Here is a 47088-nt window from a genome sequence, read left to right on the forward strand (position 1 = left end):
CGCGTCTCCGAAGATCTCACCGAGCAGCTCGGAGGCACCGTTGATGACACCCGGCTGCCCCGTGAAGCCCTCGGCGGAGGCCACGAACCCGACAACTTTCACGACTCGCTTGATCGAGTCAATCCCCACGAGCGCGTGCACGGCGGCGAGCGCGTTGAGGATGCAGGTCGCGGAGTACTGCTTGGCCTCCTCGGGGGAGACCTCCGCGCCGACCTTGCCGGTGGCGGGGAGCTTGCCGTCGACGAACGGCAGCTGGCCGGAGGTGAACACCCACGGCCCGCTCTGCGTGGCGGGCACGTACGCGGCGAGCGGAGCGGCGACGCCGGGCAGCTCGATGCCGAGCTCCTTCAGGCGGGTGCTCCAGGTGCTCATGCCTTGACCCGCTTCAAGTACGCGACGTGCTGCTCACCCGTCGGGTTCGTCAGCACCGTGACCAGCTCCCAGCCGTCATCGCCCCACTGGTCGAGGATCTGCTTCGTTGCGTGGATCAACAACGGCACCGTCGCGTACTCCCACTTCGTCATGCGCGGAGCCTAACTTGCCACCCGATCGACCTCTGCGCGGTTCTCGCAGATCGGGCTACCTTGATCACATGGAGACCTGGCGGATCATCGCCACCAGCCTGTTCGGCGTGGGCGGGCTGGTGATGGTGCTCGTCGCCATGGCCCAGGTGCGTGATCGCAAACACAGCCAGCGCGTGGAAGTGATCCAGGCCGGGCTGATCGGGCTCGTGATCGTCGTGGTGGTCACGGCCAGCATCGCCCTGTGGCTGCCCTCGGTCGTCGCGTGGGCGTTGGTCGCCGCAACCGCGATGGCCGTTCTCTTCCTCACCATGGCTGATTGACCGACAGGTCCACACCTGACCGATTTCACACATAGTCTGGACGTGTGACGTCTTGGACCGAGGAGCTGACCCGAGCCCGTCTGCACGTGGTCTCCGGCAAGGGCGGCACCGGCAAGACCACGATCGCGGCCGCGCTGGCGCTCGCGCTGGCCACCGGCGGCCGCCGGGTGCTGCTGATCGAGGTCGAGGGCAGGCAGGGCATCGCCCAGCTCTTCGACCGGGCCCCGCTGCCCTACGCCGAGGAACGGATCGCGTCCGCGCCTGGCGGCGGTGAGATCCACGCGCTCGCGATCGACGCCGAGGCCGCGCTGCTCGAGTACCTCGCGATGTTCTACAACCTCGGGTTCGCGGGCCGCACGCTGCGCAAGATGGGCGCCATCGAGTTCGCCACCACGCTCGCCCCCGGCCTGCGGGACGTGCTGCTGACCGGCAAGGTCAAGGAGTGCGTGAACCGCACCGGCAAGGACGGCCGCCACCTCTACGACGCGGTGGTGCTGGACGCGCCGCCCACCGGGCGCGTGGTCAAGTTCCTGGACGTCACCAAGGCCATGGCCGACCTCGCCAAGGTCGGCCCGATCAAGGGACAGAGCGACGGCGTGGTGCGGCTGCTGCACTCCGGCGACACCGCGGTGCACCTGGTCGCGCTGCTGGAGGAGATGCCGGTGCGCGAGACCCTGGACGCGGTCGCCGAACTCGACGGCGCGGACCTGCGACCGGGCGCGGTGCTGGTGAACCGGGTCCACCCGGCCCGGCTGCCCGCCCGTTCGGTGCCGGTCGCGGCGGAGGGCCGGATCGACGAGTCGAAGGTGCGCGCCGGGCTGCAGGCCGCCGGACTGGATCTCGACGAGTTCACGCTCGAAGGTTTGGTCGACGAGACGGTGGAGCACGCCATCCGGGTGCAGTCACAACAGGAAGCGATGGAGCTGCTCAGCCAGTCGGACCTGCCGACGGTGGAGCTGCCCGAGCTGAACGACGGGGTGGACGTGGCCGCGTTGTACGAGCTGGCCGAGGTGCTGGTCGCGGCAGGTGTCCGGTGACCACCAGGCTCGACTTCGACACGCTGCTGGACGACCAGGGGACGCGCGTTCTCGTCTGCTGCGGCTCCGGCGGTGTCGGCAAGACGACCACGGCGGCGGCGCTGGCGTTGCGGGCGGCCGAACGCGGCCGGCGGGTGGTCGTGCTGACCATCGACCCGGCGCGCCGCCTCGCGCAGTCGCTGGGCCTGCGGGAACTCGACAACCACCCGCGCGAGGTCGTCGTCGAGGGCTTCGAGCCCAAGGGCGAGCTGTTCGCGATGATGCTGGACATGCGTCGCACGTTCGACGACATGGTGCTCACCCACGCCGGCCGCGACCGGGCCGACCAGATCCTGTCGAACCCCTTCTACCAGACCATTTCCTCGTCGTTCTCCGGCACGCAGGAGTACATGGCGATGGAGAAGCTGGGCCAGCTGGTGGCGCAGGACGAGTGGGACCTGATCATCGTCGACACCCCGCCGAGCCGGTCCGCGCTGGACTTCCTGGACGCGCCGCAACGGCTGTCGACGGTGCTCGACGGCAAGTTCATCCGAATGCTCTCCGCGCCCGCGCGCGCGAGCGGCCGAGGGTTGCTCAAGATCGTTGGAACCGGTTTCAGCCTATTCACACGTGCTGTGTCGACGATCGTCGGTGGCCAGCTGTTGCAGGACGCGTCAACGTTCGTTCAGGCGTTCGACAGCATGTTCGGTGGATTCCGCGAACGCGCACAACGCACGTATGAGCTGCTCCGCTCACCGGGCACCGGATTTGTCGTGGTGGCGGCCGCGGAGCCGGACGCATTGCGCGAGGCCAGCTATTTCGTCGAGCGTCTCAGCGCCGAAGGCATGCCGTTGTGCGGGCTGGTCGCGAACAGGACTCACCCCGTGCTCGCGACGGACCTGCCGGGAGCGAACGCGCTCGCGGCGGCCGACGATCTGGACCGCTCGGGTGAGGCGCCGCTCGCGGCGGCGGTGCTCAGGCTGCATGCGGACCGGGCAGCAGTCGCCAGTCGGGAGAAGCGGCTGCTGGCCCGGTTCACACGTGCTCACCCCGGTGTCGCGCTCGTCGGCGTGCCTGCTTTGCCCGCTGACGTGCACGACCTCGACGGCCTCCGAGAGATAGGTCGTCGACTCGCCGGGGAATAGCTATCCGACCCTGGAGTCCTCGTGGTGCTCCTGACGTGCGGTGTCGAGAAGTTCGAACCACGACTCCACGTCAGGACGGCGGCGCAGCAGAGCACGGCGTTCGCGCTCGGTCATGCCTCCCCAGACCCCGAACTCGATCCTGTTGTCCAGCGCTTCGGCCAGGCATTCCATGCGAACTGGGCAACCCAGGCACACGAGCTTCGCCTTGCGCTGCTCCGCACCTCGGACGAAGAGCTGGTCCGGCTCCTCATCTCGGCACGAAGCGTTGATACGCCAATCCCCCTGGTTCATATCCCCCACTCCTCAGTGCTGTCCAAATGTGGAAATCCGCCACACCCCTGCCACGGATGCCGTAGCGTTCGAGCCACGGCTGCATTCCTTGGACGTTGACGGACTGTAGTGCCGTTCGGTTCCACGTCCAACCCTGGGTCACCCGACTGTTACCTGTCTTGCGTATCTCTACTCATGCTGAGTAACGACCCTTACTGATCACGCTCACCCGTTCGTGTACGGCGTACGCTGACCCGCGTGCGAGTCAGGAATGGCGTGCTCAAGATGCTCGGCCTGTGCCTGCTGGCCGGGGTTCTCCTCGCCGGCATGCTGTTCCCCGTCGTGGGCGCCACGGGCCTCGTGTCCAACCGCGCCAGCGACACCGTGGACAGCATCTCGGCCGACCTCGTGACCACGGATCCCCCGTTGATCACCACGGTCACCGACAAGGACGGGCAGCCGATCGCCTACCTGTTCGACCAGTACAGAGTCCTGACACCGCCCGAGAAGATCTCGCCGACCATGAAGGCGGCGCTGATCTCCGTGGAGGACCGCCGGTTCTACGAGCACCAGGGCGTGGACTGGAAGGGCACCATCCGCGCGGGGCTGACGAACCAGGTCAGCGGCTCGGTGTCACAGGGCGCGTCCACGCTGACGCAGCAGTACGTCAAGAACTACCTGGTCCACGTCGTGGCGCGGAACAACAAGCTGGAGCAGGCCAAGGCCCAGGAGCAGACCATCGCGCGCAAGATGCGCGAGGCCCGGATCTCGTTGCAGCTGGAGCGAAAGCTCGGCAAGGAGGAGATCCTCGCCCGGTACCTCAACGTCGTTCCTTTCGGTTCGACGATTTACGGCATCGCGGCGGCGGCGCAGGCTTACTTCAACACGACTCCGGACAAGTTGACGGTTCCTCAGGCCGCGATGCTCGCGGGAATGGTGAACAGTCCGTCAGCACTCGACCCCGAAGCGTATCCGGACAAAGCTTTGGACCGGCGCAACAAAGTGATCGACAGGATGGTCGAGAACGACAAGCTGTCGCGCGACGCGGGTGAGGCCGCGAAGAAGGAAGGCCTCGGACTCGCGAACCCGGTTCGCACACCACCGAACGGTTGTGTCGGTGCCGGTCCGGAAAACGGTTTCTTCTGCTCTTACGTCGTGAACTACCTGCAGCGCGCGGGATTCAGCGAGGAACAGCTGCGCACCGGCGGTTACACCATTCAGACCACTTTGGACAGAGCGGTCACCTCGACGGCGAAGGCTGCCGCGGAGGCCGGCGTCGGCAAGGGCACCCCCGGCATCGCGAACACGATGGCCGTCGTGAAGCCCGGCAAGGAACGCCACGCCGTGCTCGCGCTGGTCGCGAACCGCGACTACGGCCTGAAGGCGGACCAGAACCAGACGACGTTCGACCTGCCCAGCGGCGTGGAGAACAAGTTCGGCGCCGGATCGGTCTACAAGGTCTTCACCGCCGCCGCGGCCCTGGAGAAGGGGCTCGGCATCGAGAACGTCATCCAGACGCCGACCTCGTACACCTCGAGGGTCTTCAAGGGTGGCGCCCAGCGCTGCCCGTCGACCGGTGAGCCCGGCACCCGCTGGTACTGCCTGAACAACTTCGACTCGAGCTACCCGTCGTCGATGACGCTCCAGCAGGCCCTGCAGACGTCGCCGAACACCGGCTTCGTGATCCTCGAAGAGCAGACCGGCATGGACGCCGTGGTCGACATGGCGTCCCGGCTGGGCATGCGCGAGACGATGGCGACGAACCTGCAGGGCACCCGGCCGGACCCGAAGGCCAAGGACAAGCAGAACCGCATCTCGCAGACCGAGTTCTACAAGCAGGGCGGCGGCAACGCGTCGTTCACGCTGTCGCCGGCGCCGGTGTCCACTTTGGAGCTGGCGAACGTCGTCGCGACCATCGTGAGCGGCGGCAAGTGGTGCCCGCCCACCCCGATCGCCAAGGTGCTGGACCGCAACGGCAAGGCCGTGCAGGTCAACGAGGCCCAGTGCGAGCAGGTGGTGGCCGAGGGCCTCGCGAACGGCCTGGCCGCCGGCATGAGCAAGGACGACCAGGGCAACGGCACCGCCGCGGCGGCGGCCCGTGCGGCCAAGTGGACCCGCCCGATGATCGCCAAGACGGGCACCACAGAGGAGTACAAGTCGGCCGCGTTCATCGGCGCGACCCCGGACTTCGCGGGCGCCGTGCAGACGTTCAACGACGGCATCACCCCGCGCCCGATCTGCGTGGGCGGCGCGCCCCGGCTGTGCCCCGGCGGCAACATCTTCGGCGGCACGATCCCGGCCAAGACGTGGTTCGAGACGATGTCGAAGATGCACGCCTCGCTGCCGGTGTCGCCGCTGGCACCGGTCGAGCCGCGGTACCTCAAGGGCGGCCGCGAGATCCAGATTCCCGACGTCGTCGGCCGCCAGGTCAACGATGCCCTGCGGACCCTGGAACAGGCCGGCTACAAGGTGAACCTGCAGACGGTCAACTCCGAGCAGACGAAGGGCACGGTCGTGAGCCAGACGCCGCGCGGCAACGCGTTGCGCGGCACGGTGATCACGCTGTCGGTCAGCTCGGGCTACGTGCCGCCGCCGGTGGCCACGGAGCCGACGAACCAGCCGAACCCCCCGACCAACCCCGGCAACCCGAACGAACCGCCACCGATCACGCTGCCGACCGAACCCACCCGCAGGTAGTCGTTACCGGCGTTCGGCGAGCATCTGCTTGAGCCGCTGGACGCTGGTGTCGATGTGGGCACTGATCTCGGCGACTGCCCGGTCGCGATCGCCCGCGCGGATGGCGTCGACGATGACCTGGTGCTCCGCGACGACCTCGTCCGGCGTCTCCTCCTTCGAGAGGACCGTGAGGTAGAAGCGCAGCTCCTGGGTCATCGCGGCGTAGAACTCGTCGAGCCGTGAGCTTTCGAGCGTGGCCACGATCGCCTGGTGGAAGGCCAGATCCCGATCGACGATCTTGTTCAGGTCGCCGGTTTTCGCGGCTTTCACGAGGTCGTCGAACGCGTCTGTGATCGCTTTGAGCTGCTCCGGGCGCGGAGTGCGGGCGGCGGCGGCCGTTTCCAGGCGTTCGCGGGCGGTGTAGAGCGCCTCGACGTTCTCCGGCGTCGGGGCGATGACGACGGCGCCCCGGTTGACCTCGTAGCGGACCAGGCCGGTCAGCTCGAGGATCCTGACGGCCTCGCGGATGGTGTTGCGAGCGACCCCCAGCTCGGCCGCGATCGCGCTCTCCCTGAGCCTGTCACCAGGGCCGAAAGCGCCGGCCATGATCCGTTCGGACAGGCCGTCGGCCAGCTGCTGGGCCGTGGTGGTGCGGCGCACTTCGAGGCCGTCGAGGGCTGACATGCGGCCAAGTCTAACCAGTTGCACTACAGTTGAACTGTACTACAGTTTGGGTCATGGACCTGACGGAGTTCAAGGCACTCAGCTTCGACTGCTACGGCACGCTCATCGACTGGGAGACGGGCATCGCCGCGGTGCTGTCGCCGTGGGCGCGCGACCAGGGGCTCGATCTTTCGGTCGAGGAACTGCTCCTCGCGTACGGGTCGCACGAGGCCGCGGTGGCGGCGGAGACGCCGTTCCGGCTGTATCCGGAGGTGCTGGCCACGGCGTTCCGTCGCACCGGCGCGGCGCTGGGGCGTGAGGTGAGCGACGAATGGGCGCAGCGGCTGGGCTCCTCGGTGCCGGACTGGCCGGCGTTCCCCGATTCGGCCGATGCGTTGGCACGCCTGGCTTCGCGCTACCAGTTGATCATTCTGTCCAACGTGCACCGCGCCGGGTTCGCGGGCAGCAACCGGCACCTGCGCGGGGACTTCGCGGCGATCATCACGGCGGAGGACGTCGGCGCGTACAAGCCGGCCGAGAACCACTTCCGGGCGTTGGACACCACGCTCGACTCGTTGGGCGTGGAGCGGTCCGGACTGCTGCACGTGGCGCAGAGCCTGTTCCACGACCACGTCCCGGCCAAGCGGGAGGGGCTGCCGTCGGTGTGGATCAACCGGCGGCGCGACAGGCCGGGCTGGGGCGCGACGCCCGAGCCGTCCGGCGAGTACAGCTACGACCTGGAGTTCGGGTCGATGGGCGAGTTCGCGGACGCGGTCGACAAGGCGTTCTGAGTTGGGGTGCCGCAGCGGTCGATCACCGCTGCGGCACTGCGTTCTAGCCGGCGAGCTTGGCCTTCACCGCGGCGGCCACCCGGCCACCCTCGGCGCGCCCGGCGACCTCGGCGTTGACGGCCTTCATGACCTGGCCCATCTGCTTCTGCCCCGGCGCCTCACCGAGCTGCGCGGCGACGGCGTCGAACGCCTTGTCCACAATGGACGCCAGCTCGGCGTCGTCGAGCTGCTTGGGGAGGTAGATCTCCAGCACGGCGAGTTCCTGGCGCTCCAGGTCGGCCTTCTCGGCCCGCCCGGCACCGTCGAAGGCCTCAGCCGCCTCCTTGCGCTTCTTCGCCTCGCGCGCGAGGACCTTCACGACCTCGTCGTCGGAGAGCTCACGGGCCTGCTTGCCCGAGACCTCCTCGTTCGTGACGGCCGTGAGCGCCATTCGCAACGCACCGGCCGTGACGGTCTCCCGTGCCTTCATCGCGACAGTCAGGTCGTTCTTCAGCCGCGTCTTCAAGTCCGCCATGGCGCAGAACGGTACCGCCCGCCGGATGCCGCGCCGATCGAGTTAACCGCCTTCCGTACCCTTGACACGTGAACAAGCTCGGCCGCGCACTCCTCGCCACGACCGCACTCGGCGCCGCAACCGTCGCTTACGCGGCGGGAATCGAGAGAAGGCACTGGACCCTGCGCACCGCCACGGTGCCCGTGCTGTCCCCCGGCGCCAAGCCGATCCGTGTGCTGCACATCTCAGACCTGCACATGACGCCCAACCAGGTGTCGAAGCAGCGCTGGGTGGCCGCGCTGGCCGACCTGAACCCGGACCTGGTCGTGAACACGGGCGACAACCTCGCCCACAAGGACGCCGTCCCCGGCGTGCTGCGCGCACTCGGCCCGTTGCTGGACAAGCCGGGCCTGTTCGTCTTCGGCAGCAACGACTACTACGCGCCTCGCTTGAAGAACCCGGTGCGCTACCTGCTGCCGTCCGCCAAGACCAAGCGCATCCACGGCGTGACACTCCCGTGGCGCGACCTCCGCGCCGGCATGATCGAGCGCGGCTGGGAGGACATGACCCACGTCCGCCGCACCATCACGGTCAACGGCCAAACCATCTTCGTGGCCGGCGTGGACGACCCGCACCTGAAGCGCGACCGCTACGTGGACATCGCCGGCACCCCGGACCCGAACGCGGCCCTGAGGCTGGGCATCACGCACTCGCCAGAACCGCGCGTGCTGGACCCCTTCGCCGCCGACGGCTACGACTTCGTGATGGCCGGCCACACCCACGGCGGCCAACTGCGCGTGCCGTTCTACGGCGCATTGGTGACCAACTGCGAACTGGACCGCGGCCGCGCCCGCGGTGTGTCGCGATGGGGTTCGCACATGTGGATGAACGTGTCCGCCGGCATGGGCACTTCGCCGTACGCGCCGGTGCGGTTCTGCTGCCCACCGGAGGCTTCGCTGCTGACCCTGGTTCCCCGGCCGGTTACACCTGGTCAGGGCCGAAACCAGGGGGTCCGATTCGGAGCTGGCGCGGACATGATGTAGAGTTCAACTCGTTCCCAGCCGGGGTGTGGCGCAGCTTGGTAGCGCGCTTCGTTCGGGACGAAGAGGTCGCAGGTTCAAATCCTGTCACCCCGATTGAATAACACAGGTCAGCCCCTGTCCATTTTGGACGGGGGCTGATTTGTTTTTGCACCCCTGTTTGCGACCCTGAGGGAATTCGGGGAGAGCGGGATCCGCGTCGAGGCGACTTGTCGACAAACCGCCCTCCGCTCGACCGCCAGAGGTCCCGGCGAGCTCAGAGGCGAAGGTCCTTCCTGTTTCGGATAAGGACACGAATCGCCGCCCCGAACCACTCGATCGTGTGACGCGGCTCGACACGGGCGGCCGCAGACGTCACCGTGCTTGTATGACGCAGTGCCATCGTTCCGCACCAAACTATACGGAACGTGCACGTGGCGTTAACCCCTACGAGTGAAGGTTGACGCTTCAACTCACGGTGCGTAACAGGCGCCTTGATCCACACGACGAAGCCTGTGGTTCGGCACTCGTTGAAAAGTCGGGAGATGTTCTGTGATGGACTCCGCCGCCGCCAAACCGGCCAACAGGTCGTGGATCGTCATAGCCGCAAAGTCCATTGTGGTCTTGCAAGTGCTGGCGATCGTCTACATGCTCACGTCGGCCTGGGTCACGGCCGCTGTGGCAATCGGATTCATCGTGGTTGTGGCCTCGATCAAGGCGTTGTCGCGTGCTTCGCGGCAGGTCGACCAGATCTTCGAGGACGAGCTGCGCCGGCAATAGGATCGGACGCATGCTGACGCGTGTGTCCGAGGCGCTCGTGAAGCCCGGCCGGGAGCAGGAGTTCGTCGAGCGGGTGTGGGAGCTCGTCAGGACCTTCCCGGAGAAGTACGAGGGCCTTGAAGGGCATGAGGTGCTCGTCGACGCCGATGATCCGCGGCGGGTTCAGTACGTGAGCCGGTGGCGGGACGAGCAGGCGCTCGAGAACTACGCCGGCAGGAACTGGCGCACCGACCCGGTGACGTTCCCGGACGAGGACGAGTACCTGCAGCGGCCGTTGGCGCTGCGGCACTTCCTGCACATCAGTTGATGAAGCCCCGCGCGGGCAGGCCCTCGGGGAACCGTTCCAGGGCGTCGCCGGCGACGGCGGCCAGTGACTCCAGCGTGGAAGTCTCTTCCGGGGTCGCGGTGTGCGGGATCGCCCAGTAGCAGCCGATCGCGCCGATGGGTTCCGGGCGCAGGATCGGGCACATCAGCAGGCTGCGCACGAATGTCGGCCGATACGCTTCTTGAGGAATCCTCGAATCGAAGCGGATGTCCCTGATCGCCACTGTTTGGCGGTGAATCATCGCCCAGCCGCTGATGCAGTTGACCGCGGGGAAGCGCTGGCCCTTCCACAGCGGGCTCATCGAGTCCTCGTCGGCGTAGTAGCAGAGATCGCCGTCTAGCAGCACCAACGTCGCGCCGTGGGCGGCCAGCGAGGAGCGTGCCGTGGTGCGGACGACCCGTTGCACTTCCTCCAACGTGGCTGCCCCAGCGAGGCGATCCATCGTTTCCGACATGTGTCAACGTTAACTCTCGCCAGGCCCTGCACCTAGTTATTCCTCTGCCTGAAGAAACTCTGGTGCGATCAATTGATCGCCGATACCGTGCTAATCACGCCGCAGACATCCGATCTATGCCTTCGCCGCGGGCGTTGCACAGGAGGAGATCTGATGCGCGCACATTGGGCGCTCGCAGCCGCACTCACCGCGATGCTGATCAGTCCGGCGCAAGCGCAGGCATCGGTGCTGTGGGAGGCGGATCCGGCCAAGGGACCGGCGGCCGTGTTCGACGGGCTGGAGCGCGATCCCGGCAGCATCACCACGGCTACCGACCCGACGTACGGGCCGTCGATCAAGTACGAGACCTGGGACTGGTCCGACGGCAAGGAGCGCTGCGAGAGCCGGGGCATGCGCAAGAACGGTTCGCCCTACCGGATAGGCACGGCGGATGTCGGCAAGACGTTCTACTTCGGCTGGCGGGCGAAGTGGGACGTCAACCCCAACGGCGGGCACTGGATCGCCGTCTACCAGCTGCACATTTCCGGGGCGAGCGGGTCGCAGCCCAAGTCCGGGCCGTTCGTCCTGCGCACCCTCGGCGACGGCAAGTTGCACTTCCAGCTCACCGCGCCCAGCGGTGGCAGCAAGCACATCTGGACCGTGCCGTTCCCGACCGGGCAGTGGAACGACTGGGTGATCGGCTTCAGGCTCAGCCGCGGCAACGACGGCTGGGTCGAGCTGTACCGCAACGGCGTGCAGCAGACGTTCGACAACGGCCAGAAGCGCTATGCCGGCGCCACGCTGTGGGGCACGCACGTCAACACCAAGTGGGGTGTCTACCGCTCGGGTCCCAACAGCGGGCGCGCCACGGCCTGGCTCAACAACGCCAAGCTCGGCACCAGTTACGCGGACGTCGCGCCGTAGGTCTGCTTCAGCGTGAACACATAAGACGACGGCCCGTGCGAACGCAGGTGCACCAACCGTTCCTCGGCTTCCGCGACCGGGGGCCGGTGGCCGGCGGGCACCCACCACAGCGCGGTCATCGCCTCGACCGGGTGGTGGAACCACTGGCGCTGGCCGCGCAGCACGGCCCGGTGGGCGTCGCCGTAGACGTAGGCCAGCAACGTCTCCGGCGACTCCCACACGGACATGTTCACGATCAGCCAGTCGTCGTCGAAGACGCGGATCGCGGTCGCGTCGCCCGCCTCGCCCTGCAGCCGCCAGCGGAAGCCGGGTGCGGCGTCCGCGACCGCGTTGACCGGGTCGAGGGCGTCGACGAAGTCCTTGAGCAGCGGGCTGTCCAACGGTTCCAGCAGCCGCGAGATGTTGACCTGGGCCAGCTCGAAGGAGGTCATCGGCGGTTCCGCGGCACGTGTCCCTGCGCCAGCGAGAGCTGGTGCTTCGCGACGATCCAGCGCTTCACGGCCGGGCGGGACGCGAGGACCAGGCTGAAGAGGCAGATCGCCAGCAGCAGGGCCGACGCCATCGACGGCACGAGCTCGGCGACGCCCCGGCTGACCGAACGGAACAGCGCCACCGCCAGCACCAGCGCGGTGAAGATGCCCGCCAGCTGCGAGGCGGCCGTGTTCGGGAAGTACGGGTGGTTGACCGAGAGCGCGCCCAGGGCGTTCAGCACTCCGAACCCGGCGACGACGGCCGCCAGCAGGATGCCGACGATCAGGGTGGCACCGGACATCAGGAAGCTCAGCAGCACGAACGCGGCGATGGCCAGCAGTCCGATCGCGAGCACCCAGTTCAGGATCGCCAGGATCGTGAGGTGCAGCGGCTTCGGCGGCAGCCAGCCGGGCCAGGGCTGTTGCTGCTGCTGATACATCGGAGGTGACTGGTGCGGGTGGCCCTGTGGTGGGCCGGGTGGTGGGTACGGCGGCCGCGCTGGTGGCGGCGCACCCCACTGTGGTGGTTGTGTCATCTGGAATCCCCCTAGAACGACGTCTGACTCTAGTGTTGGGACGTGACCACGCACCCTTCTCCCAACGTTCCGGAACAGCTTTTTGACGATCCGGCTGCCGAGGCCCGGTGGCGCGAGCGGTTCACCGCTCCGCGGATGAGCCTGCCCGGCTGGGCCGACGACGCACCGGACCACACGCTGTACGTCTCCAACGCGAGTGGCGTGTGGGAGATCTACGCCTGGGACCGGGCGAAGGACGAGCACCGCAAGGTCACCGACCGGCCGAACGGCACGTCGCACGCCACGCTGAACCCGGACGGCACCGAGATCTGGTGGTTCGACGACCACGACGGCGACGAGTTCGGTGTCTGGGTGCGCGAGCCGTTCGACGCTGACGGCAGCAAGGCCGAACCGGCGGTCAGCAGCGTGACGCCCGGCTACCCCGCCGGTCTGGAGATCGGCCGCACCGTGACGGCGGTGGCCGCCTCGACCGACGACGGCACCACCGTGTGGCTGGCCCGCAACGGCACGGCCGAGGTCATCTACCAGCACGTCAACGACGCCGGCGTCACCGCGCTGGCCAAGGACGAGTCGCTGGTCGTGATCGCGCACTCCGAGCACGGCGACAACCGGCACATGGCCCTGCGCGCGCTCAACGCCGACACCGGTGAGACCAGGGCCGAGAAGTGGGACGGCAAGGGCAAGGGCCTCGACGCCATCTCGTTCAGCCCGGTGCGCGGCGACCAGCGACTGCTGGTGCTGCACGAGCGCCGTGGCCGCGAGGAGCTGCTGATCTGGGACGTCGCCGCCGACACCGAACGGGAGATCGTCCTCGACCTGCCGGGCGAGGTCGCCGCCGACTGGTACCCGGACGCCAGCGCGCTGCTGATCGTGCACACCCACCACGCGCGCAACACCGTGCACCGCTACGACCTCGCGACCGGTGAACTGTCCACTCTGGACACCGCGCCCGGCGTGATCGGTTCGGCGGGCGTGCGGCCGGACGGCACCGTCGAGTACTCGTGGTCGTCCGCCGAGAAGTCCACGGTGATCCGCGCACTGGCCACCGACGGCACCGAGCGCGTGCTGGTCGAGCCGCAGGGCGCCAAGCCCGCGACCTCGGCGAAGCTCAAGGACGTGTTCGTCGGCGACGTCCACGCGATGGTCTCGAAGCCCGAGGGCGAGGGCCCGTTCCCCACGGTCTTCCTGATCCACGGCGGCCCGCACTCGTCCGACGAGGACCGCTTCTCCGCCTACCGCGCGGTCTGGCTGGACGCCGGGTTCGCCACCGTGCACGTGAACTACCGCGGCTCCAGCGGCTACGGCTCGAAGTGGCGTGACGCCATCGAGGGCAGGCCGGGCCTCACCGAGCTCGAGGACATCGCCGCCGTGCACGACTGGGCGATCGAGTCCGGGCTCACCGACGCTTCCAAGTCGGTCCTCAGCGGCGCGTCGTGGGGCGGCTACCTGACCCTGCTCGGCATCGGCGTGCAGCCGGAACGCTGGACCGTCGGCATCGCGGGCGTCCCGGTGGCGGACTACTTCGCCGCGTACGAGGACGAGATGGAACCGCTGCGGGCGTTCGACCGCGCGCTGTTCGGCGGCTCGCCGGAGGAACTGCCGGAGCTGTACAAGGAGTGCTCGCCACTCACGTACGTCGACCAGGTCACCGCGCCGGTGCTGATCCTCGCGGGCGAGAACGACCCGCGCTGCCCGATCCGGCAGATCGACAACTACCTCGACGCGCTCGCGGGCCGCGGGCACGCCTACGAGATGTACCGCTACGACGCGGGCCACGGCTCGTTGGTCGTCGCCGAGACGATGCGGCAGACGGCGGCCGAGGTGGACTTCGCTCGGCGGCATCTGGCGAAGTAGCGAGGCAGCTGGGGGCAGCCGAGATGGATCGTTGGCGGACAGCACGGCGATCGCTGTGGAAAGCGGCGATCGCCGTTGTCGCCGTGACCGGACTGCTGGTCGTGAGCGTGGTCGTCGCGATCTACCAGGCGACCCACGAACCGGACCAGCACTTCGACGAGTGGCCGTTGCGGGGCGGGCTGGCAGGCGACGAGGCGCTGCTGGCCCGCGCCGAGCAGGTCTGGCGCGACACGGGAGTCCCGGACGGCGACGTGATGCCACTGCACGCCGAACGGTTGTCGTCGCCGAACGTCGTGCAGGTGACCTTGTTCGGACACACGGCTGACGACCGGCCGGTCGTCGCGTTCGTGTCCAGTCCTGTCACGACCGGCACCCCGTCCGGCGACCGGTTGTTCGTGCGAGCGCTGAACTTCCCGGTGGAACGAGCGACGGCCGTCGGTTTCGTCGCCACCAACCCGGACCCCGCCGACCTGCCGTTCCCGGACGGAGGCAGCCTCGCCTTCGCGCTCTCGGCGCCGGGAGTGCCCAGCGCGCATGTCGTGTCTTCCGTCGGCGGCATCAGGGTGACCAGGCCCAGCCAGACGTTCTGGCAGGTCATGCCACGCGGCACCGGCGCGTGGAACAGCATGATCACCACCATGGGATCCACCGAGGCGCAGATGTGGCCGGCCACCGGAGTCCACGACCGGCCGTCGACGCGGGTCGGCACGGTCAGGTACGCCGACGGCACGGCCACCATCGACCGCGGGACGCCGGTGGCCGGGGACCTGGTCCTGGAGCAGCACAGGCTTCTCGGCGTGGTCACGGACGTCTCTGGCCTGGTCGACATCACCGCCGCCACCTGGGCGGCTCACGGCGAGGTGCGCACGCAGCACGCCGGTGTCCCCGGCAAGCTCACGTACCTGCCGACCGGCCACCTGTTCTTCACGCCTGGAGGGCCTGGCGAGATCACCGAGAACGACGGGGTGATGTTCATGAGCACGATCAATCCCGACGTCGTGGTCAGGGTGGGCAAGATGAGCCGGGCCGACGGCGGCTGGCAGGTGGACCGGTCCGCCTACCCGCCCTTCGCGCCGCGTGAGGCACAGGTCGTCACTCCCCGCTGAGCCAGCGACCGAAGTAGGATGGGTGACGGCGCTGCCGAGCGCCTCACCTCCTGATCGGTCACCCACGCTGACCGGCGTCGCGGAGGCAAAGGGGACTCCTGTCCTCCCGGCGCCGGTCGGTCGTTGTCTGTCGTGTGCACGAACGCAGCCCGGACGAGCACGAGCAAGGCGTGGGGAACGGCTCCGGCGCGTCCGCGAGAGGCAACGCCATGACCGAGCAGAAGTCGTTCAAGCGCCTGGTTCGCGCCCGGATGGAGCGCACCGGCGAGTCGTACACCACCGCGCGCAGGCACGTGCTCAAGGACGCCCGACCCGCCGGTCAGATGCACGATTCGTGGCTGTTGCGGGAGATGCTCGACGACGAGTGGTCCGAGGCGATGCTGGCCGGGCTCGCAGGTGGCATCGGGTTCATGTACTTCGTGTTCGAGTACAAGGGGCACGCGCCCACGATGACCATCGTCGCGCGGCACCACCCTGCGCCGTTCATCCCTACCGCGCTGCAGCATGCGGGCATCGCCCACGACGTCACGTCCACCACGTCCGCGCGCAAGGCCGAACAGCAGCTGCGATCAGCTGACGGGCCGGTGATCTGCTTGCTGGGCAAGGAGAAGCACCCCGTCGGCGTGCTCGGCGTCGACGACGACGCGGTCACGGTGCACAACCACGGCACCAACACCCAGTCGCTCAGCGAGTTCATGGCGAGCTGGGGGCAGGGCAAGCACGAGATGATCAGCGTCGGTGAACGGACGGGCGAGCCCGACGTGGCCGCGGCCGTGCGGATGACGTGTGAGCACCTCACGGGGCCGGTGCTGGGCAACAACTTCGACGTGAACTTCGGCTTCTCCGGTATGCGCAAGCTCGCGGAACAGTTGCGCGACAAGGGGAAGAAGGGCTGGGCCCAGCGGTGGGCCGACGATCCCGGCTTCGTGCGGCAGCGGCTGCACGACTGCCTGGAGGTCGAGTTCACGGCGCCGGGTGCCACTCGCCCGCTCTACGCCGAGTTCCTGACCGAGGCGGGACTGCCTGGCGCACAGGAGTTCCGGCAGTCGGGGAAGCTCTGGTCCGAGATCGCCAAGGGCGGCGACTACGAGGAACTGGCCCAGAAAGTCGACGAGGCCCGTTCCGTCGAGGAACGGGCCATCCGTCAACTCATGAGCTGGGCCGGCTGAGAACCGGGCCCACTGAGAACTAGGCCGACTGGGCCTGCCACATCCAGTGCGCCTGCTCCAGTTCCTGCGTGATGCCGATCAGCAGGTCCTGGGTGACGAGGTCCGGCTTGTCGGTCTCGTCGATGCGGGTGCGCATGCGGGCGATGAGCTTGCCCAGCGAGGACGTGATCGCGGTGACGACCTGTTCCTCCTTCAGCCAGCCGGTCTCGATCTCGGGCACGCCGGACGACGCGGCGATGGTCTTCGCCGTGCCGTTCGGCGTGACGCCGAGGGCGGCCGCGCGTTCGGCGACCTGGTCGGCGGCGTTGCGCGCCAGGACGACCAGTTCGTCGAGCTGAAGGTGGACGCTGCGGAAGTTCTTGCCGATCACGTTCCAGTGCGCCTGCTTCCCGATCAGGGACAGGTCGACGAGGTCGACGAGCGTTGCCTGCAGCACGGTTCCGACGGCATCGCGATCAGCGTCGGACAGCGGGCTGGTGATCGGGTTCTTGGCCATTGTTGAACGCGCCTCCTCAGACGGTGACGGTGAGCGCCACCTCGATGTTGCCGCGCGTCGCGTTGGAGTACGGGCAGACCTGGTGGGCCTGCTCGACGAGCTTCTCCGCGACCGCCTGGTCGAGTCCGGGGATGTTCACCGCGAGCGCGACGGTCAGCTGGAAGCCGCCCGTGCCGTTGGAGCCGATCCCCACCTTGGCGGTTACCTCAGAAGAAGCGACCTGAATCTTCCCGGCGCGCGCGACGGCCGAGAGCGCGGAGTTGAAGCAAGCCGCGTAGCCGGCCGCGAACAGCTGCTCGGGGTTGGTCGCGTCGCCGCCGGGGCCGCCCATCTCCTTCGGGACCGACAGCACCTCGTCGATCACACCATCGGATGAACGAACCTCGCCGTTGCGGCCTTCGCCGTAAGCAGTCGCCTCAGCCGTGTACAGCGCTTCCATTCCGCTCTCCCTTGAGTCAGTGGTTTTGTTACCCACGGGTTAGAACGGATCGCGCACGACTTATCTGCCCGATCGTGATTCAGTTCACGTCCAGATGAGACGCCTGACGCAGCGCGAACTCGGCGACCTGGCGCCCGATGACGCGGAGATTCCTGTCCACGTCGGCGTCTGAGCAGGCACCATCGCCGTCGAATTTCACCTGCGCGGAGTTGATCGCCGCACCCAACGGCGTCGGCCAGCCGCGCAGCGCGTGCACGATCGAACGGACCGCCGCGAGCGTGTTCACCGCGGCCTGCCAGCCGTACGCGGCGGTGATGGTGCCGACCGCGCGGCCGTCGAGGTACGGGCGGTCGTCGTCGCGCAGGTCCTCGATGTAGTCGAGGGCGTTCTTGACCAGACCGGACACGGTGCCGTGGTAGCCGGGCGACACGAGGATCACGCCGTCGGCCCTGCGCAGGTCCTCGACCATCCGCAGGGCGACGTCGGTGCGCTCCGGCACGGACGGGTCGTAGAAGGGAAGCACCAGCTCAGGGCCGCTGTACTGGATCGTCTCCGCCCCGAGTTCGCGAGCACCCTCCAGCGCCACCCGCAGCGCCCGCTCGGACTGCGAGTCGGACCTGATCGAGCCCCCGATGCCCACCACCGTCACCGTCATGACATCGATCCTTCCACCTCCAGATACCTGGAGATCCAGCCGTACTCGCGAGTAACCTGCAACACATGTCGAACTTCCAGGCCGGCGTACTGGCCGGTGCACTGCGCTTCGCGTTCGGTCTCCCCGGTCCGTTGCGCCGACTCATCGCCGGTGACCCGATCTACCTGGATGGCCAGTACCTGCACCCGGAAGCACAGCTGCTGCTGAAGCTCGCACATCTGTCGGGGACGGACTGGCGCACGAAGACAGCGTCCGAGAGCCGGCTAGACCTGGAGTTGAGTTCGAAGCTCGTCTCCGGTCCGAAGATCACCGGAGTGGGCGCGCGCGACCTCACGATCGGCGAGTTCGCCGGTCGGCTCTACACGCCGCGGCTGCTCCCGACCGGCTCGCCGTTGTTGATCTTCTACCACGGTGGCGGCTGGGTCACCGGTGGCCTGGAGACCCACGACAACCTGTGCCGGTTCCTCGCGAAGGAAGCCGGGGTGCGCGTGCTGGCGGCCGACTACCGGCTCGCCCCCGAGCACCCGTTCCCGGCGGCGGTCGAGGACGCGGCCGAGGTGCTGCGCTACGCCGTGGCGAAGGCGGAGGACCTGGGCATCGACGCGAACCGGATCGCGCTGGGCGGCGACAGCGCGGGTGGCAACCTGGCCGCGGTCACCGCGCACAGCGCCGAGACAGACATCGCGTTCCTGCTGCTCTTCTACCCCGGTGTGGACGCGTCGGTGCGCCGCCGGTCGCGGGAGATCTTCGGCAACGGGTTCTTCCTGACCGACGAGAAGATGGACTGGTTCCTCGACCAGTACAGCGCCGGTGGCCAGGACCGCCACGACCCGCGGTTGTCGATCATGCTCGCCGACGACCTGTCGAAGCTGCCGCCCACCTACATCGCGACCGCGGGCTACGACCCGTTGCGCGACGAGGGCGAGGCCTTCGCCGACCGCCTGGCCGCCGAGGGCGTGCCGGTCGTGCTGCGGCGCCACGAAGGACTGTTCCACGGCTTCGCGAACGTGCTCGGCGTCGGCGGGATCTTCCGCGAGGCCGTGTCCGAGGCCGTCGGCGCGCTGCGGACCGGCTTCGCGCTGGCCAACTCCGCTCAGGACGTGGCGGAGACCGCCTGATCCTGCCTGGACCGGCTCTGGCGGGAGAACACCCAGCCGAGACCGGCGACGGCCAGTCCGGCCAGTCCCGCGACGACGAAGCCGAGCGGGGGTCCGCTGTGGTCCACGGCAACCCCCGCCAGCGGCTGACCTGCCGCGACGCCGAACGTGAAGGCCGAACCCTGCAGTCCCAGCGCCAGCCCGCGCGCTGAGGCCGGCGCGTGCTTGCTGATCAACTCCGTCGAGGCGGCGATGGTCGGCGCGCACAGCAGGTTCATCGGGATGAGCGCGATGGCCAGCAACGCCACGCTGCCGTCGCCGAGGCCGACCGGGATCTCGAGCAACGCCATGCCCGCCAGCAACACCACCCCGCCCGGCACCCGTTTGAGGCTGCCGTAGACGAGCCCGCCGAGGGCCGAGGCCGCGCACATCACCACGAAGACCAGGCCGAGCCAGCTCTGCTGACCCGTGCGTTCCAGCGACGCGATCGACGCGATCTCCATGCCGGACAACGTCATCGTGGCGCCGAACGGGATGATCAACGCCGCGATCACCGGTCCGCGCAACCACTCCTTCACCTTGGGCTGAGGACCGGTGACGTCCTCGTCCTCGTGCACCAGCACCGGGTTCACCACGAACAGCACCGCGCTGGCGACCAGGATCGCCACACCGATCGCGATGAGCGCCGTGGCGGTCGAGAACTTCGTCGCGATCAGCACGCCCGCCGCGGGCCCGACCATGAACGACAGCTCGACCGAGATCGAGTCCAGCGAGAACGCCGGCCGCCGCTGCGCCGCGGGGATGAGCGCGGTGAGCGCTTGGCGGCCGATCGACATCATCGGCACCGCCACCAGCCCGTTTGCGAACGCCAGCACCAGCAGCAGGTAGTAGTCCATCAGCGGCGCCGTCACCCAGAAGACGCCTTCGAGCAGGCTCAGCGCCAGCGTGATCCGCAGCCCCTTGCTGTCGACCAGCTTGCCCATCAGCGGGGACCCGAAGCCGAGGCCGATCATCGTCGCGAAACCGACGGCGCCGGCCGCCGCGTAGCCCTTGTCGAGCGTGGTGACGACGTGCAGGGTCACCGTGACGCCCGCCGCCGTCGGGGGGATCCTGGCGAACAGCATCAGCAGCATCAGGGGCCGTACCCCGGGCAGCGCCAGGACGTGTTTGAACGGGGCGAGGTTCACGGTGCCATCGTCGCCCCGGTGGCAACCGGTTTGCCCTGCCGGGCCAGCAGCCAGGCGACTCCCGCGACCAGCAGTCCGACGACGCCGACCACCGCGAACCCGAGCGGAGCGCCGCTGTGGTCGACCGCGACACCGGCGAGCGGGGCGCCGATCGCGCCGCCGACGGTGAACGCCGACCCCTGCAGACCCATCGCCAGGCCGCGGGCGGTGGGTGGCGCGAGCCTGCTGATGTGCTCACCCGCGGCCGCGATCAACGGCGCGCACATCAGGTTCATCGGCACGAGGAGCAGGCAGAGCAGCAGCACGTTGCCGTCGCCCAGGCCCACCGGAATCTCCAGGGCCGCCATGAGCACCAGCAACACCAGCACGCTGGGCACCCTCTTCACGCCGCCGTAGACCAAACCGCCCACGATCGACGCCGCGCACATCGCGAAGAACACCACGCCCAGCCAGCTCTGCTTGCCGATGTGTTCGAGCGACGCGATCGCCGAGACCTCCATGCCCGCGAGGCACACGGTCGCGCCGACGCACACGACCAGCACGGCGACGATCCGGCCACGCATCCACTCGACGATCTTCGGCTGAGGCCCGTCGACGACCTCGTCCTCGTGCACCACCGGCGGGTTCGCCCAGTACAGCAGCACGCCCGTGATCAGGATCGAGGCGCCGATGAACAGCAACGCGGCGTTCGTGGAGAACCTCGTCGCGACGAACACGCCGAGCGCCGGCCCGCCCATGAACGACAGCTCGACGGAGATCGAGTCGACCGACAACGCGACCCGGCGCTGGCTCTCCGGCACGAGCGCGGTGATGACCTGCCGTCCGATCGACATCATCGGCACGCCGAGCAGGCCCACGCCGAACGAGGTGAACAGCAACGTCCAGTAGCCCATCAACGGCGCGGTGAGCCAGAACGCCGCGGAGGCCGTGACGCTGATCGTGAGCATCGCGCGCAGGCCGCGTTCGTCGATCAGCCTGCCCATCAGCGGAGCGCCCAGCCCCATGCCGATCGTGCCCGCCGCCCCGACCAGTCCCGCCGCGCCGTATCCCTGATCCAGGGTGACCGCGACGTGCAGCGTGAGGATCACGCCGGTCGCCGCCGGAGGCATCCTCGCGAAGAACATCAGCAGTGCGAGAGAGCGAACCCTGGGCAGCATGAGGACGTGTTTGAAAGGGGCGAGATCCACGTCCTCATCCTCACGCGGACTGCAAAATGTTTAACCCTTCGTTTTCTTGATGTGTTCAAGATCGCAGGACTAAGGTGATGGCCGTGGCAGCCCTGGACCACCTCGTGTGTCGCGAATGCGGCCGAGTCGAGGACGTCGACTGCGTCTTCGAACCGGCGATGGAGCTCGCCGGTTTCCACGTCGAACGCGCCGAGGTCACGTTCTGGGGCCGGTGCCCTCGCTGTACAGCTCCTCCAGCGCCCGGTACGCCTTCGCCACGAACGGTCGCGCCTTCGCGTACCTCGTGATCGCGTCCTCGTCCGGCGTGATCGTCCGCGTCGGCCGCACGAGGTCGACGGTCAGCGACTCGATCTCGCCCAGCGCCCGCCACGCCAGCAGCGCCGCGCCCACGGCCGAACCACCGCTGTCCTCGGCGAGGTGCAACGGCATGCCGAGCGTGTTCGCCAGGGTCTGCGCCCAGATCGGAGCGCGGAACGCACCACCGGTGATCCGCAGCGACTCGACGTGCGGGACCGCGTCCAGCACCAGTGCGAGCTGCTGACACACGCCCTCTACCAGCGCTTTCGTGATCTGCTGCGGCGTGTGTTCGCGACGCAGGCCCAGCAACGCGGCGTGCGCGGTCGGATCCCACCACGGCGCCCGTTCGCCGAGCAGGTACGGCAACGCGACCAGTCCGTCCGAGTTGACCTGCTCAGCTTGTTCCAGCAGGTCGCCGACCGGAATGTGGAACGTCTCGGACGCCCACTGCGCCACCACGCCGCCGTTGCTGATCGCGCCGCCGCGGACCCACAGCCCCTCGGCGATGGCGTAGCTGAACGTGCGGCCCTCGTCGTCGATGCCAGGCCCCTGCTGGGCCACCCGGAGCGCACCCGACGTGCCGAGCGAGACCGCGCCGGCGCCGGGGGTGGCCGCGCCGACCCCGAGGTTGCCGAGCGGCCCGTCACCGCCACCGACGATGACCGGGATGCCCTTTCGCAGCCCGGGAATCTCGGCCTTCAACGGCGTGGAGTGCGTGGGCTCGACCAGCGGTGGGAGCTGGTCCGCGGTGACGCCGGCGAACTCCAGCGACGGCTCGTGCCACTGGAGCGTGTGGACGTTCATCAGGCCCGTGCCAGAGCCGGACGAGTGCTCGTTGATCAGCTCGCCGGTGAGGTGCAGGTGCACGAAGTCCTTGATCTCGCACCACTTCGCGGCGCGGACACCGTTCTCGTGGAACCAGGCGAGCTTCATCAACGGCGTGAACGAGTGGATCGGGGCGCCGGTCGCCCGGTGCAGTTCGCGGCCTTCGTCGGTGCCCCGCAACCGTTCGGTCTGCTCCACCGCGCGGTTGTCTGCCCAGCTCAACGCCTCCGTGACCGGACGCAGGTCAGCGTCCAGGCCCATGATCGAGTGCATGGCACCGGTCAGCGCGATGGCGCGGACATCCTCGGAGGCCAGCTCGCGGATCGCGTCGAACGCGGCGTCGAGCACCTGCTGCGGATCGTGTGTGGCCTCGAGACCGCTGGTGCGCATGGGATAGGCGCGTTCGGTGGAAGCGACCACCCGAGCCTGCGCGTCCACTGCGACGACTTTGGTGGCAGTGGTGCCGAGGTCTACCGCGAGGACGATCTCCATGAACGTCAGCCTAGAACGCGAAGGGCCCCTGCCGTTCGCACGACAGGGGCCCTCACGTCACAGCGTTCAGAGGCGCTTCGCGAGTTCTTCCGCGACCTCGTAGGTGTTCAGCGCGGCACCCTTGCGCAGGTTGTCACCGCACACGAAGAAGTCCAACGTGTTCGGGAAGTCCAGCGCCTGACGCACGCGGCCCACGTACGTCGGGTCCTCGCCCACCATGTCGGCGGGCGTCGGGAAGCGCTTCGCGGCCGGGTCGTCGACCAGCACGATCGACGGCTGCTCCTCGAAGATCTTGTGCGCCGCCTCGACGGTGACCTCGCGGGCGAACGTCGCGTGGACGGACAGCGAGTGCGTGGTCACGACCGGGACGCGCACGCAGGTGGCCGAGACCTTCAGGTCCGGGATGCCGAGGATCTTGCGGGCCTCGTTGCGGACCTTCAGCTCCTCGGACGTCCAGCCGTCGTCCTTCAGCGAACCCGCCCACGGCACCACGTTCAGCGCCAGCGGGGCCGGGAACGGCGAGTCGGAGATGGGCAGGCCGGCTGCCTCCAGCGTCGCGCGGACGTCGCCCGCGACGACACCGACCTCCTTGCCGGCCAGCGCGCTGATCTCGGCGTACAGGCGGTCGATCGCCGCCTGGCCACCGCCGGACGCGGCCTGGTAGGAGGCGACGACCAGTTCCTTGAGCTCGAACTCGCGGTGCAGGGCACCGAGCGACGCCATCATCGACAGCGTCGTGCAGTTCGGGTTCGCGATGATGCCGCGCGGACGGTTGTTGATCTGGTCGGCGTTGACCTCCGGCACGACCAGCGGCACGTCCGCGTCCATCCGGAACGCGCCGGAGTTGTCGATCGCGACCGAGCCGCGCTCGGCGGCGATCGGGGCCCACTCGGCGGAGACCTCGTCCGGTACGTCGAACATCGCGATGTCCACGCCGTCGAACGCCTCGGGCGAGAGCGCGATGACCGTGACGTCCTGGCCGCGCACGTTGATCTTCTTGCCCGCCGAGCGCGGGGACGCGATCAGCCTGATCTCGCCCCACGGCACGGTGGACCGGGTGTTGATGATGTCGATCATGACGGTGCCGACGGCACCGGTCGCGCCTACCAGCGCGAGCACGGGGGCAGTCATCGTCCAGTCCCTGCGTAAACGACGGCCTCTTCGTCGGTGCCCAGGTCGAACGCGTCGTGCAGGGCACGGACGGCGTCGTCGAGCTGGGTGTCGCGGCAGATGACCGAGATGCGGATCTCCGAGGTGGAGATGATGTCGATGTTGACGCCGGCCGTGGCCAGCGCCTCGCAGAACGTCGCCGTGACGCCGGGGTGCGAACGCATGCCCGCGCCGATCAGCGACACCTTGCCGACGTGCTCGTCGTACAGGACCTGGTCGAAGCCGATCTCGCCGCGCGACTTCTCCAGTGCCGCGACCGCGCGCGGGCCGTCGACCTTGGCCAGCGTGAACGTGATGTCGGTGCGGCCGGACGCGGCCTGCGAGACGTTCTGCACGACCATGTCGATGTCGAGCTCCGCCTGCGCCACCACCCGGAAGATCTTGGCCGCGATGCCCGGGTGGTCCGGCACGGCGGTGACAGTGATCTTGGCCTCGGACCGGTCGTGCGCGACGCCGGTGATCATCGCCTGTTCCACGTGAAGGTCCTCCACTGAACCGGACACGATGGTTCCGGTCTTGTTGCTGAACGAAGAGCGGACATGCACGGGCACGTTGTAGCGGCGGGCGTACTCCACACAGCGGAGCATCAGCACCTTGGCGCCACACGCGGCCATCTCGAGCATTTCCTCGTAGGTGATCGTGTCGAGCTTCTTCGCGTTCGGCACGATGCGCGGGTCGGCGGTGTAGACGCCGTCCACGTCGGTGTAGATCTCGCACACGTCGGCTTTGGTCGCGGCCGCGAGCGCCACCGCGGTGGTGTCGCTGCCGCCACGGCCGAGCGTCGTGATCTCCTTCGAGTCCTGGGAGACGCCCTGGAAGCCCGCGACGATCGCGATGGCCCCCTCGGAAGTCGCGTCCTGGATCCGGCTCGGCGTCACGTCGATGATCCGCGCTTTGCCGTGCACCGAAGTCGTGATCACGCCGGCCTGCGAGCCCGTGTAGGAGCGCGCCTCGGCACCGAGCGAGTTGATCGCCATCGCGAGCAGTGACATCGAGATGCGCTCACCCGAGGTGAGAAGCATGTCGAGCTCACGCGCGGGCGGCACCGGCGAGACCTGGCGGGCGAGATCGAGCAGTTCATCAGTCGTGTCACCCATGGCGGACACGACGACAACGACGTCGTTCCCCGCCTTCTTGGTCGCGACGATGCGCTCGGCCACGCGTTTGATCCGCTCGGCGCTTCCAACCGATGAACCGCCGTACTTCTGGACGACGAGCGCCACCGACCTGACCTCCTTCGCGCGACTAAAACCCCACGTCGAAGGCAGCCTACCCGGACCACCTGGTGAGACTCTGGAGCCGTGATGCGCGTGACTACTCTGTCCGGGTGTCGTCGACCGCCGATGTCGTGGAGGCCCCAGCAGCCGTGCATGAGAGCAATGCGCCCTCACGGTTGGCCGAGGCGCTCAGACATCCAGTTGCGCTCTGGACGGCGCCCGCACTGATCTACCTGTTCGTTCGCCAGGTAGGTCTCTTCGTGCTGCAGCTCGTCGTCGAGTACCAGAACAAGATCAACGGCAGGGCCGACACCGCCACCGACAACCTCAAGTCGTGGGACGGCGAGTGGTTCCTCGGAATCGCCTCCGGGGGCTACAACGACGTGCCGCTGCGCCTCACCGACGCGGCCGGCAAACGCTCGGCCGAGACGCCGCTGGCGTTCTTCCCCGGCTACCCCGCCCTGATCAGGTGGATCGACGGTCTGCCGGGCGTGGACGCGGTGGGCGCGGCCTTCGCGGTGAGCCTGATCAGCGGCCTGTTCTGCACCTACGGCCTGTTCGTGCTCGGCCGCGCGGTCCGCGGCGGTTCGTCCAAGGCCGGTCTGATCTTCGTGACGCTGTTCGCCGCGTCCCCGATGGCCGTCGTGCTGTCCATGACCTACTCCGAGGCCACGTTCTGCGCGTTCGCAGCGTGGGCGCTGGTAGGCGTGGTGAAGAAGCGCTGGATCCTCGCTGGCGTGTGCTGCGCGGCGGCAGGCCTGGTCCGCCCGACTGCGGCAGCCCTGATCGCAGCGGTCGGCCTCGCGGCGCTGGTAGCGGTGATCGCCGACAAACGCGACTGGCGAGCGTGGCTCGGCGGCCTCATCGCACCGCTGGGCCTGCTCGGCTACCTCGGCTGGGTGGCGATCCGCACCGGCGACCTGACCGGCTGGTTCGGCGTGCAGCAACGCGGCTGGGGCTCGAGGTTCGACGGCGGCGGCGCCACCATGAAGTTCGCCTTCGAACACCTCGGCAACCCCCGCTCCGAACTCGAAACCGGCACGGTCTGGCTGCTGATCCTGGCGATCGTCCTGGTCGTCTACGCCTTCCAGCGACGCATGGAATGGCCGCTGATCGCCTACGGCATCGGCGTGCTGGTCATGGACATCGGCTCGAACGGCCTGATGAACTCCAAAGCCCGCCTGCTCCTGCCCGCGTTCACCCTGCTGCTCCCGCTGGCCCTGGTCCTGGCGCGCCGCAAGACCTCCACGGTCCTGACCGTCCTGGGCCTGGCAACGCTGTTCAGCGCCTGGTTCGGCGCCAACGCCCTGGCCGTTTGGCAGTATGCGATCTGATGAACGAGCTGATCTCGAAACGCTGGAGCCCGCGCGCCTTCGACACCGAGGCAACGCTTTCCGACGACGACCTCCGCACCCTGCTGGAAGCCGCCCGCTGGGCCCCGTCCCACGGCAACAGCCAGCCGGCCCGCTTCGTCCTCGGCAAACGCGGCACCCCGACGTTCGACGCGATCTTCGAAACCCTCCGCCCAGGCAACAAGACCTGGGCCTTCCGCGCCTCCGCACTGCTCATCGGCTGCGTGATCACCGGCGACGATCGCGGCGACCTGCCCAACATCGAGTTCGGCCTGGGCCTGGCCATGGAGAACATCGCCCTGCAAGCCGTGGACATGGGCCTGATCGCACACATGATGGGCGGCTTCGACAAAACAGCCGCCCACTCCGCCTTCTCCATGCCCGACGACGTACGCCCGTTGGTCGTCATGGCTCTGGGACACCAGGGCCGGCTGGAAGACCTCCCCGAAGACCTTCAAGCCCGCGAACAGCGCGAACGCCGCCGCCACCCGCTGTCCGAAACCGTCTTCACCGGCACCTGGGGCGAGTCACCCTTCGCATGAGAAGTACTTCCGCGCGACATCACTGTGCAGCGGAAACGCCAACGGCTCCCGCTCAAAGATGACCTTGCGCTCAGACGCCTCGTCGTTCGGCACGAACGGCGGCAAGTCCTCGATGTCGATCACCGGCGCCGTGGCGAACATCAACACCGTTCCCCCGTCCGGCGTCGACACGAAGTGCAACGGCTGCAACGCATCGGGGTCGACAAGCACGTTCGCTTCTTCTTCGAGCTCACGCGCCGCACTCTGCTGCCACGACTCGCCGGACTCCATGAACCCGCTGACGAACGCCAACTCCCCCACCGGCGGAATGGCCCGGCGCACGGTCAACAACCCGGTCCGCGCCCCGTCCTTGACCGGCACCAGCAACACGACAACCGGCGACGGGTTCGCCCACACCATGTGCCCGCAACTGCCGCACTTGCGCGGGTACCCGGACGTGTCCGCGTACCGAGTGCCACAGCTGTTGCAGAAGTCGTCGCGCGCCATGCACACGAACCTAGTTCAGTCGCCTCACAAGCCGAAGGACGATCGCTCGAACGGCCAGCCAGAACAACGCGGCCAGCCCAAAGTTGACGATGACCCGGAGCTTGGCGTCTCCGGGTTCGAACAGATCCTTGAAGGCGAGCGCAACAGGCTCCGCAACCGCCTTCACAAAACTCGTAATGGGGTTCTCAGGGTTGGCCCCGCCGACGGTGAGCACGACGTGAACGACGAGCACGACCGCCAGCGCGAGGCCGACCCAGCTGACAACTCCTGCGGCGATCCCGACCACCCGCGTACGCATGAGCCGGGAATCTACTACTCAGTAGCGTGACACCGCACGCGCGAGCAGCCCGGTCACGACCAGCCAGAACACGGCAGCGAGACCGTAGTTGAGGAACACGTCGAGGTTGTAGTTACCGGTTCCGAAGAGCCCGGGGAAGAACAGGGCAAGGGGCTCCGCGAGGGACTGGACGAACTTGAAGAACGCGTTCGTCTGGTTCGCACCGAGCACGATCATCAGGATGTAGAGGATCTCGATCAGGGCGAAAAGCGCACCGATGCCGCTGATCACGCGTGAAGCCGTGCCGCGGCCACTGGTCGTACGTAATCTGGACATACATGAACGATTCCCGGATTCACGCGCCGCAAAACTTGTGTATGCACCATGACATGCACTGCAGCCCCGAAATCACGCCAATGCCGCAGGCGAGGCGACCCGATGGCGCAGCCGAGGCGTCCTAACGCTTGAAACAGCGACCCGCCTGGACCGCACCACCCTCAAAGGCCGCGGAATCGCCACGCGGCCCACCCCCAGCTTGTCCCACGATCCGGTCCCTAAGTTCCATCCCCACCCAACCTGTGGCTACTCTGTCCCCCGTGTGGCGTTCCCTCCTGCTTCGCTGCCGTGACGGGGTCTGATCAGACCGGCCCCCCGTCGCGGGACTCAGCGTTGCCGCCGGTCGTTCCCACCAAACGACCCGCACCGGAGCAAAATCCATGACTTCCCCAGACGCCTACACCTCCGGCAACAGCCGAATCCGCCAGCCCGCGCGCCCGGCCCCGGACTCCCAGCCGCAGTGGAACCACCAACTCGGCAGCAGCATGCCGTTCCACCGCTACCGCCCGTTCCACGAGGTAGTAGAGGTAATCGACGTCCCGGACCGCACCTGGCCGACCAAACGGGCTGACACCGCGCCGCAGTGGTGCGCGGTAGACCTGCGAGACGGCAACCAGGCCCTGATCGACCCCATGTCCCCGGCCCGCAAGCGCAAGATGTTCGACCTGCTGGTCCGCATGGGCTTCAAGGAGATCGAGGTCGGCTTCCCGGCCGCCAGCCAGACCGACTTCGACTTCGTCAGGGAGATCATCGAGGACGGCGCCATCCCGGACGACGTCACGATCCAGGTCCTGACCCAGTGCCGTGAAGAGCTGATCGCCAGGACCTTCGAGTCCCTGCGCGGCGCCAACAAGGCCATCGTCCACTTCTACAACTCGACGTCGATCCTGCAGCGCCGCGTGGTCTTCCGCTCCGACCGCGAGGGCATCAAGAAGATCGCCGTGGACGCCGCGAAGTTCGCCAAGGCCCAGGAGCAGGACTACCCGGAAACGGACTTCCGCTACGAGTACAGCCCGGAGTCCTACACGGGCACCGAACTGACCTATGCCCTCGAGGTCTGCAACGCCGTCACCGCGGTCATCCAGCCCACGCCCGAGAAGCCGCTGATCATCAACCTGCCGGCCACCGTCGAGATGGCCACCCCGAACGTCTACGCCGACTCGATCGAGTGGATGTCCCGCAACCTCGCCAACCGCGAGGCGATCATCCTGAGCCTGCACCCGCACAACGACCGCGGCACCGGTGTCGCGGCCGCCGAGCTGGGTTACCTGGCCGGCGCGGACCGCATCGAGGGCTGCCTGTTCGGCAACGGTGAGCGCACCGGCAACGTCTGCCTGGTCACGCTGGCGATGAACCTGTTCAGCCAGGGCATCGACCCGCAGATCGACTTCAGCGACATCGACGAGGTCCGCCGCACCGTCGAGTACTGCAACCAGCTGCCGGTCGCCGAACGCCACCCGTACGGCGGTGACCTGGTCTTCACCGCCTTCTCAGGCTCCCACCAGGACGCCATCAAGAAGGGTTTCGAGGCGCTGGAGGCCGACGCCAAGGAGGCCGGGCAGCACGTCGACGACTTCCAGTGGGAGGTCCCGTACCTGCCGATCGACCCGAAGGACGTCGGCCGCAACTACGAGGCCGTCATCCGGGTCAACTCGCAGTCCGGCAAGGGCGGTGTGGCGTACCTGATGAAGCAGGAGCACCACCTGGACCTGCCGCGGCGCCTGCAGATCGAGTTCTCGAAGGTGATCCAGGAGGTCACCGACACGCAGGGCGGCGAGATCAACCCGAAGGAGATGTGGGACGCCTTCGCGGAGGAGTACCTGCACGGCAAGGTTCCGCTGTACCTGCTGAAGCACAAGGCGTCGTCGGACGGCAGCGGGCACGAGGAGATCACCGCGACGCTGCTGATCGACGGCGAGCAGCAGGAGATCACGGGCGCCGGCAACGGCCCGATCGCCGCGTTCGTCGACGCGCTCGCGTCCGTTGGCTACGACGTGCGGGTCATGGACTACGCGGAGCACGCGCTGTCCGCCGGTGACGACGCCCGCGCGGCCGCCTACCTCGAGTGCGCAGTAGGCGACCGCGTGCTGTGGGGCGTGGGCATCGACTCGAGCACGGTCGCGGCCTCGTTCCGCGCGATCGTCTCGGCCGTGAACCGGGCGAACCGCTAGCGCTAAGAGACAACGGACGGGGAGGACGCGTGCGGCACCAGCTGCCGCGGCGCGCCCTCCCCGTTCGCTGGCACGGCCCAGATGCCCTCTCCCGGCAGGCCGTAGGCGATGGTGTCGTTGTCGAGCCACACGACCTGGTCGTCGATCCCACGGGTCTCGGCCAGCGGTGTCTCCACCATCGTGGTCAGGTCCAGTACGTGCTCGCGCCACGGCCGGGCGCCGTCGCCGGGCACGCGCTTCTTGAACGCCACGCGCTTGCCGTCCGGGGACAGCGACGGGCATTCGACGTTCTCCCGCAACGGTTTCGCGGAGCTGTCGGCCGGGTCGCCGTTGATCAGGTAGGTCTTGCCCGCAGTGGACATCGTCGCGTAGAAGGAGCGGTTGTCCCCGGTGAACGTCACACCCCAGAAGTTCATGTCCTCGGTCCTCTTCATGCCGGCGATCCGCGTGCCCTCCAGATTGCTCCGGTACTCCTGGGTCTGCCGGTCGTAGATGGCCGTGCGGGTGGAGAACGCGCCGGTCTGCGCGTACGAGTCACCGGTGACGAAGGTCGTCCAGGACGCCATCCGCCCGTCCGCCGACAGTTTCGCGCGGTTCGGCACACCGGCGACGTCGATGCGGTGCGTCTCGGTCAGCGACTGGTCGACGAAGACCGAGACAGCTCCCGGGAACGGGCCGGAGCGGTCCGCGAGACACAGTCCCTGCTTCGCCGCGGTGAAGAACCGCTTGCAGGACAACGCACTCACCCGGCGCGGACCGCCGGGATCGGACAACGACACCGATGCCACCCGGCCGCTCGAGTCGTCCACGAACAGCAGCCGGCCGGGAGTCAGTTCGACCGGGCCGGGCTCCACCGCGACGGAGACCTCGTCCGGCGCACGCAGGGCGTAGGCGGTGGCGCCCACGCCCAACGCGATCACGGCGGCGACGACGATCAAGATCCTCACCAAGCGAACCACGTCCACAAAGCTCCGAACAGGACCGAGGAACTCGCGCGGGCGAGCACCTGGCCGGTCTGGAGCAGGGCCAGACCGGACGTGCGCAGCTCGTCCGGGACCAGCGGACCGGCGACGGCCATCAGCACGCCGTCCGTGCACGCGTAGAACAGCCCGTGCAGCACCAGAACGCCGGCCAGCAGGGCGATTCCCGATGTGCCGGCGAACAGCAGGTACGCCCCGAGCAACGCGAGATGGCCGACGAGGAACATCCGCCAGCGGCCGACCCGGTCGGCCAGGGCACCCATCGGCACGGCGGCGAGCAGGTACACGCCGGCCGTGCCGAGGGGCAGCAACGCGATGTAAGCGACGTCGACGTCGAGTTTCTTCTGCAGCAACAGGTAGATGAACCCGTCGCCCAGCGTCAGAAACCCGAGTCCACACGCGACCAGGCAGACCCGCCGGAACGGCCTGGACCGCAGCAAACCGAACGCACTCCGCAGCGACACCGCGACGCGTGGCAGCACATCGCGGTGATCACGCACGAAGAGCACCAGAACGAGAAAACCAAGTGCGGCGAAGCAGAAGCTCACCACGAACACCACGTCGTACCGCGCCGGCAGCGTCCACAAGAGACAGAACGCGACCAGCGGGCCGAGGAACGCGCCAACGGTGTCCATGGCACGGTGAACACCGAAGGCCCGTCCGAGCGCCGAGGGCTCACTGCTCAACGTGATCAGCGCGTCCCTCGGCGCGGTGCGCAAGCCCTTGCCGGTCCGGTCCCCGGCCAGCACGAGTCCCATCGCGGTGGCCGAGGTCCCGGCGGCGAGCAGGCCGAGCTTGCCCAGCGCCGAGATCCCGTACCCGAGCCCGGCCACGAACTTGCGCCGTTGCCAGCGGTCCGCCGCATGACCGCCGACAACGCGAACCAGTGCCGTCACACCGGTGTAGATGCCGTCGAGCACACCGAACTGCAGCGGGGAGAACCCCAGCCCCAGCACGAGGTAGAGCGGCAGGATCGCGGTGACCATCTCCGACGAGACGTCGGTGAGCAGGGAAACCGCGCCCAGGGCGAGCACGTTCGCCGCGATCCTGCCGGTGCCACCCGCGGCGGGAGCTTGTCGAGCGGTTGCGATGTACACGACGGCCTCCGATCAACGGCCAGATCCGATCAACAGCCAAGAACGATCAACAGCCAGAAAGGATCAACGACAGTTGTAAGGACCGGCCTGGTCGCGCACCCGTCCGGCGGTGTCGATGACCTCCCACGAGTAGGAGCGGCCGGACAGGGTGAGCTTCATGACGCCGTGGCTGTCGGAGAAGTACTTCTCCACGCCGACCCGCGGGGTGCGTTCCTTGTAGAGGTAGTCACCGCCGATGCCGACGACCGCCGACCGCATGCCGTTGGCCTGGTCGATCGCACCGCTCTTGTTCAACGGAGCGAGTCGCTCGTAGTGGTGGTTGTGGCCGCCGAGCAGCAGGTCCGCCTTGGCGTCCGCGAACGCGTTCCAGTACGGAGCCATCACCGAGTTGTCGCCGTACTTGCCGGAGGTGAACCGCGGGTGGTGCCAGTAGCCGATGACACACGGCTTGGTGTTCGCGGTCAGGTCCGACTTGATCCAGGCGAGCTGCTCCGAGTCCGACCCGTGTTCGTCCAGCGGCCAGGAGTCGACCGAGACCATGTGGAACTCGCCCACGTTCCAGCTGTAGTACGGCTTGCCCTGCGGGTAGGCGATGGCGCCGAAGTAGGACTTGTAGCCGTTGAGGTTGTCGTACCACTCGTGGTTGCCGGTCGCGGGCTTGGTGATGCTCTTGTACTTGCCCCACGACTTGTCGTAGTGGTTGCGGAACTCCGTGAGCGTGCCGCTGTCGTACTGGTTGTCGCCGACCGTTGCGATGTAGTTCGGCTTGATCTGGTCGATCAGCTTCGCGGTCTCGTAGTGCTCGGTGTTCGTCAACGACGCGATGTCGCCGGAGACGACGATCGTGATGGTGTCACCGGGCCCGGCGGGCAGCGTCGTGACCTGCACCGCGTTGCTCGCGGGCCCGAGGTTGCCGGCCGCGTCACGTGCGCGAACGGTGTAGGTGAACTGCGTGCCCGACGCCAGACCGGTGTCCGTGAACGTGGTGCCGGTCGGGGTTCCGACGACACTGCCGTTGCGCAGGACGTCGTAGCCGGTCACGCCGACGTTGTCGGTCGCGGCCGTCCACTGCAGACTCACCGAGCTCGACGTGGTGCCCGTGCTGGCGAGGTTGGACGGCGCGCTGGGCGGCGTCGGGTCGACGCCGCTCCCGCTGCCCCAGACCTCCAGCTCGAAGAGCGAGTAGCCGTAGGACGTGCCGCGCTTGGTGCCGTAGATCCGCACGTACCGGCCGGATGCGGTCAGGCTGGTTTCGTCGATGCCACCGTTCTGACCGGTGAGGGTCTTCTTGGTGCTCCACGACGACCCGTCGCTCGACGTCTGGATCTTGTACTCGGAGGCGTACGCGACCTCCCAGTTCAGCTTGACCTTGGAGATCGTGGCGGTGCTGCCGAGGTCGACCGCGATCCACTGCGGGTCGACGCCTTCGAGACTCGCCCATCGAGTGGTCGGATCTCCGTCGACGGCGTTGGCGCTGCCGAAGGTCTCGGCCTCCACGGACGATGTGGTGGTGGGCTTGTTGGCGGACAGCAGGGAGTCAGCCGCGTTGGCCGTGCCCGATGCCGCGATCTGGGGTACTACCAGCGCGAACAGGGCCAACGCGACACCCGCTCGGGTGCGTTTTCTGATCACTTCGTCCTCCTGGGCAAGGGCAGCGGCTCGAAGGATTGGTAAAGAAGCTTTCCTATTGATTCGGGAGGCTAGTTGTGGCCCAGGACACAGGTCAACGACAGAAGTGCCGGATGAATCGATGACAGATCGGAGGTCTACCGGCAGAACCGAGCGGTCATCACGTGTCATCCACTGACTGGTTGAACCGCCACAGAACGTTGCGAAGAGCCATCGCGAGGCATACGCCCTGGATCCGGCCGTGTGATGCAGCGGTGCGCCCGGCAGCGGGAGCCGATCCCGATGGCAAGATCGGACAACGAACAGGTCGGACCAGCCATCGCGACGAGCCCTACTGGGGACCGGAACTCGGACCGGGAAATCTCGGCAAGTGACGGCGAGTCATGCACCTAAGTGCAATCGCAGGGCCGTTCGGACTACCACGGAAAGCTCGCGAACCAGACGAACCACCGCCGCCGCTTGTCGTGCCTGAGATCGACTTCGATCCTGTAGGTGCGCTGAAGAAACACCCAGGTCGGGATTGTTCACCTGGGTCACGTACGTTCACGGATCATGAGCACCACAGCCGCCAGCCTCGTCGTGCTGTTCCTGGTCGCCGTCGTGCCCTTGGCACCGACGGAGGCAGTGCTCATCGGCGCCGGTGTTCTGGCCGCTTCCGGTGAGGTTCCGCTGTACCTCGTGGTGCTCGTCGCCGCTGCGGGTTGCCTCGCCAGCGACATGATCAACTTTACTATGGGACGCCGGATGGGCATGCGGGCCCTCGACCGGGTCAACAAGAACGCCAAGGCGCGGGCGATGGTCGTGTGGACGGCCGACCAGCTCGGGACCAAGGGCGAGACGATCCTCATCGCCGCCCGGTTCCTGCCGGCCGGGGGCATCGTGGGCGCGTTGCTGGCGGGGGCGCTCAAGTGGCCGCTGCGGCGTTTCATCCCCGTGGCAGCGGTCGGGTCGGCCCTGTGGAGCCTCTACCCCGCCACCGTCGGGTTCATCGGCGGCCAGATCGTCGACGAGGCGTGGTTGGCGATGCTGCTGTCGTTCGCTGTGGCCACGCTCATCTCCATCCCCGTGGGCATGGTGATCCGTGCGCGCAAGGACGAGCGCACTCTCTCGTACGCCGAGGCGTCGTCGTAGAGCACGGCGAACCGGTCCGCTGCGGCCAGCAGGGCGTCCACTTCGAACGCCATGTCGGCGTTGCCGGTCAGTCGTTCCAGCAGTGAGATCCAGCGCAGGTTGAAGAGCATCAACGCGTCGCGCACGCGGCCTGGGCGGGCGGCGAACTCCGAGCGGGTCACCACGAAGAAGCAGCCGCCGGGGAACACGCGGCGCTTCGAGTAGTCGAGCCACCTGCCGCACAGGTCGAGCAGTGGTCCGCCGGCGATGACGACCTCGCGCGCGAAGATCTCCGCGGCGGCGTGCACGGTGGCGATCTGCAGTTCTTCCTTGGCGCCGAAGTGCGAGAAGACGCCGCTCTTGCTCATGCCGAGCTCGACCGCGAGCCGCCCGATCGTGACGCCCTCCAGGCCGTCGATCGAGGCGATCTCGGCAGCCCTCAACAAGATCGAGCCACGACTGTCCATTGATCCAGGGCAACAGAGAAGCCTGGAGAAACGAACGGGGCCACCTCGAAACGAGGTGGCCCCGGACGTACGACGACAACTCAGGGGTTCAGCGCCTCGGTCACCGAGGCCGGGCCCACGAGCGGGACGTCGGGCGACATGCCGCCGTCCTCCTCGATCAGGATCGGCTTCACCTCGTGCGGCTGGATCTCGCCGGACCGGATCTGCTCCGCGTAGTGGCACGCGACCTTGTGACCCGGCTTGAGCTCCCGCAGCACGGGCCGCTCGGTGTCGCACTTGGTCGCCTGCCGCCACGGGCACCGGGTGTGGAACCGGCAGCCGGACGGCGGGTTCGCAGGCGACGGGAGGTCACCCGCGAGCAGGATCCGTTCGCGCCGGTCCTCGACCACGGGATCGGGCACCGGGATCGCCGACAGCAGCGCCCGCGTGTACGGGTGCAGCGGCTCGGCGTAGAGGTCCACGGCGGTGGCCTCCTCGACCAGACCTCCGAGGTACATCACGCCGACCCGGTCGGAGATGTGCTTCACGACGGCGAGGTCGTGCGCGATCACCAGGTAGGTCAGGCCGAACTGCTCCTGGAGCTCCTCCATGAGGTTCACGACCTGCGCCTGCACCGACACGTCCAGCGCGGACACCGGCTCGTCGGCGACGATCAGGTCCGGCTCCAGGGCCAGCGCCCGCGCGATGCCGATGCGCTGCCGCTGACCGCCCGAGAACTCGTGCGGGTACTTGCGCAGCGCCGTGCTCGGCAGACCGACGGCCGTGAGCAGGTCGCGAAGTCGCTTGTTGGTCGACTCCTTGCCCTTGTCCAGATCGTGCGCCCGCAGGCCCTCGACCAGGATCGACTCCACGGACTGGCGCGGGTCGAGCGACGACAGCGGGTCCTGGAACACCATCTGGATCCGGCGCCGCATCTTGCGCAGCTCCTCGCCCTTCAGGGTGGAGAAGTCCTGACCGTCGAAGATCATCTTGCCCGCGGTCGGCTCGTTGAGCCGCAGCATCGCCCGCCCGAGGGTGGATTTGCCGCACCCCGACTCGCCGACCAGGCCGTACGTCTCGCCGCGCTTGATCTCGAGGTCGACGCCGTCGACCGCGTAGACGTAGCCGACGGTCCGGTCCAGCAGCACACCCCGCTTGATCGGGAAGTGCACCTTCATGTCCTGAACGGACACCAGGGTCTCGCTCACACCGGCACCTCCTCGGCGGCGGGAGTACCCGGGACCACCGGGTTGTGGCAGCGGAGCAGACGGCCCAGCTGATCTTCTTCGGCGGGCGTCTCGGAACGGCAGATGTCCAGTGCGTTCGGGCACCTGGGTGCGAACGCGCAGGCGCTCGTCCACGGGATGTTGTCCGCGACGGAACCCTTGATCGGCGTCAGCTTCTCGCCGGGCGCCGCGTCGAGGCGCGGGATCGAGGCCAGCAGACCGTGCGTGTACGGGTGGCGCGGCTCCGCGAAGAGCGGGTGCCGGTTGGCCTTCTCGACCACCTTGCCGCCGTACAGCACGTTCACCTCGTCGCACAGGCCGGCGACGACGCCCAGGTCGTGGGTGATCATCACGAGCGCCGTGCCGAGGTCCTGCACCAGTTCCTTCATCACCGAGAGGATCTGGGCCTGGATGGTCACGTCCAGCGCCGTCGTCGGCTCGTCCGCGATCAGCAGCTTCGGCCGGCACGCCAACGCGATCGCGATCAGAGCGCGCTGCCGCATACCGCCGGAGAGCTGGTGCGGGTATTCCTTGAGCCGCCGGTTCGGATCCGGGATGCCGACCTTGTCGAGGAGGTTCTTCGCCTCGATCATGGCCTCCTTGCGGGCCAGGCCGCGGTGCCGTTCGAGCACCTCGGTGACCTGCAGGCCGATCGGGATCACGGGGTTGAGCGAGGACAGCGGGTCCTGGAAGACCATGCCGAGGTCGCGGCCGCGCCGGTCGCGCATCTCCCGGTCGGACAGCTTGAGCAGGTCCGTGCCGTCGTAGGTCACGGTGCCGGTGACCTTGGCGCCGCGCTTGGGCAGCAGCCCCATGATCGCCAACGATGTCACGGACTTGCCGCAGCCCGACTCGCCGACGAGCCCGACCGTCTGGCCGGGCTCGACGTCGAAGCTGACGCCGTCGACCGCGCGGAACGGCTCCTCGCCCCTGCGCTGGAACACGACGGTGAGGTCACGTACTTCGAGCAGTGCCACGACGACTCACCGCCTGTTCTTCGGGTCGAGGGCTTCGCGCAGCGTCTCGCCCATGAGCGTGAAGCCGAGCGCGACGATGATGATGCAGACCGCGGGCCACGCGGCGAGGTGCGGATGCGTGTCGAAGACGTTCTGCACGTCGCCGAGCATCTGACCCCATTCCGGGATCCGGTCGTCCGGGTTGCCGAGGCCGAGGAACGACAGCGCCGCCGCCTCGATGATCGCCGTCGCCAGCACGAGCGTGGACTGCACGATCACCGGGCTGAGCGAGTTCGGCAGCATGTGCCGGAACACGATCGCGCCCTTCTTGACGCCGAGCGCCGTCGCCGCCAGCACGTGATCGCTGTGCCGTTGCGCGAGCATCGAGCCTCTGAGCAACCGCGCGAACACCGGGATCTGCACGATCGAGACCGCGAGGATCACGGTGAACTGGCTGGGCTTGGCGAACATCGCCGCGATCGAGAACGCGAGCAGCAGCGACGGCAGCGACAGCATGACGTCGACGATGCGCATGACGACCGAGTCGACCCAGCCGCCGATCGCGCCGGCCAGCGTGCCCAGGATCAGGCCGCCGGTCAGGCCGATCAGCGTCGCGCCGACACCGACGATCAACGTCTGCTGCGAGCCGACCAGCAGACGCGACAGGAAGTCGCGGCCCTGCAGGTCGCCACCGAGCGGGTGGCCCGGCTGCGGCAGCGGGATCTCGTTGCGCGCCTTCACGACCTGGTCGATCAGCATCGCTTCTGACGGGTTGTGCGGGGCGAGCCACGGCGAGAGCAGCGAGAGCGCGATGAAGATGCCGATGATCACCGCACCGATGAGGAACACCGGGCTGCGGCGCAGCCGCTTCCACGCGCTCGCGGCGAGCGAGACGCCCGCGGACTCCGCGAGACCGTCGATCTTTTCCTTCTTGGTCACTCCGAGTGCCACTGCGCTCACCTCGTCCTGATGCGCGGGTCGATGAGCGCGTACGAGAGGTCGACCAACAGGTTGACCACGACGTAGACGATCGTGGCCATGATGATCAACAACAGCAGCACCGGGTAGTCACGCCGTTCGAACCCGATGGCGAGCGCCTGCCCGACACCGGCGAACGAGAACACCTTCTCGGTGAGCACGGCGCCGGAGAGCAGCGCACCGGTCTGCAGGCCGATCGTCGTGACGACCGGCAGCATGGCGTTGCGCAGCACGTGCCGGCGGCGGATCACCGGTGCGGTGAGGCCCTTGGACTCGGCGGTGCGCACGAAGTCCTCGTCGAGCACGTCGAGCACGGCCGCGCGGGTGATCCGGAAGATCACCGCGAACGGGATCGTGGCGAGCGCGATCGCGGGCAGGATCAGGTGTTCCAGTGCGTTCAACGTCGCGTCGATCTCGCCGGTGATGAGGCCGTCGAGGGTGAAGAACCCGGTGACGCGGGTGGCGTCGATCGCGTCCTGCCGGCCCTGCGAGGGCAGGCCGAGACCGGACGACGCCACGTCCTTGAGCAGGTATGCCAGGAAGAACACCGGCACTGCCACACCGATGAGCGAGCCGATGACGCTGAGGTTGTCGAACCAGCCGCCGCGACGCTTCGCGGCGAGATATCCGAGCGGGACGCCGACCGCGATCGCGATCACGATCGCGAAGAAGCTGAGCTCGATCGTTGCGGGGAACCGCTGGATGAAGATGTCGAGCGCCGAGTCACCGGGCTGAACACCGGTGGAGACGCCGAAGTCACCGGTCGCGGCGCGACCGAGGAACTTGAAGTACTGAACGAAAATCGGCTGATCGAGGCCGAGTTGCTTGGTGAGGGCTTCGCGCGACTCCGGCGTAGCGCGTTCTCCCAGGAGGGCCGAAACCGGCCCACCTGGGAGGAGTCGCAACCACGCGAAGAGCAACATCGAGAGCACCAGCACCACGCCGACCAGCTGAATCAGCCGTCGAATGGTGTAGCGGAGCACTTGAGCTACCCCGTTGTTCTCTTGTGGTGGGAGCTAGTCAGCTCAGCCCTTGGAGGCCGAGCCGAACTTCTCGTCGGTCAACGGGCTCGGGACGACACCCTTGATGTCCGACTTCAACACCAGAGCGGGCGGGGAGTGCGAGATCGGGATCGCGGGCAGGTACTCGTCCATGATCTTCTTGTTGATCTCTTCGTACAGCTTGGTGCGCTTGCCCTCGTCGGGCTCGGAGTTGGCCTTCGCCAGGGCGTCCTTGAGCGAGTTACCCCACGCCGACACACCGGTGTTGAAGCGGTTGTCGGTGCGGCCGAAGAACGTGCCGACCCAGTTGTGCGCGGTGCCGTTGTCGCCGGTCCAGCCCAGGAGGAACAGGTCCGGGAGGCCGTTGTCGACGTCGGTCAGGTAGCCGCCGTTCCACGGCTTGGTGACCACGTCGATCTTGATGCCGGCGGCCTGCAGGTCACCGGAGATCGCGCCGAACAGGTCCTTCGGGGACGGCATGTACGGACGCGTGACCTCGGACGGCCAGTAGAACTTCAGCGTCAGGTCGGAGGCACCGGCCTCGGCCAGCAGGGACTTGGCCTTGGCGGCGTCGTAGCCGACGGCCTTGAGGTCCTTGTTGTAGCCGTTGACGGTGTCCGGCATGAACTGCGTCGCGACCTTCGCGCCCTCGGGCAGCTGCGACTTGACCAGCTGCTCGCGGTTGATCGCGTACATCAGGGCCTGACGGACCTTGAGGTCGGCGAGCTTCGGGTTGTTCTTCTGGTTGATGCCCAGGTAGAACACGTTGAACGCCGGGCGGATCGCGACGTTGAAGCCGTCGGTCTTCAGACCGGCCCAGTCAGCCGCGTTCGGCAGGTCGTAACCGTCGATGTCGCCGGCCTTGAGCGCCTGCTTGCGGGCGGTCTCGTCCGGGATGATCTTGAAGACGATCTTGTCCAGCTTGGCCTTGGTGCCGTGGTAGGCGTCGTTCTTCACGAGCTCCACGGTGTTGTTGGCCTTGTCGTACTTGCCGAACTTGAACGGGCCCGTGCCGGTCGGGTGCTCGGTCGCGTAAGCCGGGTAGGTGAACGCGTCACCGGCGGCCACGACGTTGTCCGCGTCGTACTTCTTCAGCGCCTCGGGGCTGGAGATGGAGAACGACGTGAAGCCGAGGACCGAGGGGAACTGCGAGGTGACCTCGTTCAGCTCGACGACCGCGGTCTTGGCGTCCTTGGCCGAGCAGGCCTTGAACAGCGACGGCTTGTCCGGCGTGGTCGCGAACCCGCCGAAGTTGTCCAGCCAGTACTGCGAGACGGCGTCGGACTGGCCGGCGCCCTTCTGGTTGTACCAGCGGTTGAAGTTGAAGCACACGGCCTCGGCGTTGAAGTCCGTACCGTCGTGGAACTTCACGCCCTCCTTGAGGGTGAAGGTCCAGGTCTTGCCGTCGGCACTCGACTCGTACTTCGTGGCGAGCGCGGGCTCGACCTCGGCGGTGCCCGGCTTGAAGCCGACCAGACCCTCGAACATCTGGCGAGAGACCCGGAAGGTCTCGCCGTCCGTCGCGTAGAACGGGTCGAAGAGCTTCGGCGCGCCAGCGGCACCGAAGGTCAGCGTGCCACCTTCCTTGCCGCCACCTCCTGAGTCGCGCTGGGATGTCGCGCAACCTGAGAGGGCGAGGGCACTGACGCTCAGGAAGCCGATCACGGCAACCCACCGGCGTCGAGCCGTTACTGAGTGGACCATCAAACACCCCTTGCAGAAATCCGCACGTCTCACGGTGTGGTCGCCGACGATAACCGTTGTACATACCCCCTCCGGGGCAACTCAGGTCACGATCCGGCCACTAGACCAGGCATTCTGATACGTCCGGCGCATGCCCGCTGACCCAACGTGAGCACCACAGATGCGTCGAACGCTCTCCTAGGCTGTAGAAACAACAACGACACGCGGAGGAGGTCGCATGAGCAGGCAGGTCGAGTTCCGCGTGCTCGGCCCTCTCCAGGTCCTCCTCGACGCCGAACCACTGCTCGTCCGCGCGGGTCGTCAGCGGGCCCTTCTGGTGTCGTTGTTGCTGCGTGCGGGCACCTCGGTGTCCGTGGACGAGCTCGCCGGGAACGTCTGGGGCGACGACCCGCCCGCGCGCGCTCGCGCGACTTTGCAGACCTACGTGATGCGTCTCAGACAGCTGCTCGGGCCGTCGGTGCCCATCCGGACCGTTCCGGACGGGTATTTGATCGACGTCGACGAGAAGACGATCGACCTGATGCGCTTCGAGCCGTTGATCGACCAGGGCGAGCAGGAGCGCGGCGCAGGCAACCTGCAGGCCGCCTCGGCCGCGTTCGCCGCCGCCCTCGGGCTCTGGCGGGGGCCGGCGCTGGTCGACGTGCCGTCCGAGATCCTGCACCGCGACGAGGTGCCGCGGCTGAACGAACGCCGCCTGCACGTGCTGGAACGCCGGGTCGAGGTCGATCTCGAACTGGGCCGCCACGGCCAGCTGGTCGCGGAGCTGTCCCGGCTGACCAGCGAACACCCGTTGCGCGAGCGGTTCTGGGCGCAGCTGATGGTGGCGCTGTACCGGTCCGGCCGGCAGAGCGAGGCACTGGCCGCCTACCAGCGGGTTTCCCGTCTGCTGGGCGAGGAGCTGGGCATCGACCCCGGCGACGAGCTGCGGCGCGTGCACAGCCAGGTGCTGTCCGGGTCGATCGACTCGGTGGCCGCCGCTTCGTCCGGTGCGCCCGTGGTGGCCGCGAAGCCGGAACGGGTCGTGCCGTCGCAGCTGCCTGGGGACATCCCCGACTTCGTGGGCCGGGACGAGGCCGTGTCGTTGATCATCGCTCTGCTGCGGACCGCGCAGGGTGTGCCCGTCGTCACGCTGGCCGGGCCGCCTGGCGTGGGCAAGACGGCGCTGGCCGTGCACGCGGCGCACCGGATGCGCACGGACTTCCCGGACGGTCAGCTGTACGTGAACCTGCGCGGATACGCCCCCGGCCCGCCGTTGAGCGCGGTCGACGTGCTGCCGCGGTTCCTGCGCGCGCTGGGGACCGAACCGGACCAGGTGCCGCTGGACCAGGACGAACAGGAGGCGATGTTCCGGTCCACTTTGACTGGTCAGCGCGTGTTGCTGCTCCTCGACAACGCGTCGTCCGCTGAACAGATCCGCCCGCTTCTGCCCGGATCGCCTGGGTGTGCGGTGCTGGTGACCTCACGCGACACGTTGCGTGGTCTGGCCGTGTCGCACGCGGCGTCGAACGTGCGGTTGGACGTGCTCGACTGGCACGAGACGAAGTCACTCCTCGCAGGCATTTTGGGTGCGGACGAGGTGGCGTCCCAGGAGGACGCGGCGCTGGAGCTGGCGGCGTTGTGCGCGCATCTGCCATTGGCTTTGCGTATCGCAGCCGCGAACCTCGTGTCGCGTCCGGAACTGTCCATCGCGGACTACGTGGAGGAGCTGCGGGCGGGCAACCGGCTCGCCGCGTTGGCGGTCGAGGGTGACGAACGGGTCGCGGTGCACGCGGCGTTCGACCTCTCTTACACGGCGCTGAAGCCCGAGCTCGCGCAGATGTTCCGGCTGCTTTCTCTTGTGCCGGGGACCGACTTCACGCCGGAGATGGCAGCCGCGTTGAGCGGACTGACCACTCAGGACGCTCGCCGCCGGCTCGACCGGCTGGCCACCGCGAACCTGATCGCGAACCACGCGCCGTCCCGCTACCAGTTCCACGACCTGCTGCGTGACTACGCGGCCGAGCGTCTGGCGTTCGAAGAGGGCCGCGCGGACTCACGGCTGTCGTTGCGGCGGCTGGTGGACTGGGCGGTGCGCTCGGTCGACAACGCGACGGCGGCGATGAAGTCGACGCTGTTCCGCTTCCCGCGCCCGGCCCCGCTGGACAGCGTCGTGCCGCGGACGTTCAGCACCAGCACCGAGGCGCTGGCCTGGCTGGACATCGAGCGGGCCAACCTGGTCGCCCTGGTGGCGCACGCCGTCGAGCGCGACCCCGAGAACTCGCCGTGGCAGCTGGCCGACGCCCTGCGCGGCTACTTCTACACGCAGGGCCTGACCGCGGAGTGGCGCGAGACCGCGAAGGCGGGGTTGCTGGGAGCTCGTGCACCTCGTGACGAACTCGGCCAGCTCGCGATGCTGTCGTCGTTGGGCACGCTGTACTGGGTGACGGGCCAGCACCGCAACGCCCTGGGCTACTACCAGCAGGCCATCGCCCTGCAGGAACGCATCGACCTGCCCGAGGCCGAAGCCGCCGTGCTGTCCAACGCCGGCAGCGTCTACATCGACCTGGGCGAACTCGAACACGCCGCCGACCACCTGGAACGTGCGTTGGTGATCGCCCGCCGGATCAACGCGACCCAGGTGCTCGCCAACGCCCTGTTCAACCTCGGCGGCGTCTACATGCAGCTGGGCCAGCTCGACCGCGCGGCGACCACGTTCGAGGAAGCGCTGGAGGTCGGCACGCGCCTCGACTCGTGGATCAGCCAGGCGAACTCGATGCGCGCCCTGGGCGAGGTGCACGCGTGGCGCGGAGAACCCGACCTGGGCGCCTCCTACTTCGCGCAGGCCAGCGCGCTGTACGAACGTGCGGCCGCCCGCAACTTCGGCCACACCATGCACGAGGGCATGGCCATCACGCTGATCATGCGCGGCCGCTACGAGGAGGCGGCCGTCGAGGCGTCCGCGGCCATGCAGATCGCGCAGGACCTGGAGAACGTCAAGAGCGTCTGCGACGCGATGAACCTGCTCGGCCGTGCGCTGGAGGGTGCCGGCCGGTACGTGTCGGCGGTCGAGCAGTTCTCGGCGGCGCTGGCCATCGCGGTCGAGACCGGTTACTCGTGGGGCATCTGCTCGGCCCGGCGGGGTCTGGCCGCCGCGTACCGCGGCGTGGGCCGGTACGAGGACGCGTTGTCGATGGCGACCTCGGCGCTGGTGGAGGCGGGGCGGTCGCAGTTCCGGCTGGCCGAGATGGAGGTGCTGCTCGTGCTCGGGCGCATTCACCTCGACACCTCGGACGCCGCCGGTGCGCTGGAATGCGCGCAGCGAGCTGCTTCCGTTGGTTCGGACTCCGGGCACCGGTGGGTGTTCGGGCGGGCGCTTCTGCTGGCCGGCGATGCCTGTGCGGCGCTGGGTGACGTGGACTCGGCGCGGGACTACTGGACGTCGTCGCTGGAGGTGTTCAGCGCGATCGGAACGCCTGAGGCCGGAGTGGTCCGGGCTCAGCTCGAGGTGACAACGTAGTCAGCTCTGGCCTTGGTTTCGTCAACGGCGAACCAGCCGCGTTCGTACTGCTGCCAGCGCTCGAAGTCCTTGCGGTACTTCTCACCGTCGCGTGCGACCGCCCGTTCGAGGCGGGCCTTTTCGTCACCGTGGTCGAGGAAGATCGCAAGGCTCAGCCGATGGGCGATCGCTTTCCTGGCCGAGGACATGCCCTCGAAGATGATCGTCCTTTCCGGACGTACTTCGACCACTGGGCCCTCGTTGCGACGCGGGAAGCCTTGGGACCAGTCGGTTTTGCGGTACTGCGCCGGTCTGCCTGCGGCGACCTCCTCGAGGACCGCTAGCAGTTCGGGCCACCAGCCGATGGCCGGGTCGTCCCACATCGCGAAGTGGTCGGTGAGGATCAGCGTGGCGTCGAGTTCCTTGGCGAGCTTCTTCGCGAAGGTGGATTTACCTGAGCCCGAAGGGCCGTCCACCGCGACCAGGCGGGTGTTGCCCAGTCGCGGTGGTGCGGTGGCTACATGCTCCGGCGACCAGATAGCGCACGTCCGAGCGTCAGTTCGTCGGCGAACTCCAGGTCGCCGCCCATCGGCAGGCCGCTGGCCAGCCTGGTGACGGAGAGGCCGGGGAAGTCCCTGAGCATCCGGACCAGGTAGGTGGCCGTGGCCTCCCCCTCAGTGTTCGGGTCCGTGGCGATGATGACCTCGGAGATGTCGACGCCGTCTGTGGTCGTGCCGATCCGGTTGAGCAGCTGCCGGATGCGCAGCTGGTCCGGGCCGACGCCGCTGAGCGGATCCAGTGCGCCGCCCAGGACGTGGTAGCGGCCCTTGAACTCCCTGGTTCGCTCGATCGCCTGAACGTCCTTGGGCTCCTCGACCACGCAGACCAGCGCCAGGTCGCGTTTCGGGTCGCGGCAGATCCGGCACCTGGTCTCGGCGGAGACGTTGCCGCAGACGTCGCAGAAGACCACGCCCTCCTTGACCTTCTGGAGTGCGTTCTGCAGCCGCTCGATGTCGGCTGCTTCCGTTGCCAGGAGGTGGAAGGCGATGCGCTGGGCGCTCTTCGGGCCGACGCCCGGGAGTCTGCCCAGCTCGTCGATCAGGTCCTGTACTGGGCCCTCGTACATCTAGCCGAGCAACCCGCCGAGGCCACCCTGGGCCAGCGGGCCGAGCTTCTGCTCCACCAGCTGCTGGGCCTTCGTGTTGGCGTCCTTGATGGCGGCGATCACGAGGTCCTGGAGGGTTTCTACGTCTTCCGGGTCCACGATTTTCGGGTCGATGGTGAGGTTGATGATCTCGCCGCCGCCGGTGACCGTGGCGGTGACCAGGCCGTTGCCCGCGTTGCCGGTGACTTCGGTGTTGGCCAGTTCTTCCTGGGCCGAGGCCATCTGCTGCTGCATGTTCTGGGCCTGCTGGAGCAGGGCCTGCATGTCGAACTGACCGGGTTGCACCGCTGGTCCTCTCGGGTGAGCCATCTGGGGTTGGTTCCCAGGGTACGGGTTTGGGGTGTGGTGGTCGGGTTGGGTGCGTTGGTTCCGGTTTCGGGATTTCGGGGCTCCGCCCCGGACCCCGCCAATCTGATCAAGGACCTGTCCCACGCCGTCAGCGGGTTGATGGCACGCCTGTTGCGTTGGGCGGAGTTGCGTTGCGTAGGTGGTGCGGTTCGGGTGGGTGGTCCCGTCACAAGTCGGGCCAGAGCGAGCCACAACCAGGCAGGGGTGTCAACTCGACGAAAAGCGTGTCGAGT

47 protein-coding genes, 1 tRNA gene and 2 pseudogenes (1 of these 50 only partly in view) are annotated in these 47088 nt (G+C 67.9%); 19 read left to right on the top strand and 31 right to left on the bottom strand.

Annotated features, from left to right (window positions below):
• Window positions 1-372, bottom strand: the 5' portion of a protein-coding gene (locus ACWGE0_RS33190; protein ID WP_452264853.1) for a RidA family protein. It extends 84 nt beyond the left edge of the window; 372 of the gene's 456 nt are visible here — the first part of the coding sequence; the start codon lies at window positions 370-372; its stop codon lies beyond the left edge, outside the window.
• Window positions 369-524 (bottom strand): DUF4177 domain-containing protein, encoded by a 156-nt coding sequence (locus ACWGE0_RS33195; protein ID WP_090069797.1) that lies wholly within the window; start codon window positions 522-524, stop codon window positions 369-371. Before ACWGE0_RS33195 ends, ACWGE0_RS33190 begins: the two co-directional genes overlap by 4 nt.
• A 68-nt stretch (window positions 525-592) precedes the next feature.
• Here ACWGE0_RS33195 and ACWGE0_RS33200 point away from each other — a divergent pair, with 68 nt between their 5' ends.
• Genes ACWGE0_RS33200 through ACWGE0_RS33210 form a run of 3 tightly spaced genes read left to right on the top strand, consistent with a single transcriptional unit; the run spans window position 593 to window position 3005 of the window.
• The gene (locus ACWGE0_RS33200) at window positions 593-844 is read left to right on the top strand and encodes a hypothetical protein (protein ID WP_452264854.1); all 252 of its coding nucleotides are present in this window, start codon (window positions 593-595) and stop codon (window positions 842-844) included.
• A 44-nt stretch (window positions 845-888) separates the two neighbouring features.
• Complete coding sequence (locus tag ACWGE0_RS33205) at window positions 889-1881, top strand: ArsA-related P-loop ATPase (RefSeq protein ID WP_452264855.1); 993 nt, start codon at window positions 889-891, stop codon at window positions 1879-1881.
• A complete protein-coding gene (locus ACWGE0_RS33210) occupies window positions 1878-3005 on the top strand; it encodes an ArsA family ATPase (protein WP_452264856.1) in 1128 nt (375 codons plus the stop codon). Before ACWGE0_RS33205 ends, ACWGE0_RS33210 begins: the two co-directional genes overlap by 4 nt.
• Here the strand turns inward: ACWGE0_RS33210 and ACWGE0_RS33215 are convergent, their stop codons facing one another.
• Window positions 3006-3296 carry a WhiB family transcriptional regulator gene (locus ACWGE0_RS33215; RefSeq protein WP_319968956.1) on the bottom strand — a complete coding sequence of 97 codons (291 nt, stop codon included), beginning with the start codon at window positions 3294-3296 and terminating at the stop codon, window positions 3006-3008.
• A 237-nt stretch (window positions 3297-3533) separates the two neighbouring features.
• On the opposite strand from ACWGE0_RS33215, the gene ACWGE0_RS33220 reads away from it, so the two are divergent.
• Window positions 3534-5972, top strand: coding sequence for a transglycosylase domain-containing protein (locus ACWGE0_RS33220; RefSeq protein ID WP_452264857.1), 2439 nt, complete (start codon window positions 3534-3536; stop codon window positions 5970-5972).
• 3 nt (window positions 5973-5975) lie between these two features.
• On the opposite strand, the gene ACWGE0_RS33225 is transcribed toward ACWGE0_RS33220, so the two are convergent.
• Window positions 5976-6635, bottom strand: coding sequence for a GntR family transcriptional regulator (locus tag ACWGE0_RS33225; RefSeq protein ID WP_452264858.1), 660 nt, complete (start codon window positions 6633-6635; stop codon window positions 5976-5978).
• A gap of 53 nt (window positions 6636-6688) precedes the next feature.
• On the opposite strand from ACWGE0_RS33225, the gene ACWGE0_RS33230 reads away from it, so the two are divergent.
• Window positions 6689-7405: a haloacid dehalogenase type II gene (locus tag ACWGE0_RS33230; protein WP_452264859.1), complete on the top strand. Its 717-nt coding sequence runs from the start codon at window positions 6689-6691 to the stop codon at window positions 7403-7405.
• Between the two features lie 43 nt (window positions 7406-7448).
• Here ACWGE0_RS33230 and ACWGE0_RS33235 read toward each other — a convergent pair whose 3' ends face one another.
• Window positions 7449-7919, bottom strand: a complete 471-nt coding sequence (locus ACWGE0_RS33235) for a GatB/YqeY domain-containing protein (protein WP_452264860.1) — start codon at window positions 7917-7919, stop codon at window positions 7449-7451.
• 68 nt (window positions 7920-7987) lie between these two features.
• Between ACWGE0_RS33235 and ACWGE0_RS33240 the strand changes: the two genes are divergently transcribed.
• From ACWGE0_RS33240 to ACWGE0_RS33255, 4 genes are all read left to right on the top strand, one after another.
• Complete coding sequence (locus tag ACWGE0_RS33240) at window positions 7988-8941, top strand: metallophosphoesterase (protein WP_452264861.1); 954 nt, start codon at window positions 7988-7990, stop codon at window positions 8939-8941.
• A gap of 19 nt (window positions 8942-8960) precedes the next feature.
• Window positions 8961-9034, top strand: a tRNA-Pro gene (locus ACWGE0_RS33245).
• Between the two features lie 438 nt (window positions 9035-9472).
• Window positions 9473-9697, top strand: coding sequence for a hypothetical protein (locus ACWGE0_RS33250; RefSeq protein ID WP_452264862.1), 225 nt, complete (start codon window positions 9473-9475; stop codon window positions 9695-9697).
• Between the two features lie 10 nt (window positions 9698-9707).
• Window positions 9708-10004 carry an antibiotic biosynthesis monooxygenase family protein gene (locus tag ACWGE0_RS33255; protein WP_452264863.1) on the top strand — a complete coding sequence of 99 codons (297 nt, stop codon included), beginning with the start codon at window positions 9708-9710 and terminating at the stop codon, window positions 10002-10004.
• On the opposite strand, the gene ACWGE0_RS33260 is transcribed toward ACWGE0_RS33255, so the two are convergent.
• Window positions 9997-10476: a GAF domain-containing protein gene (locus tag ACWGE0_RS33260; RefSeq protein WP_452264864.1), complete on the bottom strand. Its 480-nt coding sequence runs from the start codon at window positions 10474-10476 to the stop codon at window positions 9997-9999. The two genes, ACWGE0_RS33255 and ACWGE0_RS33260, sit on opposite strands and share 8 nt — an antisense overlap.
• Window positions 10477-10629: 153 nt before the next feature.
• Here ACWGE0_RS33260 and ACWGE0_RS33265 point away from each other — a divergent pair, with 153 nt between their 5' ends.
• Window positions 10630-11379: a heparin lyase I family protein gene (locus tag ACWGE0_RS33265; RefSeq protein ID WP_452264865.1), complete on the top strand. Its 750-nt coding sequence runs from the start codon at window positions 10630-10632 to the stop codon at window positions 11377-11379.
• Here the strand turns inward: ACWGE0_RS33265 and ACWGE0_RS33270 are convergent.
• On the bottom strand, window positions 11358-11810 hold the full coding sequence (locus ACWGE0_RS33270) for a DUF3291 domain-containing protein (protein WP_452264866.1): 453 nt from the start codon (window positions 11808-11810) through the stop codon (window positions 11358-11360). The two genes, ACWGE0_RS33265 and ACWGE0_RS33270, sit on opposite strands and share 22 nt — an antisense overlap.
• Window positions 11807-12289, bottom strand: coding sequence for a hypothetical protein (locus tag ACWGE0_RS33275; protein ID WP_452264867.1), 483 nt, complete (start codon window positions 12287-12289; stop codon window positions 11807-11809). Before ACWGE0_RS33275 ends, ACWGE0_RS33270 begins: the two co-directional genes overlap by 4 nt.
• A gap of 138 nt (window positions 12290-12427) precedes the next feature.
• Between ACWGE0_RS33275 and ACWGE0_RS33280 the strand changes: the two genes are divergently transcribed.
• The 3 genes from ACWGE0_RS33280 to ACWGE0_RS33290 all read left to right on the top strand — a co-directional run bounded on the left by ACWGE0_RS33280 (window position 12428) and on the right by ACWGE0_RS33290 (window position 16514).
• Entirely contained in the window at window positions 12428-14239 is a 1812-nt protein-coding gene (locus ACWGE0_RS33280) for a prolyl oligopeptidase family serine peptidase (RefSeq protein WP_452264868.1), read from the top strand.
• Between the two features lie 23 nt (window positions 14240-14262).
• Window positions 14263-15345 carry a hypothetical protein gene (locus ACWGE0_RS33285; protein ID WP_452264869.1) on the top strand — a complete coding sequence of 361 codons (1083 nt, stop codon included), beginning with the start codon at window positions 14263-14265 and terminating at the stop codon, window positions 15343-15345.
• A 134-nt stretch (window positions 15346-15479) separates the two neighbouring features.
• Window positions 15480-16514, top strand: coding sequence for a BtrH N-terminal domain-containing protein (locus tag ACWGE0_RS33290; RefSeq protein ID WP_452264870.1), 1035 nt, complete (start codon window positions 15480-15482; stop codon window positions 16512-16514).
• Between the two features lie 19 nt (window positions 16515-16533).
• Here the strand turns inward: ACWGE0_RS33290 and ACWGE0_RS33295 are convergent, their stop codons facing one another.
• The 3 genes from ACWGE0_RS33295 to ACWGE0_RS33305 all read right to left on the bottom strand — a co-directional run bounded on the left by ACWGE0_RS33295 (window position 16534) and on the right by ACWGE0_RS33305 (window position 18104).
• Window positions 16534-17010 (bottom strand): Dps family protein, encoded by a 477-nt coding sequence (locus ACWGE0_RS33295; protein ID WP_319968970.1) that lies wholly within the window; start codon window positions 17008-17010, stop codon window positions 16534-16536.
• A gap of 16 nt (window positions 17011-17026) precedes the next feature.
• Window positions 17027-17449, bottom strand: coding sequence for an organic hydroperoxide resistance protein (locus tag ACWGE0_RS33300; protein WP_319968971.1), 423 nt, complete (start codon window positions 17447-17449; stop codon window positions 17027-17029).
• 79 nt (window positions 17450-17528) lie between these two features.
• Complete coding sequence (locus tag ACWGE0_RS33305) at window positions 17529-18104, bottom strand: NADPH-dependent FMN reductase (protein WP_452264871.1); 576 nt, start codon at window positions 18102-18104, stop codon at window positions 17529-17531.
• A 65-nt stretch (window positions 18105-18169) separates the two neighbouring features.
• Here ACWGE0_RS33305 and ACWGE0_RS33310 point away from each other — a divergent pair, with 65 nt between their 5' ends.
• Window positions 18170-19222 carry an alpha/beta hydrolase gene (locus ACWGE0_RS33310; RefSeq protein WP_452264872.1) on the top strand — a complete coding sequence of 351 codons (1053 nt, stop codon included), beginning with the start codon at window positions 18170-18172 and terminating at the stop codon, window positions 19220-19222.
• Here the strand turns inward: ACWGE0_RS33310 and ACWGE0_RS33315 are convergent.
• From ACWGE0_RS33315 to ACWGE0_RS33335, 5 genes are all read right to left on the bottom strand, one after another.
• A complete protein-coding gene (locus ACWGE0_RS33315) occupies window positions 19198-20388 on the bottom strand; it encodes an MFS transporter (protein ID WP_452264873.1) in 1191 nt (396 codons plus the stop codon). The two genes, ACWGE0_RS33310 and ACWGE0_RS33315, sit on opposite strands and share 25 nt — an antisense overlap.
• The gene (locus ACWGE0_RS33320; RefSeq protein WP_452264874.1) at window positions 20385-21575 is read right to left on the bottom strand and encodes an MFS transporter; all 1191 of its coding nucleotides are present in this window, start codon (window positions 21573-21575) and stop codon (window positions 20385-20387) included. Before ACWGE0_RS33320 ends, ACWGE0_RS33315 begins: the two co-directional genes overlap by 4 nt.
• Window positions 21576-21770: 195 nt before the next feature.
• Entirely contained in the window at window positions 21771-23189 is a 1419-nt protein-coding gene (locus ACWGE0_RS33325) for a gluconokinase (RefSeq protein WP_452264875.1), read from the bottom strand.
• 66 nt (window positions 23190-23255) lie between these two features.
• Window positions 23256-24320, bottom strand: a complete 1065-nt coding sequence (locus ACWGE0_RS33330) for an aspartate-semialdehyde dehydrogenase (RefSeq protein ID WP_452264876.1) — start codon at window positions 24318-24320, stop codon at window positions 23256-23258.
• Complete coding sequence (locus ACWGE0_RS33335; RefSeq protein ID WP_319968979.1) at window positions 24317-25582, bottom strand: aspartate kinase; 1266 nt, start codon at window positions 25580-25582, stop codon at window positions 24317-24319. Before ACWGE0_RS33335 ends, ACWGE0_RS33330 begins: the two co-directional genes overlap by 4 nt.
• Window positions 25583-25836: 254 nt before the next feature.
• Here ACWGE0_RS33335 and ACWGE0_RS33340 point away from each other — a divergent pair, with 254 nt between their 5' ends.
• A complete protein-coding gene (locus tag ACWGE0_RS33340; protein ID WP_452264877.1) occupies window positions 25837-26910 on the top strand; it encodes a hypothetical protein in 1074 nt (357 codons plus the stop codon).
• Window positions 26910-27470 carry a nitroreductase family protein gene (locus ACWGE0_RS33345; protein WP_452264878.1) on the top strand — a complete coding sequence of 187 codons (561 nt, stop codon included), beginning with the start codon at window positions 26910-26912 and terminating at the stop codon, window positions 27468-27470. The genes ACWGE0_RS33340 and ACWGE0_RS33345 overlap by 1 nt, the downstream gene beginning before the upstream one ends.
• Here ACWGE0_RS33345 and ACWGE0_RS33350 read toward each other — a convergent pair.
• The 3 genes from ACWGE0_RS33350 to ACWGE0_RS33360 are packed head-to-tail and all read right to left on the bottom strand — an operon-like array spanning window position 27456 to window position 28569.
• Window positions 27456-27956, bottom strand: coding sequence for an NUDIX domain-containing protein (locus ACWGE0_RS33350; RefSeq protein ID WP_452264879.1), 501 nt, complete (start codon window positions 27954-27956; stop codon window positions 27456-27458). The genes ACWGE0_RS33345 and ACWGE0_RS33350 overlap by 15 nt on opposite strands.
• Before the next feature lie 10 nt (window positions 27957-27966).
• Window positions 27967-28254 carry a hypothetical protein gene (locus tag ACWGE0_RS33355; protein WP_452264880.1) on the bottom strand — a complete coding sequence of 96 codons (288 nt, stop codon included), beginning with the start codon at window positions 28252-28254 and terminating at the stop codon, window positions 27967-27969.
• 18 nt (window positions 28255-28272) lie between these two features.
• Window positions 28273-28569 carry a hypothetical protein gene (locus ACWGE0_RS33360; RefSeq protein ID WP_452264881.1) on the bottom strand — a complete coding sequence of 99 codons (297 nt, stop codon included), beginning with the start codon at window positions 28567-28569 and terminating at the stop codon, window positions 28273-28275.
• Between the two features lie 380 nt (window positions 28570-28949).
• On the opposite strand from ACWGE0_RS33360, the gene leuA reads away from it, so the two are divergent.
• A complete protein-coding gene (leuA, locus tag ACWGE0_RS33365; RefSeq protein WP_452264882.1) occupies window positions 28950-30740 on the top strand; it encodes a 2-isopropylmalate synthase in 1791 nt (596 codons plus the stop codon).
• 2 nt (window positions 30741-30742) lie between these two features.
• Here the strand turns inward: leuA and ACWGE0_RS33370 are convergent, their stop codons facing one another.
• From ACWGE0_RS33370 to ACWGE0_RS33380, 3 genes and pseudogenes are all read right to left on the bottom strand, one after another.
• Window positions 30743-31687 carry a hypothetical protein gene (locus ACWGE0_RS33370; protein ID WP_452264883.1) on the bottom strand — a complete coding sequence of 315 codons (945 nt, stop codon included), beginning with the start codon at window positions 31685-31687 and terminating at the stop codon, window positions 30743-30745.
• 11 nt (window positions 31688-31698) lie between these two features.
• Window positions 31699-32817 (bottom strand): annotated as a pseudogene (locus ACWGE0_RS33375) (MFS transporter); the annotation flags it as partial.
• A 63-nt stretch (window positions 32818-32880) separates the two neighbouring features.
• Window positions 32881-34449: a discoidin domain-containing protein gene (locus ACWGE0_RS33380; protein ID WP_452264884.1), complete on the bottom strand. Its 1569-nt coding sequence runs from the start codon at window positions 34447-34449 to the stop codon at window positions 32881-32883.
• Window positions 34450-34998: 549 nt separating this feature from the next.
• Between ACWGE0_RS33380 and ACWGE0_RS33385 the strand changes: the two are divergent.
• Window positions 34999-35370: pseudogene (locus ACWGE0_RS33385) on the top strand (DedA family protein); the annotation flags it as partial.
• A gap of 41 nt (window positions 35371-35411) precedes the next feature.
• Here ACWGE0_RS33385 and ACWGE0_RS33390 read toward each other — a convergent pair.
• The 6 genes from ACWGE0_RS33390 to ACWGE0_RS33415 form a co-directional block, all read right to left on the bottom strand.
• The gene (locus ACWGE0_RS33390; protein ID WP_452264885.1) at window positions 35412-36023 is read right to left on the bottom strand and encodes a TetR/AcrR family transcriptional regulator; all 612 of its coding nucleotides are present in this window, start codon (window positions 36021-36023) and stop codon (window positions 35412-35414) included.
• Window positions 36024-36103: 80 nt separating this feature from the next.
• Window positions 36104-37180, bottom strand: coding sequence for an ABC transporter ATP-binding protein (locus tag ACWGE0_RS33395; protein ID WP_452264897.1), 1077 nt, complete (start codon window positions 37178-37180; stop codon window positions 36104-36106).
• Window positions 37181-37206: 26 nt separating this feature from the next.
• Entirely contained in the window at window positions 37207-38205 is a 999-nt protein-coding gene (locus tag ACWGE0_RS33400) for an ABC transporter ATP-binding protein (RefSeq protein WP_452264886.1), read from the bottom strand.
• 6 nt (window positions 38206-38211) lie between these two features.
• Window positions 38212-39135 carry an ABC transporter permease gene (locus ACWGE0_RS33405; protein ID WP_452264887.1) on the bottom strand — a complete coding sequence of 308 codons (924 nt, stop codon included), beginning with the start codon at window positions 39133-39135 and terminating at the stop codon, window positions 38212-38214.
• A 5-nt stretch (window positions 39136-39140) separates the two neighbouring features.
• Window positions 39141-40145, bottom strand: a complete 1005-nt coding sequence (locus tag ACWGE0_RS33410; RefSeq protein ID WP_452264888.1) for an ABC transporter permease — start codon at window positions 40143-40145, stop codon at window positions 39141-39143.
• Between the two features lie 42 nt (window positions 40146-40187).
• Window positions 40188-41867, bottom strand: coding sequence for an ABC transporter substrate-binding protein (locus ACWGE0_RS33415; protein WP_452264889.1), 1680 nt, complete (start codon window positions 41865-41867; stop codon window positions 40188-40190).
• A gap of 217 nt (window positions 41868-42084) precedes the next feature.
• On the opposite strand from ACWGE0_RS33415, the gene ACWGE0_RS33420 reads away from it, so the two are divergent.
• Complete coding sequence (locus tag ACWGE0_RS33420) at window positions 42085-45363, top strand: AfsR/SARP family transcriptional regulator (RefSeq protein WP_452264890.1); 3279 nt, start codon at window positions 42085-42087, stop codon at window positions 45361-45363.
• Here the strand turns inward: ACWGE0_RS33420 and ACWGE0_RS33425 are convergent.
• From ACWGE0_RS33425 to ACWGE0_RS33435, 3 genes are read right to left on the bottom strand one after another with little or no spacing between them, the layout of a single operon-like run.
• Window positions 45342-45818 carry a uridine kinase family protein gene (locus ACWGE0_RS33425; RefSeq protein ID WP_452264891.1) on the bottom strand — a complete coding sequence of 159 codons (477 nt, stop codon included), beginning with the start codon at window positions 45816-45818 and terminating at the stop codon, window positions 45342-45344. The genes ACWGE0_RS33420 and ACWGE0_RS33425 overlap by 22 nt on opposite strands.
• Window positions 45819-45859: 41 nt before the next feature.
• A complete protein-coding gene (gene recR / locus ACWGE0_RS33430; protein ID WP_452264892.1) occupies window positions 45860-46468 on the bottom strand; it encodes a recombination mediator RecR in 609 nt (202 codons plus the stop codon).
• On the bottom strand, window positions 46469-46816 hold the full coding sequence (locus tag ACWGE0_RS33435; RefSeq protein WP_452264893.1) for a YbaB/EbfC family nucleoid-associated protein: 348 nt from the start codon (window positions 46814-46816) through the stop codon (window positions 46469-46471).
• Window positions 46817-47088 lie beyond the last annotated feature (272 nt).

This window comes from Lentzea sp. NPDC054927, from assembly GCF_053610285.1.

Excerpts from the sequence above, each read along its gene's own strand:
- ACWGE0_RS33415 (WP_452264889.1), bottom strand. The coding sequence starts at position 41,867 with ATGGTCCACTCAGTAACGGCTCGACGCCGGTGGGTTGCCGTGATCGGC.
- ACWGE0_RS33350 (WP_452264879.1), bottom strand. The coding sequence starts at position 27,956 with ATGGCGCGCGACGACTTCTGCAACAGCTGTGGCACTCGGTACGCGGAC.
- ACWGE0_RS33250 (WP_452264862.1), top strand. The coding sequence starts at position 9,473 with ATGGACTCCGCCGCCGCCAAACCGGCCAACAGGTCGTGGATCGTCATA.
- ACWGE0_RS33355 (WP_452264880.1), bottom strand. The coding sequence starts at position 28,254 with ATGCGTACGCGGGTGGTCGGGATCGCCGCAGGAGTTGTCAGCTGGGTC.
- ACWGE0_RS33305 (WP_452264871.1), bottom strand. The coding sequence starts at position 18,104 with ATGACGGTGACGGTGGTGGGCATCGGGGGCTCGATCAGGTCCGACTCG.
- ACWGE0_RS33395 (WP_452264897.1), bottom strand. The coding sequence starts at position 37,180 with ATGAAGGTGCACTTCCCGATCAAGCGGGGTGTGCTGCTGGACCGGACC.
- ACWGE0_RS33325 (WP_452264875.1), bottom strand. The coding sequence starts at position 23,189 with ATGGAGATCGTCCTCGCGGTAGACCTCGGCACCACTGCCACCAAAGTC.
- ACWGE0_RS33420 (WP_452264890.1), top strand. The coding sequence starts at position 42,085 with ATGAGCAGGCAGGTCGAGTTCCGCGTGCTCGGCCCTCTCCAGGTCCTC.
- ACWGE0_RS33215 (WP_319968956.1), bottom strand. The coding sequence starts at position 3,296 with ATGAACCAGGGGGATTGGCGTATCAACGCTTCGTGCCGAGATGAGGAG.
- ACWGE0_RS33265 (WP_452264865.1), top strand. The coding sequence starts at position 10,630 with ATGCGCGCACATTGGGCGCTCGCAGCCGCACTCACCGCGATGCTGATC.
- leuA (WP_452264882.1), top strand. The coding sequence starts at position 28,950 with ATGACTTCCCCAGACGCCTACACCTCCGGCAACAGCCGAATCCGCCAG.
- ACWGE0_RS33235 (WP_452264860.1), bottom strand. The coding sequence starts at position 7,919 with ATGGCGGACTTGAAGACGCGGCTGAAGAACGACCTGACTGTCGCGATG.
- recR (WP_452264892.1), bottom strand. The coding sequence starts at position 46,468 with ATGTACGAGGGCCCAGTACAGGACCTGATCGACGAGCTGGGCAGACTC.
- ACWGE0_RS33345 (WP_452264878.1), top strand. The coding sequence starts at position 26,910 with ATGAACGAGCTGATCTCGAAACGCTGGAGCCCGCGCGCCTTCGACACC.
- ACWGE0_RS33270 (WP_452264866.1), bottom strand. The coding sequence starts at position 11,810 with ATGACCTCCTTCGAGCTGGCCCAGGTCAACATCTCGCGGCTGCTGGAA.
- ACWGE0_RS33260 (WP_452264864.1), bottom strand. The coding sequence starts at position 10,476 with ATGTCGGAAACGATGGATCGCCTCGCTGGGGCAGCCACGTTGGAGGAA.
- ACWGE0_RS33300 (WP_319968971.1), bottom strand. The coding sequence starts at position 17,449 with ATGGAAGCGCTGTACACGGCTGAGGCGACTGCTTACGGCGAAGGCCGC.
- ACWGE0_RS33200 (WP_452264854.1), top strand. The coding sequence starts at position 593 with ATGGAGACCTGGCGGATCATCGCCACCAGCCTGTTCGGCGTGGGCGGG.
- ACWGE0_RS33360 (WP_452264881.1), bottom strand. The coding sequence starts at position 28,569 with ATGTCCAGATTACGTACGACCAGTGGCCGCGGCACGGCTTCACGCGTG.
- ACWGE0_RS33310 (WP_452264872.1), top strand. The coding sequence starts at position 18,170 with ATGTCGAACTTCCAGGCCGGCGTACTGGCCGGTGCACTGCGCTTCGCG.
- ACWGE0_RS33195 (WP_090069797.1), bottom strand. The coding sequence starts at position 524 with ATGACGAAGTGGGAGTACGCGACGGTGCCGTTGTTGATCCACGCAACG.
- ACWGE0_RS33285 (WP_452264869.1), top strand. The coding sequence starts at position 14,263 with ATGGATCGTTGGCGGACAGCACGGCGATCGCTGTGGAAAGCGGCGATC.
- ACWGE0_RS33275 (WP_452264867.1), bottom strand. The coding sequence starts at position 12,289 with ATGTATCAGCAGCAGCAACAGCCCTGGCCCGGCTGGCTGCCGCCGAAG.
- ACWGE0_RS33295 (WP_319968970.1), bottom strand. The coding sequence starts at position 17,010 with ATGGCCAAGAACCCGATCACCAGCCCGCTGTCCGACGCTGATCGCGAT.
- ACWGE0_RS33330 (WP_452264876.1), bottom strand. The coding sequence starts at position 24,320 with ATGACTGCCCCCGTGCTCGCGCTGGTAGGCGCGACCGGTGCCGTCGGC.
- ACWGE0_RS33225 (WP_452264858.1), bottom strand. The coding sequence starts at position 6,635 with ATGTCAGCCCTCGACGGCCTCGAAGTGCGCCGCACCACCACGGCCCAG.
- ACWGE0_RS33255 (WP_452264863.1), top strand. The coding sequence starts at position 9,708 with ATGCTGACGCGTGTGTCCGAGGCGCTCGTGAAGCCCGGCCGGGAGCAG.
- ACWGE0_RS33390 (WP_452264885.1), bottom strand. The coding sequence starts at position 36,023 with ATGGACAGTCGTGGCTCGATCTTGTTGAGGGCTGCCGAGATCGCCTCG.
- ACWGE0_RS33230 (WP_452264859.1), top strand. The coding sequence starts at position 6,689 with ATGGACCTGACGGAGTTCAAGGCACTCAGCTTCGACTGCTACGGCACG.
- ACWGE0_RS33435 (WP_452264893.1), bottom strand. The coding sequence starts at position 46,816 with ATGGCTCACCCGAGAGGACCAGCGGTGCAACCCGGTCAGTTCGACATG.